Origin of the sequence: Amycolatopsis sp. NPDC088138 (genome assembly GCF_044741685.1) — a bacterium.
Lineage (GTDB): Bacteria > Actinomycetota > Actinomycetes > Mycobacteriales > Pseudonocardiaceae > Amycolatopsis.
Genome location: NZ_JBIUTB010000001.1, coordinates 678155 through 735481 on the forward strand (window position 1 = coordinate 678155; position 57327 = coordinate 735481).

Annotated in this window: 49 protein-coding genes (2 of these 49 only partly in view); 23 read left to right on the forward strand and 26 right to left on the reverse strand. The window is 72.0% G+C overall.

Going from position 1 to position 57327, the window contains the following annotated elements:
* Nucleotides 1-350, reverse strand: the start of a protein-coding gene (locus ACIOD2_RS03215) for a helix-turn-helix domain-containing protein (protein ID WP_400533667.1). The gene continues 598 nt to the left of window position 1, outside the view; 350 of the gene's 948 nt are visible here — the first part of the coding sequence; it begins with the start codon at nucleotides 348-350; its stop codon lies off the left edge, out of view.
* Between the two features lie 82 nt (nucleotides 351-432).
* Nucleotides 433-1284: an ankyrin repeat domain-containing protein gene (locus tag ACIOD2_RS03220; RefSeq protein WP_400533670.1), complete on the reverse strand. Its 852-nt coding sequence runs from the start codon at nucleotides 1282-1284 to the stop codon at nucleotides 433-435.
* Between the two features lie 113 nt (nucleotides 1285-1397).
* Between ACIOD2_RS03220 and ACIOD2_RS03225 the strand changes: the two genes are divergently transcribed.
* The 3 genes from ACIOD2_RS03225 (at nucleotide 1398) to ACIOD2_RS03235 (ending at nucleotide 11230) form a co-directional block, all read left to right on the forward strand.
* Entirely contained in the window at nucleotides 1398-3632 is a 2235-nt protein-coding gene (locus tag ACIOD2_RS03225) for a tetratricopeptide repeat protein (protein ID WP_400533673.1), read from the forward strand.
* A 673-nt stretch (nucleotides 3633-4305) separates the two neighbouring features.
* Nucleotides 4306-8853, forward strand: a complete 4548-nt coding sequence (locus tag ACIOD2_RS03230; protein ID WP_400533676.1) for a HAMP domain-containing protein — start codon at nucleotides 4306-4308, stop codon at nucleotides 8851-8853.
* A 13-nt stretch (nucleotides 8854-8866) separates the two neighbouring features.
* Nucleotides 8867-11230 carry a SpoIIE family protein phosphatase gene (locus tag ACIOD2_RS03235; RefSeq protein WP_400533678.1) on the forward strand — a complete coding sequence of 788 codons (2364 nt, stop codon included), beginning with the start codon at nucleotides 8867-8869 and terminating at the stop codon, nucleotides 11228-11230.
* Here the strand turns inward: ACIOD2_RS03235 and ACIOD2_RS03240 are convergent.
* The 7 genes from ACIOD2_RS03240 to ACIOD2_RS03270 all read right to left on the reverse strand — a co-directional run bounded on the left by ACIOD2_RS03240 (nucleotide 11220) and on the right by ACIOD2_RS03270 (nucleotide 18417).
* A complete protein-coding gene (locus ACIOD2_RS03240) occupies nucleotides 11220-12077 on the reverse strand; it encodes a cobalamin-binding protein (protein WP_400533681.1) in 858 nt (285 codons plus the stop codon). The two genes, ACIOD2_RS03235 and ACIOD2_RS03240, sit on opposite strands and share 11 nt — an antisense overlap.
* A 173-nt stretch (nucleotides 12078-12250) precedes the next feature.
* The gene (locus ACIOD2_RS03245; protein WP_400533684.1) at nucleotides 12251-13345 is read right to left on the reverse strand and encodes a calcium:proton antiporter; all 1095 of its coding nucleotides are present in this window, start codon (nucleotides 13343-13345) and stop codon (nucleotides 12251-12253) included.
* 124 nt (nucleotides 13346-13469) lie between these two features.
* Nucleotides 13470-13751, reverse strand: a complete 282-nt coding sequence (gene mftB / locus ACIOD2_RS03250) for a mycofactocin biosynthesis chaperone MftB (protein WP_400533685.1) — start codon at nucleotides 13749-13751, stop codon at nucleotides 13470-13472.
* A gap of 7 nt (nucleotides 13752-13758) precedes the next feature.
* The gene (locus ACIOD2_RS03255; RefSeq protein ID WP_400533688.1) at nucleotides 13759-14871 is read right to left on the reverse strand and encodes an NDMA-dependent alcohol dehydrogenase; all 1113 of its coding nucleotides are present in this window, start codon (nucleotides 14869-14871) and stop codon (nucleotides 13759-13761) included.
* A 491-nt stretch (nucleotides 14872-15362) separates the two neighbouring features.
* Nucleotides 15363-16976 (reverse strand): sigma-54-dependent Fis family transcriptional regulator, encoded by a 1614-nt coding sequence (locus ACIOD2_RS03260; protein ID WP_400533691.1) that lies wholly within the window; start codon nucleotides 16974-16976, stop codon nucleotides 15363-15365.
* A 103-nt stretch (nucleotides 16977-17079) separates the two neighbouring features.
* The gene (locus tag ACIOD2_RS03265) at nucleotides 17080-17562 is read right to left on the reverse strand and encodes an NUDIX domain-containing protein (RefSeq protein WP_400533694.1); all 483 of its coding nucleotides are present in this window, start codon (nucleotides 17560-17562) and stop codon (nucleotides 17080-17082) included.
* 9 nt (nucleotides 17563-17571) lie between these two features.
* The gene (locus tag ACIOD2_RS03270) at nucleotides 17572-18417 is read right to left on the reverse strand and encodes an urea carboxylase-associated family protein (protein WP_400533697.1); all 846 of its coding nucleotides are present in this window, start codon (nucleotides 18415-18417) and stop codon (nucleotides 17572-17574) included.
* Nucleotides 18418-19591: 1174 nt separating this feature from the next.
* On the opposite strand from ACIOD2_RS03270, the gene ACIOD2_RS03275 reads away from it, so the two are divergent.
* Both ACIOD2_RS03275 and ACIOD2_RS03280 read left to right on the forward strand, forming a co-directional pair.
* Nucleotides 19592-20305, forward strand: a complete 714-nt coding sequence (locus ACIOD2_RS03275) for a hypothetical protein (RefSeq protein ID WP_400533699.1) — start codon at nucleotides 19592-19594, stop codon at nucleotides 20303-20305.
* A 92-nt stretch (nucleotides 20306-20397) separates the two neighbouring features.
* On the forward strand, nucleotides 20398-21066 hold the full coding sequence (locus ACIOD2_RS03280) for an HNH endonuclease family protein (protein ID WP_400533702.1): 669 nt from the start codon (nucleotides 20398-20400) through the stop codon (nucleotides 21064-21066).
* On the opposite strand, the gene ACIOD2_RS03285 is transcribed toward ACIOD2_RS03280, so the two are convergent.
* Entirely contained in the window at nucleotides 21063-21824 is a 762-nt protein-coding gene (locus ACIOD2_RS03285; protein WP_400533705.1) for a fructosamine kinase family protein, read from the reverse strand. The two genes, ACIOD2_RS03280 and ACIOD2_RS03285, sit on opposite strands and share 4 nt — an antisense overlap.
* A 23-nt stretch (nucleotides 21825-21847) precedes the next feature.
* On the opposite strand from ACIOD2_RS03285, the gene ACIOD2_RS03290 reads away from it, so the two are divergent.
* Nucleotides 21848-22192: an MmcQ/YjbR family DNA-binding protein gene (locus ACIOD2_RS03290; protein WP_400533707.1), complete on the forward strand. Its 345-nt coding sequence runs from the start codon at nucleotides 21848-21850 to the stop codon at nucleotides 22190-22192.
* Here ACIOD2_RS03290 and ACIOD2_RS03295 read toward each other — a convergent pair.
* The 5 genes from ACIOD2_RS03295 to ACIOD2_RS03315 all read right to left on the reverse strand — a co-directional run bounded on the left by ACIOD2_RS03295 (nucleotide 22117) and on the right by ACIOD2_RS03315 (nucleotide 27856).
* A complete protein-coding gene (locus ACIOD2_RS03295; RefSeq protein ID WP_400533710.1) occupies nucleotides 22117-22989 on the reverse strand; it encodes a GNAT family N-acetyltransferase in 873 nt (290 codons plus the stop codon). The genes ACIOD2_RS03290 and ACIOD2_RS03295 overlap by 76 nt on opposite strands.
* Before the next feature lie 41 nt (nucleotides 22990-23030).
* Complete coding sequence (locus tag ACIOD2_RS03300) at nucleotides 23031-25106, reverse strand: putative Ig domain-containing protein (protein ID WP_400535390.1); 2076 nt, start codon at nucleotides 25104-25106, stop codon at nucleotides 23031-23033.
* A gap of 107 nt (nucleotides 25107-25213) precedes the next feature.
* Nucleotides 25214-25435 (reverse strand): hypothetical protein, encoded by a 222-nt coding sequence (locus tag ACIOD2_RS03305; RefSeq protein WP_400533713.1) that lies wholly within the window; start codon nucleotides 25433-25435, stop codon nucleotides 25214-25216.
* A gap of 212 nt (nucleotides 25436-25647) precedes the next feature.
* A complete protein-coding gene (locus ACIOD2_RS03310; protein ID WP_400533716.1) occupies nucleotides 25648-27222 on the reverse strand; it encodes an acyl-CoA synthetase in 1575 nt (524 codons plus the stop codon).
* A gap of 43 nt (nucleotides 27223-27265) precedes the next feature.
* On the reverse strand, nucleotides 27266-27856 hold the full coding sequence (locus ACIOD2_RS03315) for a hypothetical protein (RefSeq protein WP_400533719.1): 591 nt from the start codon (nucleotides 27854-27856) through the stop codon (nucleotides 27266-27268).
* Between the two features lie 56 nt (nucleotides 27857-27912).
* Here ACIOD2_RS03315 and ACIOD2_RS03320 point away from each other — a divergent pair, with 56 nt between their 5' ends.
* Nucleotides 27913-28275 carry a DUF488 domain-containing protein gene (locus tag ACIOD2_RS03320; protein WP_400533721.1) on the forward strand — a complete coding sequence of 121 codons (363 nt, stop codon included), beginning with the start codon at nucleotides 27913-27915 and terminating at the stop codon, nucleotides 28273-28275.
* A gap of 83 nt (nucleotides 28276-28358) precedes the next feature.
* On the opposite strand, the gene ACIOD2_RS03325 is transcribed toward ACIOD2_RS03320, so the two are convergent.
* Nucleotides 28359-30749, reverse strand: a complete 2391-nt coding sequence (locus tag ACIOD2_RS03325; protein WP_400533724.1) for a glycoside hydrolase family 2 protein — start codon at nucleotides 30747-30749, stop codon at nucleotides 28359-28361.
* A 108-nt stretch (nucleotides 30750-30857) separates the two neighbouring features.
* On the reverse strand, nucleotides 30858-31895 hold the full coding sequence (locus ACIOD2_RS03330) for a LacI family DNA-binding transcriptional regulator (RefSeq protein ID WP_400533727.1): 1038 nt from the start codon (nucleotides 31893-31895) through the stop codon (nucleotides 30858-30860).
* Between the two features lie 168 nt (nucleotides 31896-32063).
* On the opposite strand from ACIOD2_RS03330, the gene ACIOD2_RS03335 reads away from it, so the two are divergent.
* The 10 genes from ACIOD2_RS03335 to ACIOD2_RS03380 all read left to right on the forward strand — a co-directional run bounded on the left by ACIOD2_RS03335 (nucleotide 32064) and on the right by ACIOD2_RS03380 (nucleotide 44108).
* Nucleotides 32064-33581, forward strand: coding sequence for a sugar ABC transporter ATP-binding protein (locus ACIOD2_RS03335; RefSeq protein WP_400533729.1), 1518 nt, complete (start codon nucleotides 32064-32066; stop codon nucleotides 33579-33581).
* The gene (locus tag ACIOD2_RS03340; RefSeq protein WP_400533732.1) at nucleotides 33578-34618 is read left to right on the forward strand and encodes an ABC transporter permease; all 1041 of its coding nucleotides are present in this window, start codon (nucleotides 33578-33580) and stop codon (nucleotides 34616-34618) included. Before ACIOD2_RS03335 ends, ACIOD2_RS03340 begins: the two co-directional genes overlap by 4 nt.
* Nucleotides 34611-35624: an ABC transporter permease gene (locus ACIOD2_RS03345; protein ID WP_400533734.1), complete on the forward strand. Its 1014-nt coding sequence runs from the start codon at nucleotides 34611-34613 to the stop codon at nucleotides 35622-35624. Before ACIOD2_RS03340 ends, ACIOD2_RS03345 begins: the two co-directional genes overlap by 8 nt.
* 5 nt (nucleotides 35625-35629) lie before the next feature.
* Entirely contained in the window at nucleotides 35630-36691 is a 1062-nt protein-coding gene (gene rhaS, locus ACIOD2_RS03350) for a rhamnose ABC transporter substrate-binding protein (RefSeq protein ID WP_400533737.1), read from the forward strand.
* A 68-nt stretch (nucleotides 36692-36759) separates the two neighbouring features.
* The gene (locus ACIOD2_RS03355; protein WP_400533740.1) at nucleotides 36760-37104 is read left to right on the forward strand and encodes an L-rhamnose mutarotase; all 345 of its coding nucleotides are present in this window, start codon (nucleotides 36760-36762) and stop codon (nucleotides 37102-37104) included.
* A 14-nt stretch (nucleotides 37105-37118) separates the two neighbouring features.
* Nucleotides 37119-38276: an L-rhamnose isomerase gene (gene rhaI, locus ACIOD2_RS03360; protein ID WP_400535392.1), complete on the forward strand. Its 1158-nt coding sequence runs from the start codon at nucleotides 37119-37121 to the stop codon at nucleotides 38274-38276.
* A gap of 2 nt (nucleotides 38277-38278) precedes the next feature.
* Nucleotides 38279-40306, forward strand: coding sequence for a bifunctional aldolase/short-chain dehydrogenase (locus tag ACIOD2_RS03365; protein WP_400533743.1), 2028 nt, complete (start codon nucleotides 38279-38281; stop codon nucleotides 40304-40306).
* Between the two features lie 19 nt (nucleotides 40307-40325).
* Nucleotides 40326-41747, forward strand: coding sequence for an arabinose isomerase (locus tag ACIOD2_RS03370; protein WP_400533745.1), 1422 nt, complete (start codon nucleotides 40326-40328; stop codon nucleotides 41745-41747).
* 44 nt (nucleotides 41748-41791) lie between these two features.
* Nucleotides 41792-43147 (forward strand): rhamnulokinase family protein, encoded by a 1356-nt coding sequence (locus ACIOD2_RS03375; protein ID WP_400535394.1) that lies wholly within the window; start codon nucleotides 41792-41794, stop codon nucleotides 43145-43147.
* A 199-nt stretch (nucleotides 43148-43346) separates the two neighbouring features.
* Nucleotides 43347-44108: an NPP1 family protein gene (locus tag ACIOD2_RS03380; RefSeq protein ID WP_400533747.1), complete on the forward strand. Its 762-nt coding sequence runs from the start codon at nucleotides 43347-43349 to the stop codon at nucleotides 44106-44108.
* A gap of 5 nt (nucleotides 44109-44113) precedes the next feature.
* Here the strand turns inward: ACIOD2_RS03380 and ACIOD2_RS03385 are convergent, their stop codons facing one another.
* From ACIOD2_RS03385 to ACIOD2_RS03400, 4 genes are all read right to left on the reverse strand, one after another.
* On the reverse strand, nucleotides 44114-44734 hold the full coding sequence (locus ACIOD2_RS03385) for a DsbA family protein (protein ID WP_400533750.1): 621 nt from the start codon (nucleotides 44732-44734) through the stop codon (nucleotides 44114-44116).
* A gap of 67 nt (nucleotides 44735-44801) precedes the next feature.
* A complete protein-coding gene (locus ACIOD2_RS03390; protein WP_400533753.1) occupies nucleotides 44802-45410 on the reverse strand; it encodes a response regulator in 609 nt (202 codons plus the stop codon).
* Nucleotides 45407-46513, reverse strand: a complete 1107-nt coding sequence (locus tag ACIOD2_RS03395) for a sensor histidine kinase (protein ID WP_400533756.1) — start codon at nucleotides 46511-46513, stop codon at nucleotides 45407-45409. Before ACIOD2_RS03395 ends, ACIOD2_RS03390 begins: the two co-directional genes overlap by 4 nt.
* Before the next feature lie 25 nt (nucleotides 46514-46538).
* A complete protein-coding gene (locus ACIOD2_RS03400) occupies nucleotides 46539-46937 on the reverse strand; it encodes a hypothetical protein (protein ID WP_400533759.1) in 399 nt (132 codons plus the stop codon).
* Nucleotides 46938-47101: 164 nt separating this feature from the next.
* Here ACIOD2_RS03400 and ACIOD2_RS03405 point away from each other — a divergent pair, with 164 nt between their 5' ends.
* A complete protein-coding gene (locus ACIOD2_RS03405; RefSeq protein WP_400533762.1) occupies nucleotides 47102-48148 on the forward strand; it encodes a LacI family DNA-binding transcriptional regulator in 1047 nt (348 codons plus the stop codon).
* A 457-nt stretch (nucleotides 48149-48605) separates the two neighbouring features.
* Here the strand turns inward: ACIOD2_RS03405 and ACIOD2_RS03410 are convergent, their stop codons facing one another.
* Nucleotides 48606-49160, reverse strand: a complete 555-nt coding sequence (locus ACIOD2_RS03410; RefSeq protein WP_400533765.1) for a DUF305 domain-containing protein — start codon at nucleotides 49158-49160, stop codon at nucleotides 48606-48608.
* Nucleotides 49157-50089 (reverse strand): DUF1996 domain-containing protein, encoded by a 933-nt coding sequence (locus ACIOD2_RS03415; protein WP_400533767.1) that lies wholly within the window; start codon nucleotides 50087-50089, stop codon nucleotides 49157-49159. Before ACIOD2_RS03415 ends, ACIOD2_RS03410 begins: the two co-directional genes overlap by 4 nt.
* Before the next feature lie 219 nt (nucleotides 50090-50308).
* Here ACIOD2_RS03415 and ACIOD2_RS03420 point away from each other — a divergent pair, with 219 nt between their 5' ends.
* A complete protein-coding gene (locus tag ACIOD2_RS03420) occupies nucleotides 50309-52441 on the forward strand; it encodes a discoidin domain-containing protein (RefSeq protein WP_400533770.1) in 2133 nt (710 codons plus the stop codon).
* A 42-nt stretch (nucleotides 52442-52483) separates the two neighbouring features.
* Here the strand turns inward: ACIOD2_RS03420 and ACIOD2_RS03425 are convergent, their stop codons facing one another.
* Nucleotides 52484-52831: a VOC family protein gene (locus ACIOD2_RS03425; protein ID WP_400533772.1), complete on the reverse strand. Its 348-nt coding sequence runs from the start codon at nucleotides 52829-52831 to the stop codon at nucleotides 52484-52486.
* 88 nt (nucleotides 52832-52919) lie between these two features.
* Here ACIOD2_RS03425 and ACIOD2_RS03430 point away from each other — a divergent pair, with 88 nt between their 5' ends.
* From ACIOD2_RS03430 to ACIOD2_RS03445, 4 genes are all read left to right on the forward strand, one after another.
* Nucleotides 52920-53729, forward strand: a complete 810-nt coding sequence (locus ACIOD2_RS03430; protein WP_400535396.1) for a helix-turn-helix domain-containing protein — start codon at nucleotides 52920-52922, stop codon at nucleotides 53727-53729.
* A 585-nt stretch (nucleotides 53730-54314) separates the two neighbouring features.
* On the forward strand, nucleotides 54315-54749 hold the full coding sequence (locus ACIOD2_RS03435; RefSeq protein ID WP_400533775.1) for an XRE family transcriptional regulator: 435 nt from the start codon (nucleotides 54315-54317) through the stop codon (nucleotides 54747-54749).
* A 39-nt stretch (nucleotides 54750-54788) separates the two neighbouring features.
* Nucleotides 54789-55367 carry a hypothetical protein gene (locus tag ACIOD2_RS03440; protein ID WP_400533778.1) on the forward strand — a complete coding sequence of 193 codons (579 nt, stop codon included), beginning with the start codon at nucleotides 54789-54791 and terminating at the stop codon, nucleotides 55365-55367.
* A 9-nt stretch (nucleotides 55368-55376) separates the two neighbouring features.
* Entirely contained in the window at nucleotides 55377-56441 is a 1065-nt protein-coding gene (locus tag ACIOD2_RS03445) for a hypothetical protein (protein WP_400533780.1), read from the forward strand.
* A 1-nt stretch (nucleotide 56442) separates the two neighbouring features.
* On the opposite strand, the gene ACIOD2_RS03450 is transcribed toward ACIOD2_RS03445, so the two are convergent.
* Nucleotides 56443-56955 carry a 2'-5' RNA ligase family protein gene (locus tag ACIOD2_RS03450; protein WP_400533783.1) on the reverse strand — a complete coding sequence of 171 codons (513 nt, stop codon included), beginning with the start codon at nucleotides 56953-56955 and terminating at the stop codon, nucleotides 56443-56445.
* 21 nt (nucleotides 56956-56976) lie between these two features.
* Nucleotides 56977-57327, reverse strand: the 3' portion of a protein-coding gene (locus ACIOD2_RS03455) for a hypothetical protein (RefSeq protein ID WP_400533785.1). It continues 69 nt past the right edge of the window; only the last 351 of its 420 coding nucleotides appear in the window; its start codon lies off the right edge, out of view — the gene reads right to left on this strand; it ends in the stop codon at nucleotides 56977-56979.

The window sequence follows — 57327 nt, forward strand, 5'->3', positions numbered from 1 at the left end:
TCCTCTTCGAACACCAGCGAGTACGGCCGGTGCGTGTCGTAGAGCGCGACGTCACCGGGCCGCAGCACGGCCTGCCGGTCGTCCTGCACCAGCAGCCCGGTGCCGGCCAGGATCAGGCTCAGCTTGTAGTACCGGCGTTCCCCGCGCGCGATCAGCTCCGGTGTGCGCTCGACGACGTGCGGCGACGCGGAGATCTCCGAAACCTGCACCTCGTCGGCGGTCGAGGAGCGGATCCGGCCGCGGAAGGAGTCGCCGGGACCGGCCGTGACGTGCAGCGGCACGAAGGACTGCGTGACAGCGGCGCGGAACTCGGTGAAGTCCCGGGCGATCAGGGTCGTGGGGGCGGGCACGGGTCACCTCGCAGCGTCGGGAGTGTCGTATACGATAAGCGATACGATCTTGCTCGGCAATGGCTGTCCCGTACCAGTCCGGCTACCGCGCGTAGTGCCAGTAGTCCCGCTCGGGCAGCGCCGACCAGACGTCGGGCGGGCCGGTGATCGAGCGCGCGTCGACCGGGCGCAGTCCCGCGTACGCGCAGGCGTAGGCGGCCGCGTTTCCCAGGTGCAGATAGGAAAGCAGCACCTCAAGGCCGGACGAATCGGCGTACGGGGCCCCGCCGGGATGCAGGTCCGACCCTTCGACGACGCCGTCGCGGACGATGATGCCCTGGTTGCCGCTCTTCGGGTTCGAGTAGACGCCGTAACAGACCGTGCCCGCCGACAGGAGCCCGGTGACGACCGGCGTCTGCGGCAGGTAACCCCACGGCTGGGTGAGTACGCAGCCGCCGGGCACGTCGGTGAACCCGGCGATCAGGTCGATGCCCTCGGCCGACCACGGATCCTCGGACAGCCTCCGGCCGACGTCGGGATCGACGGGAGTGGCCTCCAGGCGTCGCGCCGCTTCCGCCGTGGTGATGCCCGCGACACACACGAGACCGGTGCCTTCGTGCAGGTTGGAGCGCAGCGCGTGGCTGAGCCTGGGCGCCTCGGCCACGATGGCGGCCTCGGCGTCGGTGAGCACGGCCCCGGCGGGCGGGGTGCCGAACAGGTCCGGGGTGGTCCCGGCGAGCGCGAGCCGCCCCGGCGACCAGCCGGACGGGTCCGGCCGCCACGGATCGGCGCCCGCGGCGGCCAGCACCCGGGCGTTCTCCGGGCGGTGGGCGTGCACGGCCCACCACAGGGCGGTATGGCCCTCGTCGGTGACATCGACGTCGGCCGCCTGGCGGGCCAGCTCGGCCACTTGTTCCGGCGTGCCGCGTTCGGCGGCGTCCTGCAGCGCGCTCATCGGTTCCCCCTCGTGATCGGTTCGCGGCGACCGTAGCGAACGGGACCGACAGTTCCGGCGGTAGCGCGCGACGCGGCCGGCGTGTGATGCTCGGAGCCGGAGGGGGAGGGGAGATGGACTCGTTCGGGGCGCGGTTGCGCCGTCTTCGGCGCGCCGCGGGGCTGACCCAGGAGGCGCTGGCCGAGAAGTCGGGCCTCAGCGGGCAGGCGGTCGGCGCGCTCGAACGCGGGGACCGGCGGTTCCCGCACCGCGCCACCCTCGACCGGCTCGCCGACGCCCTCGGCCTCGCCGGCGACGACCGGGACGCCTTCACCACCGCCGCCGCGCGGCCCACGAGCCCCAAGCCGGAACCGGGGGCCGTCCCGCGGGAGCTGCCCGGGGAGATCGCCGCCTTCACCGGCCGAGAAGCCGAGATCGAACGCGTGCTGGCCTGCTTCGAAGAGCGGCCGGGTGTCGTGGTCGCCGTCGCCGGGATGGCCGGGATCGGGAAGACGGCACTGGCGCTGCACGCCGGGCACCGGCTCGCCGGGCGCTTCCCCGACGGCTCCCTGCACCTGGACCTGCGCGGGCACGCGGCCGACCCGCCGGATCCGCTGGACCTGCTCGACCGGCTGATCCGCGAGCTCGGCGGGGAACCGCCGACACCGCTTTCGCTCGAAACCGCGTCGGCGCGGTTCCGGTCGCTGCTCGCCGCGAAACGCGTGCTGCTGGTGCTCGACAACGCCCGCGACGCCGCGCACGTCGCGCCGCTGCTGCCCGGGGGTGGCGGCTCGGGGGCGATCGTCACCAGCCGCACCGCGCTGCCCGATCTGCCGCAGGCGCACCAGGTCCTGCTCGACGTCCTGCCGGAGGCGGACGCCCTTCGGTTGCTGGCGGCGGAGATCGGCGCCGAGCGCGTCGCCGCCGAACCCACGGCCGCCCGGTCGGTCGCCCGGCTCTGCGGATACCTGCCGCTCGCCCTGCACCTGGCCGGGGCGCGGCTCGCGACCCGGCCGAACTGGCCGGTCGCCCACCTGGCCCACCGGCTCGACGACGAACGCCGCCGGCTCGACGAGACCGGCGTCCGGACGAGCTTCGAGCTCGCGTTCGGCCGCCTGGCGGCCGGGGATCCCGCCGCGGCCCGCGCGTACCCGCTGCTTTCCCTGCTGGACGTCTCCGAGCTGTCGGTCGCCGTCGCCGGCCGGCTGCTCGACGCGCCGGAACGGGAGACCGAGGAACTGCTGGAACGCCTCACCGACGAGCACCTGCTCACCACACCCGCGCCCGGGTGGTACCGGCTGCACGACCTGCTCCGGCTCTACGCCCGCGAACACGCCGAGCGGCTGACCGCGGCCGAGCGGGCCGCGGCGATCACCCGGGTCGTCGAGCTGTGCGCGGCGATGGCGTGGCGGAGCATGGCCCTGGTTTCGGCGGCTTCGCACCGGCACGAGTGGGCGGCCGGACGCTGGGCCGACGGGGAGGTCCCGGCCACCGTCGACGAGGTCTTCGGCTGGCTCGACGCGCACCAGCCGCACCTGGTCACCCTCGTGCGGCAGGCCGCCGCCACCCCGGGGGTGCCGCCCGAGGCGATCGCCGCCGTCGGGCTCGGGCTGTTCGAGTACCACCGGGCGCGGGCCCGCTGGCGCGACGCCATCCGCGTCGACGAACTGGCCTTGGACCTGGTCGACGGCGTCGACCGGGTGGCCGCTGCGACCCTGCGCAACGACCTCGGGGTCGCCGAGGCCGAGCTGGTCCACGGCGGTGAGGCGCCCGACTTCGGGCGGTCGCACGCGCACCTGCGCCACAGCCTCGCCGACTGGGAGTCGATCGGGGACCCGCGCCAGCTCGCGGGCATCCTCAACAACCTCTGCTTCGTGTTCGGCCTGGGCGAGGACCTCGACGCGGCCATCGACTTCGGCGAGCGCGGCCTCGCGCTCAACCGGTCGCTGGGCCTGCGCCACGTCGAGACGCTCAACCTCGTCAACCTCGGTGTGCTGTACGGCCGCCAGGGTGACCGGGAACGCGAGCTGAAGTACGCGACCGAGGCGGTGGCCGTCGCCGAGGACACCGGTGACGTGCGGGGCATGGCCTACGGCTGGATGCGGATCGGCCTGGTCCACCGCGACACCGGGCAGCACGCCGACGCCGCCGAGGAGCTGCGGCGCAGTGCCGGGCTGTGGCGCGACGCCGGCGTCCGGCTGTACGAGGCGATGACGCTCGCCGAGCTGGGTCGCGCCCACCTCGGGGCCGGCGACCACGAGCGGGCCCGCGAGGTGCTCACCGAAGCCCTGGCGATGATGCGGGAGTACGGGGGTGAGGAGCGCGCTGCAGCGGTCCGAGCCGACTTGGAGCTGGCGGAGCGCCGGTAGCGGCGACCGGCCCGGCGGTCAGGAACGGCCGTGGCCGGTGCACGGCGACGCAGGTGACCAGGTGCGGGGTCCGCGGCGCGCAGCTCAGCTCGACCGTGACGCGGACGCGCTGCACGAGCAGCAGCCGCGGGGCCTCGTCCGCGCCCGCGGTCCCGGGCACGGCGGCGAGCGCGGCCGCCGCGAGCAGCGCGGCCGAAAGAAGCCTCCAGGCGGTCGTCACCGATGCCTTCCTCGTCCGGGACTGCGGCACCGCCGATCTTCGCTGCGGGCCGCCGGACGCGACAGCGACAACCTCTACAACCGACCTCTACAACTCGCCCGGGGGACCGGATCGGCCGCGGCGTCCCGGTGCCGGGGGCCGATCATCCACAGTGGAGCCCACCGGAGTCCACAATGGACTGGCGGCGGCGGGCGCGACGACGTCGGCGGCGCGGTCGCACGCGTGCCGCCCGCGTTCAGCCGAACGGGTCAACGGGGCCGGATGGCCTGCAGGGGAACGGAAAGGTTCGCGAGCACCGCCTCGACTGCGCACACGGGTCCGGGCGCGGCTGGTTGCTCAACCGTTGCCCCTCAGCTTAAGGCACCTGCACTATGCTGGGCCATCCGGTGCGACTCCGGGCACGGCGCGCGGGGCGCCGACAACCGAAGAAACGGGTGGCGGATGGGTGGGGCAATGGTCGACGGCGTGCGCCCGGGTGCGGGGGCGGACGCTTCGGGTGTGGGCGAGGCGGGGGAGCAGGAGCTGCGCCGGCTGCTGGCCGGCCTGACCGCGGTCCGCGACGGCGACTTCGGCATCCGGCTGCCCGGCGAGACCGACGGCCTGCTCGGCGAGATCGCCACGGTCTTCAACGGCATGGCCGACCAGCTGTCCCTGTTCACCTCCGAGGTCACCCGCGTCGCGCGGGAGGTCGGCAGCGAGGGCCAGCTCGGCGGCCAGGCGAAGGTCCCCGGTGTGTCCGGCACCTGGAAGGACCTCACCGACTCGGTCAACGCCATGGCCGGCAACCTCACCACCCAGGTCCGTGACATCGCCCAGGTCGCGACGGCCGTCGCGAAGGGTGACCTGTCGCAGAAGATCGACGTCGACGCGCGCGGCGAGATCCTGGAGCTGAAGGACACCGTCAACACGATGGTGGACCAGCTGTCGTCGTTCGCCGACGAGGTCACCCGCGTGGCCCGCGAGGTGGGCAGCGAGGGCCGCCTCGGCGGCCAGGCGCAGGTCCCCGGCGTCGGCGGCGTCTGGCGCGACCTCACCGACTCGGTGAACTTCATGGCCGGAAACCTGACCGACCAGGTCCGCAACGTCGCCCAGGTGACCACGGCGGTGGCGAAGGGCGACCTCTCCCAGAAGATCACGGTCGACGCCCGGGGCGAGATCCTCGAGCTCAAGAGCACGATCAACACGATGGTCGACCAGCTGTCGTCGTTCGCCGACGAGGTCACCCGCGTCGCGCGCGAGGTCGGCACCGAAGGCCGCCTCGGCGGCCAGGCGGACGTCAAGGGCGTCTCCGGCACCTGGCGCGACCTCACCGACTCGGTGAACTTCATGGCGGGCAACCTGACCGACCAGGTCCGCAACATCGCCCAGGTCGCGACGGCCGTCGCGAAGGGCGATCTGTCGCAGAAGATCAACGTGACCGCCCGCGGCGAGGTCCTGGAGCTCAAGGACACGCTGAACACGATGGTGGACCAGCTGTCCGCGTTCGCGGACGAGGTCACCCGGGTGGCCCGCGAGGTCGGCACCGAGGGACGGCTGGGTGGGCAGGCGGACGTCAAGGGCGTCTCCGGCACCTGGAAGGACCTCACGGAGTCGGTCAACGTCATGGCCGACAACCTCACCGCGCAGGTCCGCTCGATCGCCCAGGTCACCACCGCCGTCGCCCGCGGCGACCTGTCCCAGAAGATCCGGGTCGACGCCCGCGGCGAGATCCTGGAGCTGAAGGACACCATCAACACGATGGTGGACCAGCTGTCCGCGTTCGCGGACGAGGTCACCCGCGTGGCCCGCGAGGTCGGCACCGAGGGCAACCTCGGCGGCCAGGCCACGGTCCGCGGCGTCTCGGGGACCTGGAAGAACCTGACCGACAACGTCAACGTGATGGCCTCCAACCTGACCGGCCAGGTGCGCTCGATCGCCCAGGTCGCGACGGCCGTCGCCCGCGGTGACCTGTCCCGCAAGATCACCGTCGAGGCCAAGGGCGAGGTCGCCGCGCTCGCCGACGTCATCAACACGATGGTCGACACGCTGTCGGCGTTCGCCGACGAGGTCACCCGCGTGGCCCGCGAGGTCGGCACCGAGGGCATGCTCGGCGGGCAGGCGCGGGTGCCGAACGTCGCGGGCACCTGGAAGGACCTCACCGACAACGTCAACTCGATGGCGAACAACCTCACCGGGCAGGTCCGCAACATCGCCCAGGTGACCACCGCCGTCGCGCAGGGCGACCTGACCCGCAAGATCGACGTCGACGCCCGCGGCGAGATCCTGGAGCTCAAGACCACGATCAACACGATGGTCGACCAGCTCTCGGCGTTCGCCGCCGAGGTCACCCGCGTCGCGCGTGAGGTCGGCAGTGAAGGCCGCCTCGGCGGCCAGGCCGAGGTCGAGGGCGTGTCCGGCACCTGGAAGCGGCTGACCGAGAACGTCAACGAGCTGGCCGGGAACCTCACCCGCCAGGTCCGCGCGATCGCCGAGGTGACCAGCGCGGTCGCCGAGGGCGACCTGACCCGCTCGATCACCGTCGACGCCTCCGGCGAGGTCGCCGAGCTGAAGGACAACATCAACTCGATGGTCGAGTCGCTGCGCGAGACGACGCGGGCGAACCAGGAGCAGGACTGGCTCAAGTCCAACCTGGCCACGATCACCGGGCTGATGCAGGGCCGCCGCGACCTCGCCGTCGTCGCCGCCGCGGTGATGGACGAGCTGGTCCCGCTGGTCAACGCCCAGTACGGCGCGTTCTACCTGGCCGACGACACCGCCGAGATCCCGGAGCTGCGGCTGGTCGGCGGGTACGGCCACCCGGACGACGGCGACGGGCCGGTGGTGCGGTTCCGGGTCGGGCAGTCCCTGGTCGGGCAGGCCGCGCGCAGCCGCCGCGCCATCGTGGTCGACGACGTGCCGCCCGGCTACGCCACCATCTCCTCCGGCCTGGGGCGCACCGCGCCGGCCAGCCTGATCGTGCTGCCGATCGTCGTCGAGGACCAGGTGCTCGGCGTGATCGAGCTGGCCTCGATGCAGGGCTTCACCGCGGTGCACCGGGCGTTCCTCAACCTGCTGATGGACCAGATCGGCGTCAACGTCAACAGCATCGTCGCCAACGCCCGCACCGACGAGCTGCTCGGGGAGTCCCAGCGGCTGACCGGCGAACTGCAGGCCCGCTCGCAGGAACTCCAGGCGCGCCAGGAGGAGCTCCAGTCGTCCAACGCCGAGCTGGAGGAGAAGGCGGCGCTGCTGGTCACCCAGAACCGCGACATCGAGACGAAGAACCTGGAGATCGAGCAGGCCCGCCAGGAGCTGGAGGCCCGCGCCCAGCAGCTGACCCTCGCCTCGAAGTACAAGTCGGAGTTCCTGGCCAACATGAGCCACGAGCTGCGCACCCCGCTCAACAGCCTGCTGATCCTCGCGCAGCTGCTCGCGCAGAACCCGACCCGCAACCTCACCGCGAAGCAGGTCGAGTACGCGGGCATCATCCACTCCGCCGGGTCGGACCTGCTGCAGCTGATCAACGACATCCTCGACCTGTCCAAGGTCGAGGCCGGGAAGATGGACGTCACCCCGGAGCGGGTGGCGCTGCGGCAGCTGCTGGACTACGTCGAGGCGACGTTCCGGCCGATGACCTCGCAGCGCAACCTGGACTTCCGCATCACGGTCGCGCCCGGCTCGCCCGCCGAGCTGCTCACCGACGACTCGCGGCTGCGGCAGGTGCTGCGCAACCTGCTGTCCAACGCGGTGAAGTTCACCGAGGTCGGCGTGATCGAGCTGCACATCGAGCCGGTGGAGCCCGAGCGGCTGCCGCGGCCGCTGCGCGCGCACGGCCCCGCGGTGGCCTTCCGGGTCGCCGACAGCGGGATCGGGATCGCGGAGCACCAGCTGGAGTCGATCTTCGGCGCGTTCCAGCAGGCCGACGGCACCACCAGCCGGAAGTACGGCGGTACCGGGCTGGGCCTGTCGATCAGCCGCGAGATCGCCCAGCTGCTCGGCGGGTTCATCACCGCGGAGAGCACGCCCGGCGAGGGCAGTACGTTCACCTTCTCGCTGCCGGTCGCCCGGCCGGACTTCGAGACGCGCCCGGCGGCCGACGAGACCAGGGCCGCCGTGACGGCCGGGGACACCGGAACCGGGCTGGTCGTGCCGGCCACCCGCCCCCACCGGCGGCTGCTGGTCGTGGAGGAGCGCCAGCACGGCCTGCTGACGCTCGTCGCCGAGAGCGCCGCCGCGGACCTGGCCGACAGCCGGGACATCGGCATCTCGCCGGCCGAGGTCGAGGTCGTCACCGCCGTCGGCACCCAGGAGGCCGCGGCCGCGCTGGCCACCGACGCCTACCACTGCGTCGTGCTGGACCTGGACCTGCCGGAGCGGTCGGCGTTCGGCTTCCTCGACGCGATGCAGGGGGACGCCGCGCTGCGGCTGGTGCCGGTGCTCGCGCACAACAGCCGGCGCCTGGACGTCGAGCTGGAGCAGCTGCTGCAGTCCCGGGCGGACGTCCACTCGCTGGAGGTCCTGTCCGGCCTCGACGAGCTGCGGGAGCGGATCGCGCTGCACCTGTCGGCCGAGAAGCCGGGCGCGGTGCTGCCGCTGGTCCGGCCGGACGAGGCCACCCCGGTGCGGGCGGCCGACGTCGACGCGACGCTGGCCGGGCGCACGGTGCTGATCGTCGACGACGACCCGCGCAACGTCTACGCGCTCACCGGGATCCTGGAGCTGCACGGGATGCAGGTGCTGCACGCCGAGGACGGCCGCAAGGGCGTCGAGACGGTGGCGACCCACCCCGGCATCGACCTGATCCTGATGGACGTGATGATGCCGGAGATGGACGGCTACACCGCGACCGCGAAGATCCGCGCGATGCCGGACCACGCCACGATCCCGATCGTCGCGGTGACGGCGAAGGCGATGCCGGGCGACCGCGAGAAGAGCCTCGCCTCGGGCGCCACCGACTATGTGACCAAGCCCGTGGACGCGGACGACCTGATCGCCCGCATCAAACGGCACGTGACGGCCTGATCGGGGAACCCGCTTGTCTTCCGAAGAACCGGGCGTGCCGGTGCTGGCCCCGCCCGCCGAGGTCTCGGCGAACCTCGCCCGGCTCGCCGACACCGTCGCCCGCCTGCGCGCCGAGGTCGACCACGCGCACGCCGTCGCCGACGGCCGCGCGCTGATCGAGCTGGCCAAGGGCGTGCTGATGGAACGCCTGCACTGCGCGCCTTCCGACGCCGCGATACAGCTGGATTCGCTGGCCGGACGGTCCGGTCTGACCCCGCTGGAGTTCGCCGCGGAGGTCGTCGGCGAGGCGGCCGAGGACCGCATCACCGACGTCGCACAGGAGTTCCTGGCCCGCGCGGAAGAGGACTCCGTCGCGGTCCGCCTGCGCACCGCGGAGAGCGGGGTGCTGGCGGCGGGGGACACCCAGCGCGTCGCGGAGTCGATCCTCGAACACGCGCTGCGCCCGCTCGGCGCGACGGCCGTCGCGGTGTGGCTCGCCGGGCCCGACGGCTCGCTGACGCTGGCCGGCTCGGCCGGGTTCTCGGCCGAGGAAGCCGCTCGCTGGCGCTACGTGCCGCCCGGCGTCGCGACGCCGGCGCGCACCGCGCTGATCGACCGCGACACGCTGTGGTCCACCACGCTCGCGTCGTCCGGCCTGCCCTCGATCGGGCAGCACACCCTGGCCGGCGGCGGCCGGGTGGCGGTGCCCACCGGCACCGGCGGGCGGATCATCGGCGTCGTCGAGATGTGCTGGCCCGAGCCGCTGCCCGCCGAGCCCGGGCGCGAACGCCGTCAGCTCGAGGCGCTCGCCGAGCTGTGCGCGCACACCCTCGACACCTGGGACGGCGTCGTCGCGCCGCTGGCCGCGGGTTCGGGGGACTTCCTGGGCGAGCTGGTGGACTTCGTCGACGGGCTGCACGACCCCGCCGTGCTGCTGTCCCCGTGCATCGAAGGCGGCGACCGGCTCAGCGACTTCCGCATCCACCACGCGAACGTCCGGTTCGCCGACCCGGGCGGGCGGCCGCGCAGCCTGCTCGTCGGGACCCGGCTGCTGGAGGCCTACCCGCTCGCCGCGGAGGAGAGCGGCCTGCTGGACAAGGTCCAGCGCGTGTACGCCACCGGCGAGCCGTTCCGCGCCGACAGCATGGCCGTCACCACGCTGGTCGACCAGGTGCCGCTGACCGTGCTCACCGACGTCAGCATCACGCGCTTCGCCGGGAACGTGCTGCTCATCCTGCGGCTGCAGGACGACGCCGCGAAGCTCGCCGTGCTGCTGCAGCACGCCCAGCGGCTCGGCCGCATCGGTGGCTTCGAGGAGAACGTCGTCACCGGCGCGATCACCTGGAACACCGAGCTGTTCGCGCTCTACGGCCTGCCGCCGAACGCCGCGCCGCTGTCGCTGAACCAGCTCACCGGGCACGCGCACGCCGACGACGCCCCGGCGATCGGCCGGTTCCTGCGCACGGTGCTGCACCACAAGCGGCCCGGGTCGACGGCGTTCCGGCTGGAGCGCTCCGACGGCGTCGCCCGGCACATCCGGGTGGTCGCCGAGCCGGTGGTCGACGGCCGTGGCGAGCTGGTCGCGGTGCGCGGGGCCTACCAGGACGTCTCGTCGCAGCACTGGACCGAGGTGGCGCTCGCGGCGACGCGGGACAGACTGGCCGAGACCGAGCAGGAGGCGATCGAGCGCAACCGGCTGACGCTGCAGCTGCAGCGGGCGATCATGCCGCCGGCCAAGGGCCCGATCGACATGCCGGGCCTGCGTGCCGCCGTCCGGTACCGGCCCGCGGAGAAGGAGCACCTCGTCGGCGGTGACTGGTACGACGCCGTCGCGCTGCCGACCGGCGAGGTCCTGCTGTGCGTGGGCGACGTCGCCGGGCACGGCATCGACGCCGCCACCGGCATGGTGAGCCTGCGCAACGCGCTGCGCGGCCTCGCGGCCACCGGCGCCGGGCCCGCGCAGCTGCTGACCTGGCTCAACCTGGTGGCCTACCACCTGACCGACCACGTCACGGCGACCGCCGTCGCGGCCGTGTTCGACCCGGCGAGCCGCAAGCTGCGCTGGGCCCGCGCCGGGCACCTGCCGCCGATCGTCCGCCACCGGGACGGCTCGGCGACGACCCTGCCGCTGATCCGCGGGTCGCTGCTCGGCGCGGTCCGGGACGTCGTCTACCAGGAGGAAGAGGTCCAGCTCGACGACGGGGACATCCTGCTGATCTACACCGACGGCCTGATCGAGCGCCGCGACGCGCCGGTGCAGGACTCGGTGGCGCGGCTGGTCACGCTGGTGGAGGGCCACCAGGGCGGGCTGGAGCACCAGCTGGACCGGCTGCTGACCTACAGCACGGCCGACACCGACGACGACACGTGCGTCGTCGGCATCCAGGTCACCGCCTGAAGACCTCGGCGAGGATCTCGGCGCCGTCGACCACCCGCGGCCCGGGACGGTTGAAGTACGCGGGCCCGTCGAGGACGTGGACCCGGCCGTTCCGCACGGCGGGGAGGTCGTGCCAGCCGGGGCGCTCCGCCAGCGCCGGGAGTTCTTTTCGGGTGCGTTCGGGCGTGAAGCCGCAGGGGAGCAGGAGCAGGACGTCGGGCCGGGCGTCGACGACGGCGTCCCACTCGATCGGCCGGGTGTGCTCGCCGGCCTTCGCCAGCAGCGGCTCGCCCCCGGCCAGCGCGATCTGCTCGGGCACCCAGTGCCCGGCGGGCCAGACCGGGTCGAGCCATTCCAGGGCGACCACGCGCGGCTTGTCGGAGGCTTTTCGGATGGAGTCCAGGCGTTTTCGCAGCTCGGCGATCTCGGTTTCGGCCCGGTTCGGGACGCCGAGGACGTCGCCGACGCGGCGGAGGCAGTCGAGGACACCGTCGATCGTCGCCGGTTCGAGGCTGACGACCAGCGGCCCGGTGTCCAGCGTCCGCACCGCCTCGGACACCCGCTGGTAGGAGACCGCGCAGACGTCGCAGAGGTCCTGGGTGAGGATGACGTCGGGGTTTGCCGCGGCGAGCGTGTCGCTGTCGAGGGTGTAGAGCGCGGACCCGCTGTGCCGCGCGCCGCCGACGGCCTCGGAGATCTCCCGGCTGGACAGCGCGTCCGGGTCGAACTCCGCCCGCGTCACGACGGGAACGTGCTCGACCTCGCCCGGCGGCCAGTCGCACTCGTGCGTCCGCCCGACCAGGCCGGGCAGCAGGCCGAGCGTCGCGACCAGGTCGGTCGCGGCGGGCAGCAGGGAGACGATCCGCACCGCCCCACGGTAACCGTGTCGACTCCGCAATCACGGGTGATGCCCCTTCAATCACGCGTGATGCCCGCTGGATCACGCGTGATGCCGGTTGGCGTCGGCGGCCGCCGGGTCGAACGGGGCATCTCGCGTGATTGAGGAGGCATCACGCGTGATTGAAGGGACGACACGCGGGGTCAGGGGTTCACGGCCAGGACCAGGAAGCCGGCCAGCAGGACCAGGTGGACGCCGCCCTGCAGGCGGGTCGCGCGGCCGGGGACGACCGTCAGGACGCTGACCACCACCGTGAGGGCCAGCAGCACGATCTGCGTCGAACCCAGGCCGAGCAGGAGCTGGCCCGGCAGCCAGATCGACGCCAGCGCGATGGCCGGGATCGTCAGGCCGATGCTCGCGATCGCCGAGCCGTAGGCCAGGTTGAGGCTGATCTGCATCCGGTCGCGCTGGGCCGCACGGGTGGCCGCCAGGGTCTCCGGGAGCAGCACCAGCAACGCGATCACGACGCCGACGAACGACTGCGGGAACCCGGCCGCGCGCACGCCCGCCTCGATCGCCGGGGACTCGACCTTGGCCAGGCCGACCACCGCGACCAGCGCCACCAGCAGCAACGCCAGGCTGCCGAGCGCGGCCTTGTTCGTCGGCGGGTCGGCGTGGTCGTCCTCCTTGACCTCGCCATCGGCGGCCACCGGGAGGAAGAAGTCGCGGTGCCGGACGGTCTGGTTCAGCACGAACATCCCGTAGAGGACCAGTGAGGCGAGCGCGGCGAACGTCAGCTGCGCCGACGAGAACGCCGGGCCGGGCGTGCTCGAGGTGAACGACGGCAGCACCAGGCTCAGCGTGGCCAGCGTCGCGACCGTGGCCATCGCGGCGCCGCTGCCTTCGGGGTTGAACAGCGTCGAGCCGTAGCGCCGGGCGCCGACGAGCAGCGAGATGCCGACGATGCCGTTGGTCGTGATCATCACCGCGGCGAACACGGTGTCACGCGCCAGCGACGTCGCCTCCGGGCCACCCGAGACCATCATCGTGACGATCAGCGCGACCTCGATGACGGTCACCGCGACCGCCAGCACCAGTGACCCGAACGGTTCACCCACCCGGTGGGCGACGACCTCCGCGTGGTGCACCGCGGCGAGCACGGTCGCCCCGAGCGCGATCGCGACGATCGCCACGAAGACCGGGCCGAGATCACGGCCCCAGGCCACGGCCAGCACGAGCACGCCGAGCACCGGGGTGACGGAGGTCCAGGACGTCAGGAAGGATCTCAGGGCGGCCATGCCTCCACCCTGTCACACCATCGGTCACAATGCGTGGTCGTAAGGTGATTCTCACATTTCCGGCACGGCCGTCGAAACGGTCCCTTGTGGACGGTCAGGGACGGCCGGTGTCGCGTGTGGACGCTCAGGGATCCACCACGATCAGGTCGGTGGCGACGAGGGACTCCAGGGCCGTGAGGAACCTCGCCCGGCGAGTTTCCCCGAGTTCCGCGGCGTCGAGCGCGTCGCGCAGGCTGGCGTGGGTCGCCAGCTCGCGGACGAACGCCACGAGGTCCGGCGACTTGAGGAACGACAGCTTGCGGTTCCCGAAGTGGTAGGCGAGCGCCCCGAACGGTTCGGGGCGCAACGCCACCTGCGGGTTCAGCCGGTACGCGACGTCGAGGTCCATTGTGGATTCTTCGGCCACCGCGGCTTCACTGCGCGTGCACGATCACGCCGCGGATGTTCTTGCCGTCACGCAGGTCCTGGTAGCCCTCGTTGACCTGGTCGAGGGTGTACTTGCGGGTCACCAGCTCGTCGAGCTTGAGCTTGCCGGCGTCGTAGAGCCGCAGCAGCCGGACGATGTCGTACTGCGGGTTGGCCGAGCCGAACAGCGTGCCCTTGATCGTCTTCTCGAACAGCGTCATCACGCCACCGGAGACGTGCACGGTGAGCTTCTCTGGGTTGGCGAGCCCGGTGATGACGACGGTGCCGCCCTTGCCGACGACGTCGAACGCCTGGCTGACGACGTCCTCCTCGACGGTGCCGACGGTGATCAGCGCCTGGTCGGCCAGCTGGCCCCAGGTGAGCTCGTTGACCTTCTCCGCGGCTTCCGCGGCGGTGGCGAACGCGTGGGTGGCACCGAACTTGAGCGCGGCCTCCCGCTTGAACTCCACCGGGTCGACGGCGACGACGTACTTCGCGCCGGCGTGCGCGGCACCCTGCACGGCGTTGATGCCGATGCCGCCGATGCCGTAGACGACGGTGGTGTCCCCGGCCCGCACGCCGCCGGCGTAGTTGGCGGTGGCCCACCCGGTCGGGACGCCGCAGCCGACCAGCACGGCGGTCTCCAGCGGCAGCCAGTCGTCGACCTTGACGACCGAGTGCTGCGAGATGGTGGCGCGCTCGGAGAACGTGCCGAGCATGCACATCGCGCCGAAGTCCTGGCCGCCGGCGTGGAAGCGGAAGGTGCCGTCCGGCATGTGGCCGTCGAGGATGGTGGCGCCCATGTCGCACAGGTTCTGGCGGCCGGTGGAGCAGTAGCGGCAGGTGCCGCAGTTCGGGATGAAGCTGCACACGACGTGGTCGCCGGGCGCGACCTTGGTGACGCCGGGGCCGACGTCCTCGACGATCCCGGCGCCCTCGTGCCCGCCGATGATCGGGAACCGCGGCACGAGGTCGTTGTCGATCAGGTGCAGATCGGAGTGGCACAGCCCGGCGGCGGTGTACTTGATCAGCACCTCACCCGGCCCGGGCCCGTCGAGGTCGAGTTCCATGATCTCGAACGGTTTCCCGGCATCGAACAGTACGGCTGCCTTGGTCTTCACGGCCATCTCCTCCACGTGCGGCGTTGCACCCCTGCGCAGCCGATTGTGGGCAGCGGGGAGGGCCGTGAAGTGTCCGGATCCCGGACAGTGGCGGCTCAGCGGACGTGCAGCGCGCGCATCGTTGGGCCGCTCATCGTCGGCCTGCAATGTATCGGTCGGGAATTCTTGAGCGGACGTAATCCGGTCGCTCGGTCGACAGGTGGCGAATTGCCGTAGCTACGCCAACGGTTTTGTGGTTGAAATCTGGACGGTCACGGCTTTTTTTAAACTTGATGCGCCGAGTAGTCGGCCGATTGGCTGCGAGGTCTGCGCTGTTGCGGCCGCCAGATGGGCACCGAACCAGGCAGTGATACCGTCACCAGCAACAACGCGGCCTGGTGGCGAGAACTTGGCGAGCCGAGCGGTTCACCACATCAGGTGCCACATTTGTCTTGAAGAACGGCAGACTCTCGAAACGTCATTGTGCGGGTTTGAACAGGAGCGTTCCGGGCTCAGCGGACGTGCAGCGCGCGCATCCGGTTGTAGAGGGTCGAGCGGCTGATGCCGAGTTGCTTCGCCGCGTGGACCTTGTTGCCGCCGCACGCCCGCAGCGTCCGGACGATCACGTCGTACTCCGCCTGTTCCCAGCCGCTCAGCGCCGCTCCGGGGGACGGCTCCGCGCAGCCCGGGGCGACGTCCTCCGCGGTCAGGTCGCCCGCCGAACGGCGGTCGGCCGCGGCCGACAGGACTCCCGCCAGCTCGCGCAGGTTGCCCGGCCACTGCTGCGAACCCAGCAGCTCCAGCGCTCCCGGCGTCAGCCGCAGGGACGCGCCGAAACCACGCAGCAAGGCGCGGGCGATCGACGGGATCTCGTCCCGTCGCTCCCGCAGTGGCGGCAGCTCGATCCGCCGGTGCACGCGCGCCGCGAGCGTCGCCTGCTCGCCGTGCAGCTCCGAGGCCGGGCCGCTGACCAGCGCGAACCACGCGGACGTCGTGTCCAGGAGCCGCGCCAGGCGCACCGCGGCCAGGGGCGGCAGCAGCTGGATGCCGTCGATCACCACCAGGCCCGGCGCGTCCGCGGCGGCTTCGACGGACGCGCACCAGGCGGCCGCGCCCGAGACGACGTCCGAGGCGTCGAACTCGACGACCGGCGCGTCCCCCGCGACGACCCGCGCCGCCGTGCTGCGGCCGGCGCCGGGCTCGCCGCAGATCAGCACGCGTCTGCTGGCCCGGCCGGCGTTGCGGAGGCGATCCTCCACCGCCGTGGGGAACAGCTCGCGCGCGCCGGGCGGCCGGGAGACCACCGGGCTCGTCGAACGCACCGGCGCCAGCTCGAACAGCAGGCCGGCGTTCGCCGACACCGCCTCGACCCGGACCTCGACCGGCGTGCCCGACGTCAGCCGGATCCGCCGCATCCCGCGGCGGGTGCGGCCCAGCTCCCGCAGCAGCCGGTGGTCGGAGGTGTCGACCAGCTCGGTCGCCGCGGTGTTGGCCAGCACGACGTCCTGGCCGAGCGCCAGCACCGCGCACGCCCGGTGCTGCACCGACTGGAACGCCGTCAGCAGCTGCTGTTCGGCGAGCTTCGCGCCGTCGAGCAGCCGCCGTTCGATGTCGGACACCGCGCGCCGCAGGAACGGCCCGAGCAGCGGGTTCGCGTCACCCGCGGGCCCGGTGATGTCGAGGACGCCCACCAGCCGCCGGGTCGCCGGGTGCGTCAGCGGGTGGCCGTAACAGGTGAACTGCTTCATCGCTTCGAGGAAGTGCTCACCACCGTCGACCGCGACACCACGGCGGGTCTCGAACGGCGTGGCCAGGGCGTTCGTCCCGGTCCGTTCCTCCAGGAACTGGCAGCCGGGCACCGCGCTGATGTCCTCGAGCGCCAGCTCCACCGACCGCTCGGTGAACCGCCGCGCCACGATCCGGCACTCGTGGTCGGCCAGCACGACGCAGAACCGCGTCCCGGCCAGCTGCCGGGCCAGCTCGTCGAGCACCGGGGAGGCCGCGCGCAGCAGCCGGCTGCGGCTGTCGACGTCGGCGACGTCCAGCCGGTCCAAGGTCGAGCCGGGGGAGAGCCCGGACAGCTCGGCCCGCCGCCACGACTGCGCGATCTCGGTCCGCAGGTCCACTTTCGCACTCCTCGTCGAGCCGATCGGGGTACCCGCCGCCCATCATCACACGGACCGCGCGCGGGGTGAACCGCTCGAACCGTCCCGCTCAAGGGTTCGGTGATCATCGGACCGGGTGGCCGTCTTCGCAGAGCAGCAACTCGCCGGACCGGACGGCGGCCAGCGCCGCCGCCACCCGGCGGGCGAGAACCGGCTGGAGCCCGGGTACCGCGTCGGCGAGCGGGAGCAGGCGGGCCGAGACGATCTCGTCGTCGGTGAACGTCAAGCGGGCGACGTCGTCCTCGGTCACCAGGCCGCCGTCGAAGACGAAGTTGAGGCCTTCGGGCAGCCGTCCCGCCGGCTGGTGGTCGAGCACGAGGAGGCGTCCCGGCGGCCGGTCGAGCCCGAGTTCTTCGCGCAGCTCCCGGACAGCGGTGTGCCACGGGGCTTCACCCGCCTCACCGGCGCCGCCCGGGATCTCCCAGAACGGCTGGTACGACGGCCGGACGAACAGCACCCGATCCGCCGTGTCGCGCAGGAGCACCCCGGCCGCCGTCCGCTTGCGGTCGAGGGAACGGACGTACTCGTCGAAGGGCAGCTGTTCCACCCGGGCAACCTAAACCGGTTCGCCCCATTCCGGCTGCCGGACGCCGTGCAGGCCGCGGTAGGCGGCTTTCGCCGGGGACGACCAGCCGTCGAGGAGGTGCGACGGCGGCTTGAAGACCTCGACGCCGATCGGCCGGCAGACGTCGATCGGGTCGCGCGCGTCCGGGCCCCACAGCGGCACCGACAGGTCGCCGCCCGGGCACGTCGAGAGCGCGCACAGCAGGTCGATCTCCGCGAAGAACTCGAAGTGGTCGCCTGGGCGCGCCGGGCAGGCCTTCATGAAGTAGCGATCCTCGTCGTTGAGGCCGGTGCACTGGAAGACGTTCAGGACGTCGTGCACGTCGAACTCGGTCAGCCCGAACGGCGCCACCGCGCGGACCAGGTTCGAGTGGCAGTGGAAGTCGAAGTCCTCGCCGGTGAGCATCCGGTTGACGTACGGGTCGCAGCGGGTGCCGAGCAGGTCGTGCACCCGGCCTCCTTCGCCGTCGACGCCGTGGTTCTCGAGCGTGTCGGACGTGATGGTGGCGAGCGGGCGGAGGAACGGCAGCGTCGACCACAGCCGGTCGAACGTGCTGACGTGCGCGCGCTGCAGCTGCCGGGTACGCGCGGCCCAGAAGCGCTCGCGCGGGTCGTCGGCGTTCCAGAGGTTCAGGTCGCCGACCTGCGGGCCGTCGATCGTCCGCAGGCGGCACAGGTGTCCGCGCGGCACCCGCCACGCGCGCCCCGAGCGGATCGGGACCTCGAAGCTCTCGACGAGCTCGCGCCTGGTTTCCCCGGTTAACCGCTGGTAGAACGGCCGGTCGACGTCGAGCGCGCCACCCGCGGTGGCCTGGTAGGCGGCTGGAGGTGAACCCATCGGCGGTCTCCCTGGTCGGTGTCCGGTGCCCCGCCCAGCATGCCTCGCTACGGACGGTGCCCGGTTCGTCGCAATCGACCACTCGTTCGGCGCCTGGGGCTGTGGTGGGTTCGCCTCTTACCGTCGAGGGACCGTTCGCCGTTCTCGTCATGGAGGTGTGACCGGCGTGCTCGTGGCGCAGCAGCGCGACCTGGTTCTGCCGGTCGCCGCGGAGCATCTCGTGGGGTTGCTGTATTCGTGGGGGCCGGATCAGCTGAAGGGCCTGGCCTTGGCGGGGATCAGCGTGCCGACCCCGGCCGGACCGTGTTTCGTGGACGCGCTGGTGTTCACGCGGTCCGGGGTGGTGGTGATCGCGGCGCACGAGCCGGGCGTGGTGACCGGCGCCGAACCGGGGCCGCGGGCGGGAGCCGCGGTGCGGGCGACGAAGCGTGCGCTTGCCGCGCTCGGCGGCGGAGCCCACGTGACCGGGCTGGTCGTGGTCGTACCGCCGAAGCCGGTGGATTCGGCTTGGGCCGCAAGCGATCCAGGACCGCGGCGCCCGTTCGCCGGTTCGCCTCCGGGCGTGGCGGTTGTGGCGGCGGATGGGGTTTCGGGTCCCGTGCCGGGGCCGGATGTTGAGACGGGACCGGCTGCCGGTTCGCAGCCGGGGATGGGGGTTCTTGCGTTGCCGGGCCCTGCTTCGGAGATGGGTTTGGTTCCCCGTTCGCATCCGGGCGCGGGGGTTGTCGCGGTGGATGCAGTTTCGGCTGCGTTGCCGAGCCTTGGTTCGCCAGCGGGCTTGGTTGCCGGTTCGCCCCCGACCGCAGGGGTTCTCGTGACGGATGCGGTTTCCGCTACGGGGCCGGGACCCGCACTGCCGAGCGCCGAGGCGAGGCTGGTTGCTGGTCCGCACCTGGTGGCAGGTGCTGCGTTGCCGGGTCTTGCTCCGGGGGTGGGTTTGGTTGCTGCTCCGCATCCGGAGGCTGGGGTCCTTGCCTCGGATGCGGCTGCGTGGTCGCGCCCTGCCTCGGAGGCGGGTCTGGTTGCCGGTTCGCCCCCGACTGCAGGGGTGCTCGCGGCAGATGCCGGTTCGGCTACGGGGCCGCGACCCGCGCCTCAGCCGGGTGCCGAGGCGAGGCTGGTCGCCGGTCCGCACCCAGTGGCGGGAGTTCTCGCGGCGGACCCGGTTCCGGCCGTGCTGACCCGACCCGCGCCGCAGCCGGGTGCCGAGGCGAGGCTGGTCGCCGGTCCGCACCCAGCGGCGGGAGTTCTCGCGGCGGACCCGGTTCCGGCCGTCCTGAACCGGCCCGCGCCGCAGCCGGGTGCCGAGGCGGGGGTGGTTGCCACATCCCACCCGGCCGTCGGGGTTCTCGCGGCGAATGGAGCGCCGCGACCCGCGCCGGACCCGGGCGCCGAATTGCTGGTGCGGCTGGCCGAAGCCGGGGCGCCGCCCGCGTGGCCGATGCTGCCTTCGCGTGAACCCGAGCCGGGGGTGGCCACCGTGCTCGCGGATCCGCGCGGGTTGCGGCGGATCATCGCGCAGCACAACCGGTGGCGGACCGTCTGGACCGCCGACGACGTCCTCGAAGCCTGCTACGCCCTGTCGCTCGCCCACCTCGCCCCGCCGCGGTCCGCGTTGCTCGCCGAGGGGTTTCCGCTGCGCCTTCCCGTCGCGGCCCGGGTACTGCCGCCGGCGCCCGACGCCCCCGAGGCGACGCCGCCGCCGGAGCCCGAGACGGAGATCGCCGAACCCGCGCCGCCCCGGGTGCGGGGGCCCGTGTCGGCCGTTTTTCCCCGGCAGCGGCCGATCCGGCAGGTTCCCTGGGGCCTGGTCGTGGTCCTGACGCTGCTCGTCACGATCGGTGTCATCGCCGCCGTGTTCGTCGCTCAGGTCTTCCACGGCGGCTGACGCGATCAGTTCGCGCCAACTAGGCCATCTGCACCGTTTCCCCGGCGCGTCTCCTGGGCATCAACCCGAGGTAGACGTGAAAGGGGCTCACGATGTCGCGCACCAGAGCGCTCTCCTTGGCCGTGCTGGCCGCCGTGGCGGGTACCGCGCTGGCCGGGTGCAAGCCGGAGGACTTCGCCGCCGGGGGACAAGGCAGCCAGCCGGGCGGGACGGCCGCCGCGGCGCCGGTCGCGCCCGGCGAGGCCAAGACGGAGCTGGCCGCGCTCAAGATCGCCGTCCGCGGCACGATGGACGGCTACTCCCGCGAGAAGTTCCCGCACTGGGACAAGGCCGACGGCACCTGCGACACCCGCGAGCAGGTGCTCAAGCGCGACGGCAAGAACGTCTCCGTGGACGCCCAGTGCGCGGCCAAGTCCGGGACCTGGGTCAGCGCCTACGACGGCGAGACCTGGACGAAGGCGTCCGATGTGGACATCGACCACATGGTGCCGCTCGGGCAGGCCTGGATCAGCGGCGCGAAGTCCTGGACGACCGAACGCCGTGAGCAGTTCGCGAACGACCTGGTCCGGCCGCAGCTGCACGCGGTGACCGACAACCTCAACGAGCAGAAGAGCGACAAGGCCCCGGACCAGTGGAAGCCGCCGCTCGTGTCCTACTGGTGCACCTACGCCACCGACTGGATCGTCGTGAAGACCAACTACGGCCTCACGATCACCGTGCCGGAGAAGACCGCACTGGAGACCATGCTCGCCAAGTGCTAACCCAGTGACCTCGCCGCGGCCAGTGCCTGCCCGGCGTAGGACTGTCCGAACAGGACGGTGTGCACCAGCAGCGGGAACAGCTGGTGCATGCCGATCCGGTCGCGCCAACCCTCGGCCAATGGCGCGGTCTCGTCGTAGGCGGCCACAATCCGGTCCAGGTGCGGGCAGCCGAACAGGCGCAGCATCGCCAGGTCCGTCTCGCGGTGGCCGCCGTGCGCGGCCGGGTCGATCAGCCACGCCTCCCGGCCGTCCCACAGGACGTTGCCGTTCCACAGGTCGCCGTGCAGCCGCGCGGGCGGCTCGTCCGGAACAGAGAAACGGCTGCACGCGCGCTCGAACGGCGCGGCCTCGAGCAGCCCGGCGTCCACGGCCGTCCGCACGTAGGGCAGGACGCGCTGCGCCGCGTACCAGGACGGCCAGTCGTCACCCGGGACGTTCGCCATCGGCGCCAGCCCGATCCACGCGTCGGCCGGCCCGTCCGGGGGAGCGGCGCCGAACGCCGGCGCGCCCGCGGCGTGCAGGCGCGCCAGCCCGCGGCCGAACCGCTCGGCGGCCGCCGCACTCGGACGTCCGGCCGGGACGCGGTCCATGACGAGCCGGTCGTCGTCGCAGCTGTGCACCTCCGGCACCGGGACCGCGGCCGCCGCGGCCAGCCAGCGCAGGCCCGCCGCCTCGGCCGCCGCCGCACGCGGCCCGGCGCCGCGTTTGACCACGACGGGACGGCCGTCGTCCAGCACGGCTTCGGTCAGGTCGGTCATGACAGGCACGGTACGGTGGAGGCGTGCAGGACTTCGAACGGGTACTGGGCGCGCTGGCGGACGTCGAACGGTCCGAGGCCCGCGACTACTCCTCGTTCAGCGTGCGCGGCAAGCGGTTCGGCTACTACTGGCCGCGGACACGGACCGTCGGCCTCAAGCAGACGATCTCCGAGCAGCTCGCCCTCGTCGCCGAGCGCCCGGACGTCTTCGAGGTCCAGTTCACCATGGGCGGCTTCGGCTGGGTCGTGGTCTACCTGGACGGCATCGACGCCGACGAGCTGGCCGAACTGATCTACGAGGCCTGGCGGCTCACGGCGCCCGACGAGCTGGTCGCCGAGGTGCCCTTCACCAAGATCGCCCGGGTGTAGAGCAGGTCGAACCCCTGCCGCTGCGCGTTCTGGTGCGACTTCGACCCCGGCTGCGTGGTGACGACGGCGACGTCGCACCCGGCTTCGGCCGCCGCGGCGAGCCGGGCCCGCAGCAGCGCCGTCTGCACCCCACGCCGCCGGTGGGCGGGCAGCGTGGCCGCGCCGGTGAACTGCGCGATCCCGTCCGTGGCGCGGAAACTGGCACCCCCGGCGAACTCGCCGTCGCGCACCGCGACGTACCGCCGGACCCCGGCCATGTCCCGCAGCGCCCGGACCAGCGCCTCCCGCGGGAAGTCGTCGTGCGAGGGCAGCCCCTCGGTGTCGGCGACGGCGCTCGCGTCGGCGACCATCGCCAGCCACCGCTCCAGCTCGTCGTCGCGGCACAACCGGACGTCCTCGGGGAAGTCCGTGTCACCGAGCCGCCGCCCGAGGACGTTCTCGAACGACTCCAGCCGGTAGCCGCGCTCGGTGAAGAACAGCCCGACCGCGGAATCGGCCAGCTGGCACAGCTCGACCTGGACCGGCGCGCCCAGCTCCGCGAAGGACTGCTCGATCTCGTCCAGCTCGGTGGCGGACGGCACGCCGCCGAACCCGAGCGCGGCGATCTTGGTGAACGGCGAATCGGCCTCGGCGAGGCTCGCGATCCCGCCGGCGAGCGGGCGCGCGAACCCGGCGGTGCGCCGCGCTCGTCCGGCCTCGTGGCACGACGCGATCAGCCGCGCTTCGGCGCGTTCGATCCGCGCGGCCAGCGCCGTGTCACAGAAAAGCCTGTCGCAGAAAAGCCGGTCCCCGCCCATGCGCCCAGCCTGCCGGACGCACGAGCGGGGACCAACCCGATTTAGCCTTCCACCCGGTGCGACGCCCAGAAGGACGTCAGGTCCGTCGACCCGGCCGCCGCCTGCGCCGCGGCCTTGAACTCGGCCGTGGTCGACACGCCGTACCAGTGCGACTGCGCGTACGACTTCAGCAGGTTCGCCATCGGCGTGTCGCCGATGAGCCGCCGCAGGTCGTGCAGGGTGCACTTGCCGTAGTTGTAGACCACGGTGGAGTACCGCGACGAATGCGCGTCCCAGTACGCCATCGAGTTGGTCAGCTTCTCCGCGCTCGACTGCCACGTGATGCCGCAGCCGCTGCCGGTGACACCCCGGTAGAGGTCCGTGGCGTAGTCGGTGAAGCTCTCGTCGAGCCACGGCGAGTTGTACTCGTCGTCACCGACGATCCCGTAGAACCACTGGTGCGCCAGCTCGTGCGGGAGCGCCGTGGTCGACACGAGGTCCATCACGAAGCCCGGGTACTCCATGCCGCCGAACCAGAAGTTGTTGTCCAGCACCACGTCCACCTCGCCGTACGGGTAGTCGCCGAAGCGGCCCGAGTGGACGTCGATGGAGTCGGCGGCGAGCGTCAGCATCTGGTTCGCGCTACTCGTGGAGATCCCGGTGACCGAGTAGACGTTGACCCGCACGCCCTTGCCGGAGGTCGTGCTGATCTTCGCGAACGGCCCGGCGCCCCACGCGAAGTCGCGCACCTTGTTCGCGACGGCGTGCGTGGTCGTCGTGCTCCCGCTGGTCGTCTCGGTCGAGGTGCCGGTGGCCGGGGTCAGCACCGACGTCGGGTGCACGAGGGTGACGTCGAAGTCGCTGATCAGGCTGTAGAACGCTTCACCGTTGTTGGTGTACGGGTCGAGGTGCCAGCCCGCGCCGTCGCGGACCGCCAGGATCGGCAGGGCGTTGCCGATCATGTTGAACGCGCCGTCGTGGCCGAACCGGTCGGCGCCGCTGGGCACGACGATCTTCAGGTCGAACCCGATCGACGCCGACTGCCCCTGCGCGAGCGGCGCCGGCAGCGTGATCTTCAGGGCGGTGCAGGTGACGCTCAGCGCCGACGGCGTGCCGCCGGTGACGTTGGTGACCGTGATCGGCGTGGTCGGGCAGGTGCCGTGGTAATTGTCCCAGAGCCGCAGGTAGACCTCGGGCAGCGCGGTCGGCGAGCCGTTGGTGAAGCTGACGGACTGGTGCCCGTTCCAGGTGTCGCCGGCGGTGTTCGAGGTCAGGTTCACGGTGTAGGCGGGGTTGATCGGCGTGCGGGTCGAGTCGCCCGGGGCCGAGCCGATCGTCCAGGAGAACGTCGCGCTGCCGCTGTTGCCGCCCGGGTCCTTCGCCGTGACGGTCACCGAAGAGGTGCCGGCGGTGGTCGGCGTGCCGGTGATCTTCCCGGTGCCCGCGCCGATGGCCAGCCCGGCGGGCAGGCCGGTCGCGGTCCAGGTCAGCGCGTCGTTCTGCGGGTCGGTGGCCTGGACCTGCAGCGACACGGCCTGGCCGGCGGCGGTGGTCTGGCTGCCGGGCGAGGTGACGACCGGGGACTGCGGGTTGGACGTCCCGGTCGTGGTCAGCGAGAAGTCGTCGAGGAGGAAGTTCGTGGCCAGGCTCGAGTCCTCGGTGCCGGTGACCTTGAGGGTCACGGTCTGCCCGAGGTAGCGCGACACGTCCACGGTGCGCTGGACGTACCCGGTGTTCTTGTCGAGGTTCGAGTAGCTCGCGAGGGTGTCCGTCCCGGCCTGCACCACGAGCTTGTCGTAGGCGGTGGTCGTCGACGTCTCCTTGGTGTCGACGTGCGACCACCAGGTCAGGCTGGCCGTCGCGCAGCCGGCCGGGAGCGTCAGGGCCTGGGACAGGGTGTCGGTGTGCGTGCTGCCGTAACCGTCCAGCCAGGCGACAGTCGAGCCGCCGTGGGCCGGTTCCGCGGCGGTCGCCGCGGAGATGACACCACTGGTCTGGGGCCACGGCGTGGTGCCGCTCTCGAACCCGCCGTTGCCGACGATCTGGTCACCGCAGACCGCGGCGGCGGCGTGGGCCGGCGCGGCGACGACGACCGTGCCCAGCAGGCCTGCGGCCACACCGAGCACAGCGGAAAGCACCCTCGATCTCATGAGGTCGTCCTTTCGCGGCCCCGCCTCTCGGAGCCTTGGAAAGCGTCCTCTGCGGGTCCGGTGGCAACAACCCGCCATGAGTCGGGTTCGTGCGGTTACGCCTGCTGGAGCACGTTGAGCAGAATGACCAGGAGCGCGACGGCACCGACGACCGCGATGGCGGCGCCGACCATGGTCCGGATCATCTCCCCGAAGCCCTTGGCCGTGCGGGCGCGGTAGGCGGAGTAGCTGGAGCGGGCCTCCTTCGCGGCGTGGACCCGGCCGCCCACGAGCAGCCCGGCCCCCAGCGCGAGCAGGACGGCGATGAAAACGGACACGATCTGTACCTCATTCCTCGGATTCGGCCGTCGAAGAACGACGACGGCCTCATTACTAGACCCGACGGACGGGCCGCGCCATGGCTTTAGGACTTTCCGTTCCCGGGCCGGTCGGCCCTGGCGTGCTCGCGGGCTGTCGTTCCCGCCAACCCGGGTGCTCTTGTACAGCGTTATCCGTGGTTTTCCGTGCCGGGTAAGGTGAATTCGGTCGTTCAGTCCCGTGTGGCCAGTCCGGCGTGTCGCTCCCGAAGTTCCCGCTTGACGATCTTTCCGCTGGGGTTCTTGGGAAGCCGGTCCGCGAACACGACGTACTTGGGACATTTGTAACCGGCCAACTGCGCTCTGGCATGGTCGATGACCTGTGCCGCGGTCAGTTCGACATCTTCGCGGGGCACGACCACCGCGGTGACCGCTTCGATCCAGTGTGGATGGCTGATCCCGAAGACGGCGACCTCGGCGACGCCGTCGAGCAGGTACAGGGCTTCTTCGACCTCGCGGCTGGCCACGTTCTCGCCGCCGGTCTTGATCATGTCCTTCTTGCGGTCCACGACGGACAGGTACCCGTCCTCGTCGACCACGCCCAGGTCGCCGGAGTGGAACCAGCCCGCGCGGAACGCGTCGGCCGTCTTCTCCTCGTCGCGGTAGTAGCCGAGGGTGGCGTGCGGGCTGCGGTGCACGATCTCGCCGACGACCCCCGGCGCCACCGGGTTGTCCTCGTCGTCGACGATGCGCGTCTCGACGTTGAGCGACGCCCGCCCGGCCGAGCCGGCGCGGGGCAGCTGCTCGTCCGGGCGCAGGATCGTGGCCAGTGGCGCCATTTCCGTCTGCCCGTAGAAGTTCCACAACGCGACGTCCGGCAGCCGGCGGCGCAGCTCGCGCAGGACCTCGACCGGCATCGCCGACGCGCCGTAGTAACCCTTGCGCAGGCTGGAGAGGTCGGTCCGGTCGAAGTTTTCGTGGCGCAGCAAGGAGATCCAGACCGTCGGCGGCGCGAACAGCTTCGTCGCCTTCTCCCGCTCGACGGCCGCGAGCAGCGCCGCGGGGTCCGGACCGGGCAGGATGACGCTGGTGGCGCCGAGGTAGACGTCGACGGAGAAGAAGCAGTCCAGCTGGGCGCAGTGGTAGAGCGGCAGCGAGTGCACCTCGACGTCATCGGCGCTCATCCCGCCGTCGATCACGCACGAGACGTACTGCGCGATCAGCGACCGGCTCGACAGCAGCACGCCCTTCGGCCGCGACTCGGTGCCGGAGGTGTACATCAGCCGCAGCGGGTCGTCGTCGGCGACGAAGACGTCGGGTGCCTGGTCGTCTCCTTCGGACAACCAGGCGCCGATGTCCTCCCACGCGCCGCCGGGGCCGATGCGGCCGCGGACGACGTCGTCCAGTCCGGACAGTTCGAGCGCCTTGGCGGCGGTCTCCTCGAGGGCGTCCTCGGTGACGAACGCGGCGGCCTCGGCGTGACGGAGGATGTAGGCGACCTCGTCGGCGCCGAGCATGAAGTTGACCGGGACCAGCAGCACGCCGAGTTTCGCGGTGGCGAAGGCCAGGACGCCGTACTGCCAGCAGTTGTGGCTCAGCAGCGCGAGCCGGTCGCCCTTGCGGAGGCCGCGCGCGGCGAGGGCGTGGGCGCAGCGGTTGGCGGCGGCTTCGAATTCGGCGAACGTGAGCCGCGTGTCCCCGGAGACGACGGCGAGCTTGTCCGGCAGCCGCAGCGCGGTGCGGCGGAGGAGATCGCCCAGCGCGTGCTGCCGGGCGCGGTCGACGAGGGCGGCGGTGACCTGGTCCATCCCGGCAGTCTCGATCGACGCGGCCCGGCCCGCAAGCCCCGGTTCAGCGTGCGCTGTCGTCGATCTGCACGGGGTAACCGGCGCGCAGCACGGCGATCGTGGCCGGGGGAGTGAGCACCGGGACGGTTCCGCCGGACGGGCGCGGCCGCCGGGTGCCGTACCCCGTGGCCGTCCACTCCGTGAGGTGGTCGCCGAGGACGAGCTCCGGACGGTCGCCGCGCCGGACGAACACGCCGTCCGGGAGGCCGGTCCAGCTCAGCTCGTGCACCCGGCGGGTGTGGGTGCCGCGGTGGAGGCGTTCGCGGTGGAGCTGCCGGTTCATCTCGGTCGCGGACGGCTTGCCGCCCCAGGCGTCGCGATAGGCCGTGTAGTCGGCGTGGCGGCACTCGCCGCACGGCCGGTGCCCGGCGGCGAACGAGACGGCCTCGTCGTGGAAGTACAGGTGCGTGTAGCGGCCCGGCAGCCATTGCTCGCGCCAGCGGCCGCGGAACTCGAGCACGCAGGTGATCCACAGGTCGCCGCCGTGGAAGCGGACGATCTCGCAGCCCTCGTGCAGCACGCCCCGGTTGCCGGTCCACGCGCCGCGCAGGGGGACGTCGACGATGTCGCCGGTCGGCGTCACGCGGTTGCGCACGGCGTTCTCCCTGGTCCGGAGTGGCGGCGGACGCGGGCGCGACGCAGAATGCGCGCATGCACCCCACGCCGGTCCGCGTGGCGCGCCTGACCGACCCGGCCGGGCCCGCCGACGGTACCCGTGTGCTCGTGGAACGGGTCTGGCCGCGCGGCGCGTCCCGGACGGTCGTGCTGGACGGCTGGTACCGCCAGCTCGCCCCCTCGGACGAGCTGCGCACCTGGTACGGCCACGACCCGGACCGCTTCGCCGAGTTCGCGGACCGCTACCGCGCGGAGCTGAGCGAGCCGGACCGGCTGGCGGCCCTGGCCAGACTCCGCGACCTGGCCGCAGGCGGCCCCCTGACCTTGCTGACCGCAAGCACCACACTCCCGCTCAGCCAGGCGGCAGTCCTGGCCGAGCTGCTCACCACTGCCCCCTGACCTGCGAACTCGTCGGTCCGTGAAGGCCACATTGAGGGACTCAGAGTCCCTCAATGTGGCCTTCACGGACATCGGGCGAGCGGTCATGGGCGGGTTGCGGACGTCGGGGCGGCGCCCGGGGCGCGGGCTGTCACCGTCGACGTGGCGACGCCCAGGGAGTCGTGGCGGGCCGTGAGGGTCAGGGTGCCTGATGGGCCCGCGAACGGGCGCAGCCACACCGCCGCCGCGCCGCCGGTCGCGGCCAGGTCCAGCGTCGTGTCGCCGACCAGCTCACCCGGGCCGGTCAGGGTGAGTGACACCTTCCCGGACGCCGACGCGCGCAGCGTGCCGTAGCGGTCGCTCACCGAAACGACCACGCGGGTTGCGTCGGCGCCGTCGGAGCGCAGTTCGGTGTCGTCCGGGACGCAGCTCAGCACGTCACGCGCCCGGTCGCCGCTGTAGCGCCGGGTCACGACCAGCCGGTCGCCCACGTAACCGTCGACGCGCAGCTCGGCCCGCGTCTGTGGGAGGTCGACGGCGAACGGCGGGTACCGCAGGTGCGGGAAGTCGGCCCGGCGACTGCGGGCCGTGCCGACGTGCCGGTCGGCCAGGAACACCTCGAGCCGGTCGCAGTTCGACCAGATCGTCGCGCCCGGACCCGGGAACCCGGCGCCGAAGTCCCACGCGAACCCGGCCTCCACCACCGCGCGCACCCGCGGGTCGCCCTGCGAGGCGTAGAACGCCGCGGCGGGCTTCGGGATCCGGAAGATGTCGGACACCCCGGCGAACTTCGACCCGCCCATCGAGCGCTGCCAGCCCGACGGGTAGTCGAACGCGCACCAGGCGAGCAGCCCGCTGTAGCGGTCGTCGGCCGCGGCGAGGTCGTGGGCCTTCGCGTGCAGCTCGGCCTGCTGCTGCCGGGTGGCGTTCGGGTCGGTCCGCCGGTACGCGCGGGCGCCGGCGAGCGTGCCGATCGACTCCGTCACCAGGTACGGCACCCCCGGCCGCGGCGCCTTCAGCTGGAACGGCGCCCCGCGGCGCGCGGTGTAGTCGTTGTAGGCGAGCACCTGCTCGTCGGTGCCGGGCGGCAGGGCCAGCCGGGCACCGGTGGTGCTGGCCAGCGCCCCGCTGGTCGGGCGCGACGGGTCGAGCTGTTTCGCGAGCTTGCCGGTCTTCAGGTACATCTCGGTGGTGCCGGTGGCCTCGTTGACCCGCGTACCCCACACGACGATGCTCGGGTGGTTGCGGTCCCGGACGACCATCGCCGACACGTCACGCAGGTTCTGCTGCTGCCAGGCGGCGTCCCCGACCCGGCCCCAGCCCGGGATCTCCTCCCACACCAGCAGGCCCAGCTCGTCGCAGGCGTCGAGGAACGCGCTCGACTGCGGGTAGTGCGAGCAGCGGACCATGGTGCAGTTCAGCTCGCGCCGCAGGATCTCGGCGTCACGGCGCTGGACGCGGTCGGGCATCGCGCCACCGGCGAACGGGTACCACTGGTGGCGGTTGAGCCCGAACAGCTTGAGCCGCCGGCCGTTGAGGAAGAAGCCGTCCGGCGTGAACCGGGCTTCGCGGAACCCGACGCGCACCACCCGCTGGTCGAGCCGCCGCGGCCCGGACCGCACGCTCACGGTGACGTCGCAGAGCGCCGGGTCCTCGACGTCCCAGAGCCGGACCGCGCCGAGCCCGCCCACCTCGAACGTGACGGTCTTCGTCCCGACCGGCATCGGCCCGACGGTCGCGGCGCCCTGGGCCAGCTCCCGGCCGGCCTGGCTCACCGACGCCGTGACCTGCAACGGCTCGGTGATCGCGGTGGTCGTGTCCAGTTCGCAGGTCAGGCGCAGCGAGCGCGTGGGGAAGAGAACGTCGGCAGGGCACGCGAAGACGTCGGTGAGGCGGGTGTGCGGCACCGTCCCGATCGTGGCCGGGCGGTAGATCCCGGCCGGCTGGTAGAAGTCGATCACCGACGGGCCGTCCATCCGCGGCAGGTTGGGCGGGACGTCGAGCTGCCAGCGCCCGTCCACCACCACGGCGAGGATGTTGTCGCCCGCCGTCACCTGCGGCAACTCCACCTCGAACGGCAGGTAACCGCCGTTGTGGGAGGCGACGAGCGTGCCGTTGAGGTACACGGCCGCGTTGGTCATGACGCCGTCGAACCGCGCCCGGACGCGCTCCGAGACCATCGCCGGGGACACCGTGAAGTGCTTGCGGTAGATCCACCGGTCCTGCCACGACGACGGCTGCCAGCCCGTCCACGACAACGGCGTCACGCAGTGGGGGAGCTGCACCGGCGAGAGGTCTTCCTCGTCGAAGTCGGCGTCCGCGCAGCCGTCCTCGTACCGCCCGAAAAGCCAGAAATCGCCCAGCCGCACGGCGTCCGGGTCCGGTTCGCCCATCCCGGCCGACCCGGCGACGGTGGTCCCGACGACGGCGGCGGCCAGCCCGGCACCGCTCGCGGCGAGGAACCCGCGGCGCGAGAGCCGCCGTCCGTCCGCCATGCCGACCTCCGTGCTCGGGCGAGCGCGCGTGGCTCGACGGCTCCAGTGTGTCCCAAACGGACCCACTGAGGCATCGCACCTGATCAACACGGCATTACGGGGGCCTGGTCAGCGCAAGGTAGAGGTGCGAACCACCAACTCCGGGGTGAACACGACCTGACGGTGTTCGTGGGCGGTTTCGGTCGTTTCGGCCAGCAGCAGCTCCGCCGCGGTGCGGCCGAGGCGGCGCCGGGGCTGGCGGACCGACGTCAGCGGGACCGCGGCCGCCGCAGCGAACTCGATGTCGTCGTACCCGACGATCGCCAGGTCCTCCGGGACGCGCATGCGCAGGGTGGCGCACGTCTGCAGCAGGCCCAGCGCCACCAGGTCGTTGGCGCAGAACGCCGCGGTCGGGCGGATCGCTGCGGGCAGGCCCGCCAGCCGTTCGCCCGCGCCACGGCCGTCGGCGACGGTCAGCGCGGTCGTCGTGAGGTCGACCAGGTGGTCCGGGCCCAGCCCGGCGGCCTGGAGGGCGCGCAGCGCGCCCTGGCGCCGGTCGCGCACCTGGCCGACCGTCGTGTGGTTGCCGATGAAGGCGATCCGGTCGTGGCCCTGCTCGATCAGGTGCCGCACGGCGATCTCGCCGCCGTAGACGTCGTCCACCGCGACGGAACAGTGCTCGGTGCCGTCCGGCGTGCGGTCCACGACGACCACCGGCGTGCCGCGGCGGGCGATCTCGCGCAGCAGCGGCGCGTCCGGGTCGACGGGCGTGATGAGAATGCCCTGCACCCGCTGCTGTTCGAGGCGCCCGAGGTAGGCCTCCTCCCGCGACGGCTGGTGTGCGCTGTTGCAGAGGAACAGCGAGAGGTCACCTTCGTCCGCGGCGTCTTCCATGCCGGCCGCGACGTCGGTGAAGAACGGGTTGCTGCCGTCGAGCATCACGTAAGCGAGCACGCGGCTGCGTCCCGCCCGGAGCTGCCGCGCGGACTCGTTGCGCACGAACCGGAGCTCGGCCATCGCGGCCTCGACCTTGGCCCGCGTGGCGGGGCTGACGCGGTCGGGCCGGTTGAGCACGTTGGACACCGTGCCGAGGGAGACGCCGGCGGCCGCGGCGACGTCCTTCATGCCCGCCGCTCTCGGCTCGGCGCCGGACTGCTGGACCGTCATCGGACCCCCTCTTACCACGCAGGTTGAAACGTAACATCGCCACGAACTACACGCTCTTGAAGCCGTTTGGCCACGGTTCAGCCGATGCATTGACTTGTTCTTCGGCTGCATAGTAGCGTCACCGCGCCAGGTTTGTGAAACCTTTCAATCCTTGAACCGGAGGTCGCGATGACGCGGCAGGACCCGGGCCGAGCCCCTCTGCTGGAGGTGCGCGGCGTGACGAAGTCGTTCGGCGCCGTCGCGGCGGTCGCCGGGGTGTCCTTCCCCCTGTACGCCGGGGAGGCCCACGCCCTGGTCGGGGAGAACGGCGCCGGCAAGTCGACGATCGTCAAGATGCTCGCCGGGGTGCACAAGCCCGACGACGGCACGCTGCTGATGGACGGTGAGCCCGTCTCGTTCGGCTCGCCCGCCGACGCGAAGGCCGCCGGCATCGCCGTGATCTACCAGGAACCCACGCTGTTCCCCGACCTTTCGGTCGCGGAGAACATCGTGATGGGCCGGCACCCGCGCAAGAGCCTCGGCCGCATCGACCGGGCCGCGATCCGCGCCGAAGCCGACCGGCTGTTCACCCGGCTCGGCGTGCGGATCGACCCGGCCCGCCCGGCGCGCGGGCTGTCGATCGCCGACCAGCAGATCGTCGAGATCGCCAAGGCCCTCAGCGCCGACGCCCGCGTGCTGATCATGGACGAGCCGACCGCCGCGCTGAGCCGCGTCGAGGTCGAGCGGCTGTTCACGGTCGCGCGGACGCTGCGTGAGGAAGGTGCGGCGATCATGTTCATCTCGCACCGCTTCGAGGAGATCACCGAGCTCTGCCAGCGCGTCACGATCATGCGCGACGGCAAGCACGTCTCCACCGACCTGGTCGCCGACGTCACGGTCGACGAAATGGTCCACCGCATGGTGGGCCGCGACCTTGACGCGCTGTTCCCCAAGCAGGACGTCGAACCCGGCGCCGTGGTCCTCGAAGTCGAAGGCCTGGCGCGGGAAGGCGTCTTCCGCGACATCTCGTTCTCGGTGCGCGCGGGGGAGATCGTCGCGTTCGCCGGGCTCGTCGGGTCCGGCCGCTCCGAGGTCGTCCAGGCCGTGTTCGGAGTGGACGAACGCGACGCCGGAGTCGTGCGGGTCAACGGGAAGAAGCTCAAGGCGCACTCGTCGCGGGCCGCGATGAACGCCGGGATGGCGCTGGTCCCCGAGGACCGGCGGCAGCAGGGCCTGATCATGGACCTGTCCATCGAGCGCAACGTGACGCTGCCGCGCTCCGGCGCCCTGGCGAACTTCGGGTTCCTCAGCGGCGGGAGCGAACGGCAGGAGGCGCGGCGCTGGACCGAGCGGCTGCGCACCAAGTACCGCCGCCTCGGCGACCCCGTCGGCACGCTTTCCGGCGGCAACCAGCAGAAGGTCGTGCTGGCCAAGTGGCTCGCGATGGCGCCGAAGGTGCTGATCGTGGACGAACCGACCCGCGGCATCGACGTCGGCACGAAGGCCGAGGTGCACCGGCTGATGTCGTCGCTCGCGGCCGAAGGCGTCGCCGTCGTCATGGTGTCGTCCGAACTGCCGGAGGTACTGGGCATGGCCGACCGCGTGCTGGTGATGCGGGAGGGCCGGATCGTGGCCGAGCTCCCGCGCGCCGAAGCGACCGAAGACTCGGTCATGTTCGCCGCGATGGGACAGGGAGCCGCCGCGTGAACGCGACCAAGGTGGCCGCACCACCCCGCGAACCCGTGACCGGGGAACGGCAGTCGTGGGCGGCGAACGTCTTCAAGGCCCGCGAGTCCGGGATCGTGCTGGCGCTGATCGTGCTGGTCGCGTTCACCGCGACGCAGAACTCCCGGTTCCTGTCCGGGCAGAGCATCCGCGACATCCTGCTCGGCACGGCGATCCTCGCGGTGCTGGCCGTCGGGCAGGCGGTCGTGATCATCACCCGCAACATCGACCTGTCGGTCGGTTCCGTGCTGGGCCTCTCGGCGTTCGCCGTCGGCTCGCTGATGCGCGACAACCCCGGCCTGCCGGTGATCGTGGCGGTGCTCGCCGGGATCGTCGTCGGCGCGGTCTGCGGCCTGCTCAACGGTGTGCTCGTCCGGTTCGGCCAGGTGCCGGCGCTGGTCGTCACCCTCGGCACGCTGTACGCCTTCCGCGGGGTGAGCTTCTTCTGGGCCGGCGGCCAGCAGATCAACGCCGACAAGCTGCCGGCGTCCTTCCTGGACTTCGGCACGGCGTCGATCCTCGGGATTCCGTGGCTGGTGCTGATCGCGGTGGTCGTGCTGGTGATCGCCGGGATCGTGCTGCGCAGCTACCGCGCCGGCCGCGAGCTCTACGCGATGGGCTCCAGCCCGCAGGCCGCGAAGCTGGCCGGCATCAAGGTCGGCCGCAACACCAGCGCCGCGTTCCTGGTCAGCGGCGCGCTCGCCGGCCTGGCCGGGGTCCTGTTCGCCGCGCGCTTCGGCACGGTGGACGCCGCCGCGGGCACCGGTTACGAGCTGAACGTCGTCGCCGCAGCCGTGGTCGGTGGCGTCGCGGTGTTCGGCGGCAGCGGCTCGGTCTGGGGCGCCGGCCTCGGCGCCCTGCTGCTCACGGTCATCGGCAGCGCCCTGGCCGTGCTCGACATCAACCAGTTCTGGCAGCAGGCGATCGTCGGCGCGCTGATCCTGCTCGCCATCGGCGCCGACCGGCTGGTCGCCGTTCGGGTGGCCAAGGCACTGAAGAAGAGGGATTCCCATGTCTGACAACGGGAACCGGCTCGGCAGGCTGTTCAGCTGGGACGCCGCCGTCGTGCTCGTGACGGTGGTCGTGGTGCTGGTCGCCTCCGGCGCCGTCGAGAACTTCGGCACCAGCCGCAACTTCACCTTCCTGCTGCTCGACCTGCTGCCGATCGCGCTGATCGCGCTGCCGATGACGTTCATCATCGTCACCGGCGAGATCGACCTCTCGGTGGCGAGCACGCTCGGGCTGACGTCCGCGGTGATGGGCTCGCTCTGGGACGCGGGCCTGTCGATCGAGACGATCATCCCGCTGTGCATCGTGCTCGGCGCGATCCTCGGCGCGGTGAACGGCTTCTTCGTCACCGTCCTGAAACTGCCCGCCCTCGCCGTCACGATCGGCACGCTCGCGCTGTACCGCGGCCTGGCCTTCGTCGTCCTCGGCGACGGCGCGGTCGCCGACTTCCCGCGTGACTACACGAGCTGGGTCACCGGGACCATCGGCGACGGCCCGATCCCGAACGTCCTGATCCCGCTGATCGTGGTGGCGGCCCTGTTCGGGCTCGTGCTGCACGCGACGCCGGTCGGCCGCAGCGTCTTCGCGGCCGGCGCCGGCGAGCAGGCCGCGCGGTTCGCCGGGATCCGCACCGGGCGCCTGAAGTTCTGGCTCTACGTCGTGAGCGGCGCGGTCGCCGGGGTCGCGGGCGTGCTGTGGACGCTGCGCTACTCCAGCGCCCGCGCCGACAACGGCTTCGGCCTCGAACTGGCCGTCGTGGCCGCCGTGCTCCTCGGCGGCGTGTCCATCTTCGGCGGCAAGGGCACGCTGCCCGGCGTGCTCGCCGGGGTGGTCCTGCTGGCGTCCCTGCAGAACGCGCTGCGCCTGCAGGACGTGTCGAACGAAGCGCTCAACATCGTGACCGGCGTGCTCCTGATCGTGTCGGTCCTGCTCCCCAACATCGTGTCCTCGGCCCGAACGGCGCTCCGGCGGCGGAACCGGGCCACAGCTTCCGGCGCGGTTTCCCCAGAAAGGTGACGAAGATGTCCCGACGGTTCATCACCGGCGCAGTGTCGGCCGGGCTGGTGCTCGTCCTGGCCGCCTGCAGCGGCACGACGAAGAACGACAGCACCGACTCCGGTGCGCAGCAGTCCACGGCGGCGGCGAACCCGAACGCCGCGGCCAAGGAGGGCGTCAAGATGGCGTTCCTCCCGAAGCAGCTCAACAACCCCTACAGCGACATCGAGGTCAGCGGCGGCAAGGCCGCGCTCGACGAGCTCAAGGGCGAGTACAAGCTGGTCGGGCCGAACGACGCGAGCGCGTCCTCGCAGGTCAGCTACATCAACACGCTGATCCAGCAGCAGCAGAACGTGATCGGCATCGCCGCGAACGACCCGAACGCGGTGTGCCCGTCGCTCAACCAGGCCCGCAGCGCCGGCATCAAGGTCGTCGCGTTCGACTCCGACGCCGCCAAGGACTGCCGCGACGTCTTCATCAACCAGGCCACCACCCAGGGCATCGGCGAGGCGCTGGCCAAGCAGGCCAAGGACCTCTCCGGCGGCTCCGGCGAGATCGCGGTCCTGTCCGCGACGCCGAACGCGACCAACCAGAACGCCTGGATCGACGTGCTCAAGAAGGAGCTCGCCAAGCCGGAGTACGCGAACATCAAGCTGGACAAGGTCGCCTACGGCAACGACGACGACCAGAAGTCGTTCCAGGAGGCCCAGGGCCTGCTGCAGTCGTTCCCGAACCTCAAGGTGATCGTCTCGCCGACCACCGTGGGCATCGCGGCCGCCGCGCGCTACGTCAGCTCGTCGAGCTACAAGGGCAAGGTCGCGGTGACCGGCCTGGGCACGCCGAACCAGATGCGCGCGTTCGTCAAGGACGGCACCGTGAAGCAGTTCGCGCTGTGGAACCCGGCCGACATCGGCTACCTCGCCGCCTACGCCGGCGTCGCGCTTTCCTCGGGCCAGATCACCGGCAAGGAAGGCGAGAAGTTCAAGGCCGGCAAGCTCGGTGAGTACACCATCGGCGCGAGCGGTGAGATCGTCCTCGGCCCGCCGACGACCTTCGACGCGAACAACATCGACAAGTTCAACTTCTGACGAGCTCCCGCGGCCGGACCGGATCGCCGCCCCGGTCCGGCCGCGGGGTCCACAAAGGATTCTCGACGATGCCCCGTTACTGCTTCTGCCTGCAGGTGAAGCCGGACCGTGCGGCCGAGTACGCCGAGCGGCACCGCGCGGTGTGGCCGGAGATGCAGCAGGCCCTGCGCGACAGCGGCTGGCACAACTACTCGCTCTTCCTGCGCGGGGACGGCCTGCTGATCGGTTACGTCGAAGCCGGCGACCTCGCCGCCGCACAGGCCGCGATGGCCCGCACCGAGGTCAACACCCGCTGGCAGGCGGAGATGGCGGAGTTCTTCACCGGCCTCGACGGCGGCCCGCCCGACGAGGGCTTCCAGCTGCTGCAAGAGGTCTTCCACCTCGAAACCACCTCCGTCCGGGAAGGACAGTGATCGTCTTGCGCGACATGACGGCCGTGAAACAGGCCCTGCGGGCGCAGCGCATCGAGACGCCGTCGTGGGCGTACGCCAACTCGGGCACCCGCTTCAAGGTGTTCCCGCAGCCCGGCGTCCCGCGCACGGCCGAGGAGAAGATCGCCGACGCCGCGACCGTGCACCGGTTCACCGGCATCGCGCCGAGCGTGGCGCTGCACATCCCGTGGGACCGCGTCGACGACTACGGCGCCCTCACCGCGTACGCGCGCGACCTCGGTGTCGAGGTCGGCGCCATCAACACCAACGTCTTCCAGGACGAGGACTACAAGCTCGGTTCGGTGACGAACCCGGAGGCCGGGATCCGCCGCAAGGCGACCGACCACCTGCTCGAGGCGATCTCCATCATGGACGCCACCGGGTCCCGCGACCTGAAGCTGTGGTTCTCCGACGGCATCAACTACCCGGGCCAGGACGACATCCGCGACCGCCAGGACCGGCTCGCCGCGGCGCTGAAGGAGACGTACGACCGGCTCGGTGACGACCAGCGGATCCTGCTGGAGTACAAGCTCTTCGAGCCCGCCTTCTACGCCACCGATGTCCCCGACTGGGGCACGTCGTACGCGCACTGCATGGAGCTGGGCGAGAAGGCCACGGTCTGCATCGACACCGGCCACCACGCGCCGGGCACGAACATCGAGTTCATCGTGGCGTTCCTGCTGCGGGCCGGGAAGCTCGGCGCGTTCGACTTCAACTCGCGCTTCTACGCCGACGACGACCTGATGGCCGGTGCGGCCGACCCGTTCCAGCTGTTCCGGATCATGTACGAGATCGTCCGCGGCGACGCGCTCGACCCGTCCTACGGCATCGCGTTCATGCTCGACCAGTGCCACAACATCGAGGCGAAGATCCCGGCGATCATCCGCTCGGTGCTCAACGTCCAGGAGGCGACGGCCAAGGCGCTGCTCGTCGACCGCGACGACCTGCGCGCGGCCCAGCAGGCCGGGAACGTCCTCGAAGCCAACGCCGTGCTGATGGACGCCTACAACACCGACGTCCGCCCGCTGCTGGCCGAGCTGCGCGAGGAAGCCGGGCTCGACCCGGACCCCGTCGCGGCCTACCACCGCAGCGGATACCAGGAGAAGATCGTGGCCGAGCGCGCCGGCGGCACGCAGGCCGGATGGGGAGCATGAGCATGACGGGCCCGTCCACGCCGGAGCAGCTCATCGCGCGCAGCAACGTGCTCGGAGCCGACCCGCGCAACACCAACTACGCCGGCGGCAACACCTCCGCCAAGGGCGACGTCACCGACCCGGTGACCGGCGCGCCGACGGAGGTGCTGTGGGTCAAGGGCTCCGGCGGCGACCTCGGCACGCTCAAGGAGTCCGGACTCGCCGTGCTGCGGCTCGACCGGCTGCGTTCGCTCGTCGACGTCTACCCGGGTGTCGAGCGCGAGGACGAGATGGTCGCCGCGTTCGACTACTGCCTGCACGGCCGCGGCGGCGCGGCACCGTCGATCGACACCGCGATGCACGGGCTCGTCGAGGCCCCGCACGTCGACCACCTGCACCCGGACTCCGGCATCGCCCTGGCCACGGCGGCCGACGGTGCCGCGCTCACCAAGGAGTGCTTCGGCGACCGCGTCGCGTGGGTCGACTGGCGGCGCCCTGGCTTCCAGCTCGGCCTGGACATCGCCGCCGTCAAGGAAGCCAACCCGCAGGCTATCGGCGTCATCCTCGGCGGCCATGGCATCACGGCGTGGGGTGCTACGTCGGAGGAGTGCCAGCGCAACTCGCTGGAGATCATCCGCACGGCCGAGGAGTTCCTGGCTTCACGGGGTTCCGCCGAGCCGTTCGGTCCCGTCGTCCCCGGCTTCGAGGCGCTGCCCGACACCGAACGCCGGGCCCGGGCCGCCGCGCTCGCGCCGGTGGTGCGTGGGCTCGCGTCGACCGACCAGCGCGTTGTCGGGCACTACACCGACAGCGACGTCGTCCTCGAGTTCCTGGCGCGGGAGAAGCTCGCACCCCTCTCCGCGCTCGGGACGTCCTGCCCGGACCACTTCCTGCGCACCAAGGTCCGGCCGCTGGTCGTCGACCTGCCTAGCTCGGCGTCCCTCGAGGACGTCGTCGCGCGGCTGAAGGAACTGCACGCCGAGTACCGCGACGAATACCGCGCCTACTACGACCGGCACGCGACGCCGGACTCGCCCGCGATGCGCGGCGCCGACCCGGCGATCGTGCTCGTGCCGGGAGTCGGGATGTTCTCCTTCGGCAAGGACAAGCAGACCGCGCGCGTCGCGGGGGAGTTCTACGTCAACGCGATCAACGTCATGCGCGGCGCCGAATCGGTGTCGACCTACGCGCCGATCGCCGAGAGCGAGAAGTTCCGGATCGAGTACTGGGCGCTCGAAGAGGCCAAGCTGCAGCGGATGCCGAAGCCCAAGCCGCTGGCCGGGCGGATCGCGCTGGTGACCGGGGCGGGTTCGGGTATCGGCAAGGCCATCGCGCTGCGGCTCGCCGCCGAGGGTGCCTGCGTCACGATCGCCGACCTGAACACGGCCGCGGCTTCCGAAGTCGCCGCTGAGATCGGTGGTCTCGCGGTGACCGCCGACGTCACCGACGCCGACGCCGTGCAGGCCGCGATCGACGCGACCGTGCTGGCCTTCGGCGGGATCGACCTGGTCGTCAACAACGCCGGGCTGTCCATCTCGAAGCCGCTGCTGGAGACCACCGAACGCGACTGGGACCTGCAGCACGACGTCATGGCCAAGGGCTCGTTCCTCGTCGCGCGCGCCGCGGCCAAGGCCATGATCGACCAGGACAACGGCGGCGACATCGTCTACATTTCGTCGAAGAACGCCGTGTTCGCGGGCCCGAACAACGTCGCCTACGGCGCGGCCAAGGCCGACCAGGCCCACCAGGTCCGGCTCCTGGCCGCGGAACTCGGCGCCTACGGCATCCGCGTCAACGGCGTCAACCCGGACGGCGTCGTCCAGGGCTCCGGCATCTTCGCCGGCGGCTGGGGTGCCCAGCGCGCCGCCGTCTACGGCGTCGAGGAGTCGAAGCTCGGCGAGTTCTACGCCCAGCGCACCATCCTCAAGCGCGAGGTGCTGCCCGAGCACGTCGCGGCGGCGGTCTTCGCGCTGACGGGTGGCGACCTGACCCACACCACCGGCCTGCACGTGCCGGTGGACGCCGGGGTCGCCGCGGCGTTCCTGCGTTGATTCCGGCTAAGGAGGATCGATGACCCTCGACCGCATCACGCCGCGCAAGACCCGCGTCGGGCTCGTCGCGGGCGGGCTCGGCGCGTACTGGCCGCAGTTCCCGAAGCTGCTGCCGCAGCTGCAGGCGTCGGCCCGGCGGGTCGCCGAGCGACTGTCCGGAATGGACTGCGAGGTCGTCGACGTCGGGTTCGTGTCGGACGCGTCCGAGGGTGCGGCGGCCGCCGAGAAGCTGCGGGTCGCCGGGTGCGACCTGATCATCGGCTTCCTCACGACGTACCTGACGTCCAGCATGCTGGCGCCGGTCGCCCAGCGGTCGGGGGCACCGGTGCTGCTGCTGAACCTGCAGCCCACCGAGGCGATGGACCACGAGTCCTTCGACACCGGCGCGTGGCTGGCCTACTGCGGCGCCTGCCCGCTGCCGGAGATGGCCAACACGTTCCGCCGCCTCGGTGTCGAGTTCCGCTCGGTGTCCGGGTACCTGGAGGACAACCGCGCCTGGACGCGGATCGAGCGCTGGATCAAGGCGGCGGGGGTGCGGGCGGCGTTCCGGACCGGCCGCCACGGCCTGCTCGGGCACCTCTACCCGGGCATGATGGACGTCTCGACCGACCCGACTCTCGTGTCCGCCCAGCTCGGCGGGCACGTCGAGATCCTGGAGATCGACGACCTGCGCGTGCGCGTCGAGAAGGTGACCGACAGCGAGACGGCCGACCGGGTCGCCCTGGCCTGCGACGTGTTCACGGTGGACGAGTCCGTTGTGGACGAAGACTTCGCCTGGGGCGCTCGCGTTTCGGTGGCCTTGGACCGGCTCGTCGAGGACTTCTCGCTCGACTCGCTGGCGTACTACCACCGCGGGCTCGACGGCGAGACCCACGAGCGGGTCGGCGCCGGGTTCATCCTCGGCGCGTCCCTGCTCACCGCCCGCGGCATCCCGGCGGTCGGCGAGTACGAGCTGCGGACGTCGCTGGCCATGCTGCTGATGGATCGCCTCGGCGCGGGCGGCTCGTTCACCGAGCTGCAGGCGCTGAACTTCCACGACAACGTCGTCGAGATGGGTCACGACGGCCCGGCGCACCTCGGCATCAGCGCCCGCAAGCCGCTGCTGCGCGGCCTCGGCGTCTACCACGGCAAGCGCGGCTGGGGTGTGTCGGTGGAGTTCGACGTCAAGCACGGGCCGGTGACGCTGTGCGGGCTGGCACAGGGGCTCGACGGCACGTTCTCGATCGTCGCGTCCGAAGGCACGGTCGTGCCGGGGCCGCTGCTGCGGATCGGCAACACGACCTCGCGCGTCGACTTCGGGTGCGACCCGGGGGAGTGGACCGACGCCTGGTCGGCCAGCGGCATCGCGCACCACTGGGCGCTGGGCACCGGCCACCGCGTCGCCGAGCTGACGGCCGTCGCGGACCTGCTCGGCCTGGAGCTGACCGTGGTGCGGGCGTGACGCGGGTCGCGGCCGTCGACCTCGGCGCGTCCAGCGGGCGCGTGATGGCCGGGACCGCGGGCCCCGGCCGCCTCGACGTCGAGGAGATCCGACGGTTCCCCAACGGCGGCGTCCAGGCGGGGCCGGTGCTGTACTGGGACGTCCTGGGCCTGTACCGGGAGACCCTCGCCGGGATCCGGGACGCCGGTGCGCTGGACGGCATCGGCATCGACTCCTGGGCCGTCGACTACGGGCTGCTCGACGAGTCGGGCGCGTTGCTCGGCAACCCGGTGCACCACCGCGACTCCCGCACCGACGGTGTGCCGGAGAAGGTGGCGGCGTCGGTGTCCGACCGGGAGCTGTACGACGTCACCGGGCTGCAGCAGCTGCCGTTCAACACGCTCTACCAGCTGGTGTCCGAACAGGACCGGCTGACCGCGGCGCGCACGATGCTGCTCGTGCCGGACCTGCTGAACTACTGGCTGACCGGCGAGATCGGTGCCGAGCGCACCAACGCGTCCACGACCCAGCTCTACGACGTCCGCGCGCGGACCTGGGCGTTTTCGCTGGCCACGCGGGTGGGCATCCCGCCGCGGCTGCTGCCACCACTGCGCGACCCCGGCACGGTGGTCGGCCCGGCGCGCGAGCTGTCCGGGGTGCCGGTGATCGCGGTCGGCTCGCACGACACGGCCTCGGCCGTCGTCGCGGTCCCGGCGTCACCCGGGAGCACCTTCGCGTACATCTCCTGCGGCACCTGGTCGCTGGCGGGTCTGGAGCTGCCGGAGCCGGAGCTGGGTGACGCGGCGCTGGCCGCGAACTTCACCAACGAAGGCGGCGTCGACGGCACGATCCGGTTCCTGCGCAACGTGATGGGCCTGTGGGTGCTGTCGGAGACCCTGCGGACGTGGTCCCGCACGGACCTCCCGGAGCTGCTGGCCGCGGCCGCCGCGGCCCCGGCGCTGGCCGCCGTGGTCGACATCGACGCCCCGGAGTTCCTGCCCCCGGGCGACATGCCCGCCCGCATCGCGGCGGCCTGCCGGGCCACGGGCCAGCGCCCGCCGTCCACACCGGCCGAGGTGGTCCGGTGCATTGTGGACAGTCTGGCCCTGGCCCACCGCCGCACCCTCCGCACGGCGGCCGAAGTCTCCGGCCGCTCGTTCGACGTGGTCCACATCGTCGGCGGCGGCGCACGCAACGAACTCCTCTGCCAGCTGACCGCCGATGCCTGCGGCGTCCCAGTCCTGGCCGGCCCAGTAGAGGCCGCCGCCCTGGGCAACGTCTTGGTCCAAGCCCGAGCCCTAGGCGAGGACCTCCCAGACCTGGCATCAATGCGAGCGCTAGTCCGCGAAACCCAGGTCCTCAAGCGCTACGACCCCACGACTCGCGCCGACTGGGCCGCCGCCGAAGCCCGACTCCCGTAGTCCGTGAATGGCCCATTGAGGGACTCTAAGTCCCTCAATGGGCCATTCACGGATGTGCCGGTGGGCGGGGCAGGAGTGCGCGTTCGTCCCCTTGCGACGGTTCTGGGCGGGCATACTCCCCGCAGGTACCGTTGCGGGACCCGGGTGACCTAGTGACGCTGACCGCGGAACAGTGACTGCCGTGACCGAGGGAGTACGTATGGCGCACCGATCCCGCACCCTGGCCGCCGTGGCCGCCGCCGTTTTGGGGCTGGCCGTGGCGTTTCCGGCGACCGCGTTCGCCGACCCGCCCGGCGCCCTGCCCGCCAACGCGAGCGACTTCGAGAAGACGTTCCAGCCCGCCTTCGACTACGACAAGGACGGCTGTTACCCGACCCCGGCGATCGGCCCGGACGGGACGATCGCCCCCGGTCTGTCCCTCGGCGGCGACACCAACGGCCACTGCCGCGACTCCTGGGACCTCGACAACACCAACTCCTACTCGCGCGAGAAGTGCAACAACGGCTGGTGCGCCGTGATGTACACGCTCTACTTCGAGAAGGACCAGGCCTCCCTCGGCCCCGGCAGCGCCGGGCACCGCAACGACTGGGAACACGTCGTCGTGTGGGTCAAGGACAACCAGGTCGAGTACGTGGCGACGTCGCAGCACGGCGGCTTCGCGGTGCACGACCGCGCCAGTTTGCTGTTCGAAAGCACGCACGCGAAGGTCGTCTACCACAAGGACGGCGGCTCGACGCACTGCTTCCGCTCCGCCAACGGCAACGACGACCCGCCGGAGAACCACAAGGGCGTCTGGCAGTACCCGACCCTGGTCGGCTGGGACGGCTACCCGGCCGGGCTGCGCGACAAGCTCGTCGCCGCCGACTTCGGCAGCGCGACCTTCGGCATCAAGGACGGCCAGCTCACCGGCAACCTCGGCAAGGCCAAGCCGGCCGGCATCCCGTTCGACGAGAACGCCTGACGCCCTCAGCTCGTGACCGGCCGGCCGCGGCCGCGCTTCAGCTCGGAGAAGCCCTCCGTGCCGGTCACGAGCACGACGCCGTCCCAGAGCCGCCCGGCGGCCTCACCGCGCGGAACCGGGGTGACGACCGGGCCGAAGAACGCGTTCACCGAGCCGTCCGGGCCGGGCAGGTGGAGGGCCGGGACGCCGAGGTCCTCGCCGATCGGGTCGAGCGCCGCGCGGTTGCTCTTCAGCAGGTCCGCGTCGAGTTCGGTGCTGTCGGCCGCGTCCGCGAGGTCCGCGGGCAGGCCGGCCTCGGCGAGGGCGGCTTCGAGAGTTTCCCGGTCGACGGGCGCCTTGTCGCGGTGCACGCGGGTGCCGAACGCGGTGTAGAAGTCCCGCAGCACCTCGTTCCCGTGCGCCCGCTCGGCAGCCAGCGCGACGCGGGCCGGTCCCCAGCGCTCGTCCAGCCAGCCGCGGTACCAGGCGTCCACTTCCCGGCCTTCGTTGTGCACCGACAGGCTGAACACGTGGAACCGCGTCCGGACGTCGCGCACCTGCTCCACTTCCAGCAGCCAGCGCGAGCCGATCCAGGCCCACGGGCACACCGGGTCGAACCACAGGTCGACGGTCTTCACTTCGTTCACGCCCGCACGCTAAGCCCGGCGACCGGCCCGGCAGAAGATCCAATTCCGGCCGCCCGGACCGGGCCAATCAGAGCCAGCCGCGGTCGTCGGCGATCCGGACGGCGTCTGCGCGGTTGCGGCCGCCGGTCTTGGTGATCGCGGCCGACACGTAGTTCCGCACGGTGCCCTCGGACAGGTAGAGCCGGGACGCGATCTCGGCGACGGTCGCGCCGGTCCGCGCGGTGATGAGGACGTCGCGTTCGCGCGCGGTGAGCGGCGATTCGCCCGCGGCGAGGGTCGCGACGGCGAGCGCCGGGTCGACCACGCGCTCGCCCTTCACCACCCGGCGGATCGCGTCGGCGAGGGCGTCGGCCGGGGCGTCCTTGACGACGAACCCGACCGCGCCGGCCTCCATCGCGCGGCGCAGGTACCCCGCGCGGCCGAACGTCGTGAGCATGACGACGCGGCAGTCCGGCACCTGGGCGGCCAGCACGGCCGCGGCGGCGAGCCCGTCGAGGCCCGGCATCTCGATGTCGAGCAACGCGACGTCGGGGCGATGCTCGCGCGCGGCACCGACGATCTCGTCACCGCGCCCGACGGACGCGACGACCTCGAAGTCGTCCTCCAGGTCCAGGAGGGTGCCGAGCGCCTGGCGGACCATCTCCTGGTCGTCGGCGAGCAGCAGGCGGACGGTCACGGCACCTCCACCGGGGTCAGGGACACGCACAGCCGCCAGCCGCGCGGGGAAACCGGCCCGGCCTCGACGCGGCCGCCCGCGGCGGCGACCCGTTCGCGGAGACCGGAGAGCCCGGTTCCCTCGGTGGCGGAGGCGCCGAGGCCGTCGTCGACCACCTCGACCGACGACGCGGAAAGCGTGACGGCGCAGCGGGTCGCGCGAGCGTGGCGCGCCACGTTGGTCAGGCCCTCCCGCACGACCCAGCCGAACAGCTCTTGGTGGTCCGGGCCGACGACGTCGACGGCGGTGGGCAGCTCGGCCGCGACCCCGCAGGCGCGCAGCAGCTCGCGGCCGCGGGCCAGCTCGCCGGCCAGGGTCACCTCGGCGTAGCCCGAAACCGCGGCCCGCACGTCGGTCAGCGCCTGGCGGGCCAGGGTTTCGACGGCGGTCATCTCCTCGCCCGCGCGTGCGGCTTCGGTGTCGAGGAGCCGGCGGGCGAGAGTGCTCTTGACCGTGATGGCGGTGAGCGAGTGGCCGAGCAGGTCGTGCAGGTCCCGGGCGATCCGGGCGCGCTCGGCCTCCGACGCCAGTCGCGCGACCTCCGCGCGGGCCTCGACGAGGGCGACGTTGGCGTGGACGGCTTCGGCGAAGGCGTAGACCACGAGCACGGTGAAGAAGAGGGCGATCGCCTGCGGCCAGCCCGGTTCGGCGCGCCACGACGGCACGGCCCACGGGACCAGGACCGCCGCCAGCGCGACGACGGCACCCAGCGCCGGGGCGTAGCGGCCGATGCGCGGCGCGACCAGCGAAACGACGACCGCGGCGAGGAAGAAGGCTTCCGCGTGCGCGAAGGGGAGCGCCGCGGCGAAGAGCACCGTGCAGACGCCGAAGGACACCCAGAACCGCCGCCACGCGCGGCGGGCGGCCGCGACCGCCCCCACGACGTAAGCGACGGCGAAGGCGGCCACGATCACGCAGCCGGCCACCGCGGCCGCGCCGCTCGAGTGCTCCAGCACGCCGGGCACGGTGACGATCGGGAAGGCGAGCAGGCCCGCGTCGAGGACCAGCCGCCGCCAGCCGTGCACCCACCGCTGCGCGTCGGCGGGTGCCGTCGAATCGTTCATCACCGGCACGCTACCGCGCCCGGCCTCAGCGAGCCGCGAAGCTCGACCGGAGCTCGCGGCCGTTCACCAGGACGGCGACACCGAGCAGCAGCAGCCCGCAGATCGCCTGCTCGACGCGCAGCCACACCGGGAACGCGCCCGGCAGCGCGACGATGACGGCGATCGCCACCAGCATCACGCCCGAGACGATCCGCAGCCGAAGGAACGCCTTCTTCGACCCGCGTGCCGCCCGGCGGGCGAAGGCGAGCGTCAGGAGCGCACTGCCGACGACGATCGTGGCGCGCACCCAGACGGCGTCGGTCACCATCGTGGGGTTGTCGCGGAACAGGACGATCACGCCGAGCGTGAGGACGCTGACGCCGAGGTAGGTGCCGACGAGGGCGAGCACGCGGCGGAAGGCCGGCGCGGCGGTCTGGACGGTCATGGGTTCTCCCCGGGGATGCGGATCGGAGTTGCTTGCCCCGGAAATGCTCGTCGCGCGGGCTCGGAGAGGGCAGTGCCGTCCCGCACCGGGCGCTCATGACATTTGTCATCGACGTTGGGGCCCGGCACTGGGAGAGCGCTCTCACAGCGTGCTACAAAGAACGGGTGACCACGTTTCCTTCGGTGCCGCCGACCCTCGAGGACGTCGCGCGGGTCGCCGGTGTCTCACGCGCGACCGTGTCGCGCGTGGTCAACAGCGTGCGCAACGTCGACCCGAAGCTGCGGGAGACCGTCGAACGCGCCATCGCCGACACCGGGTACGTGCCGAACCGGGCGGCCCGGTCGCTGGTCAGCCGGCACACCGGCGGGATCGCGCTGGTCGTGTCGGAGCCGGAGCGGCACGTCGACGCGGAGGCGTTCACGGGCGGGGTGTTCGGCGACCCGTTCTTCGGCCGGGTCGTCGAGGGGGTCGTCGCGCACCTGCGCCCGCACGGCCGGCACCCGCTGCTGATGCTCGTCGACAGCGACGAGGAACGCGCGAAACTGGTGGCGAAACTGCGGCAGGAGCAGGTCAGCGGGGTGCTGCTGATCTCGCTGGCCCCGGACCAGGACCCGCTGCCGCTGGTGCTGACCGAGGCGGGCGTCCCGACGGCGCTGTTCGCGCGGCCCGCCCGCCCGGCGCCGGTGTGCTACGTCGACGTCGCCCACCAGGACGGCGCGCGGCTCGCGGCGGACCGGCTCGTCTCCCGTGGCTGCCGGCGGGTCGCGACGATCGCGGGCCCGGGCGGCACCCCGGCGGGCCACGACCGGCTGGCGGGCTTCCGCGACGCGATGGCCCGCCACGGGCACGCCTACGTCGCGGTCGCCGAGGGCGACTTCACCCAGCACGGCGGCGAGCTGGCGATGGAACGCCTGCTGGCGACCGAGCCGGACCTGGACGGCGTGTTCGTCGCCAATGATCTGATGGCCTACGGCGCGCTGTCGGTGCTTTCGGAAGCAGGGCGCCGGGTCCCGGACGACATCGCGGTGATCGGCTTCGACGACAGCCGCGTGGCCCTGAGCTGCCGCCCCCGCCTGACGACGATCCGCCAGCCGGTCGAGGCGATGGGGGCGGCGATGGCGCGGATGGTCCTGGACCGCATGGCGAACCCGGCACTCCGCGCGGAGTCGGTGATCTTCGACCCGGACCTGGTGGTCCGAGACTCCGCCTGACCCCCGCCGCCCACGTACCCAGCCGGACGACACGCGTACTCCGCTGGACGACACGCGTACCCAGCCGGACGACACACCGCCCGACCCCGGCCGCCGCCGTGTCGACCCCTCAATCACACGTGTCGACCCTCCAGACACGCGAGTCGACCCTCCAATCACAGGTGTCGACCTTCCAGACACGCGAGTCGACTGTCCGGGTACGCGAGTCGTCCATGCAGGTACGCGAGTCGTCCGTCCAGGTACGCGAGTCGTCCATCCAGGGACGTGTGTCGTCCGTTCAGGTGCGCGCGTCGTCCGGCCGGAATCGGCGGGAAGGCTTGCTGCGACGGCAACTCGGCGACGAGTGGCGGGTTGCCGCCACTCGTCGCCGAGTACCTGCACCGGAGGACGCGCTCCCGGCCGGGCCGCTCCCAGGCCCCGCCGGGGCCCGGCAGTGGGGGCCGGGCGGTGTCTCCGGTCAGCTCGTCCGGTCCAGCACTTCCCCTTCCCGCGTGGCCGCCGCGCCGAGGTCACGGGCCAGTGACCGGGTCGCCGGGTCCGCACCCGAGGCCTGTTCGCCGTTCGCCAGCACCACGATCTGCTTCGCGTGGGCCCGCAGCAACGCGACGAGCCGCTGGTCGAAGTCGGCGCCGTCGCTGGTCCGGAGGGCGACCAGGTCGGCGTCGGTGATCATGCCCGGCATCTGATGTCCACTGTGGACGTTCCCGGCCGGGAGCCCCGCCCGATCGCGAAGAGCCCGCAACCGGGTGAGGAACCCGTCCTGGGACGGCTCGAGCGCCGACGCGGCGGACCGCACGGCGGGACTCGCCGCGTGGTCCGCCGCCAGGTGGGCCGCGGTGACCGCGTTCTCCGTCATCGGCACGGTCAGCTGCAACCACGCGACGTCGGTGGGATTGAACGCGGTGGACCCGGGGCCGGGCGGCGGCGCCGGGGCCGCCGGCGTGGTGGTGGCACACCCGCCCATGGACATCGCCACCACCACCGCGGCGAGCACCGGCGCCGTCCGCCTCACGGCCGGCCGGGCAGCCGGTAGTTCGGGCCGAGGACGGTGCCGCGGTCCGGTTTGTAGAGGTCGAACCCGCGCGGGTCGCACTGGAGCCCGCCGTTGATGCAGTGCGTGACCAGCGCGGCGAGGGTGGGCGGGTCCCACGCGTTGAAGAAGTCGTAGTGCCACGAGTACCCGCGCCCGCTGGCCAGGTGGACGCCGGACATGTCACCGCTGACCGGGAACGCGATCTTGAACTCCAGCATCGGCACCGCGACCGGGTGGTCGGCGGGACACGTCAGCGTCGTCTTGTCCGGGTACGCCATGTGGCTCTTGTGATCGGCGGAGTCCAGGTGGACGCCGTCCCAGCAGCTCGGGGCCTGGTACCGGATGTTCAGCTGGCTGCCCGGCGTGCACTGCACCGGGATGTCCCAGTTGTGGAAGCTGTCCCCGCACTCCCAGCCCTCGATCGCGCCGGGCGCGTTCTGGAACTGGTCCTGCGTCGCCGTGACCGTCCCGGCGACGTAGCGCAGGCCGGGCGGGAACGGCACGACCTTGGTGTAGTCGAGGATGCCGGACTTGTAGTACACGACCTGCGCGAAGTTCGGCAGGATCACCTGGTTCCCGTTGTAGACCGTCGGGAACCAGTACGCGGACAGGTCGTCCGGCGCCAGGCAGGTCGTGTTGCCGACGCCCGATTGCTGCAGCGAGGCCAGCGTCGTGTTCGCGTTGGTGGTCTTGTTGCCGATGAACGTGTGGTCGTGCGACGCGCCGGGCAGCCCGGGGAAGACGATCGGGTCGTCCGGCTGGTGGTGGCTGGGGGAGCAGTTGACCTGGAACTCGTGGTGCGTCACCAGGTTGTCGGCTACGGCCGGCGACGACGTCGCCGCGGTCAATAAGGCGCCTGCCAGCACGGTGGCGGCGGTGCAGGCGAGGAGCGCGGCTTTGGATACCAAGGGTCCTCCACGGTGAGGGTGCCTGAGGAATGGGAGAGCGCTCTCCAAGAGCATGCGCACCGCCCGGCCACCCTGTCAAGGAGCACCCGCATTCGGCGGCGGGCAGGCATTGTCCGTTTCCAGACGGGAACCTTGACAACGCGGGGCGCCGTGACGAACGATCGGCCGTGCCGGAGAGCGCTCTCCAATCTCCGTTCCCCATTTCGCGCGGGAGTCATCGTGGACCGTCCGTTGCCCCTTCGTGCCGTCCCGGCACTCGTGGTCCTGCTGGTGCTGGGCCTCCTAGCCGGCCCGACCCCGGCGCACGCCGCCACCCTGCTCTCGCAGGGCAGACCGGTGACCGCCTCGAGCAGTGAGGGCGCGGGAACACCGGCGTCCGCGGCCGTCGACGGCAACGCGGGCACCCGCTGGGCCAGTGCCTGGAGCGACCCGCAGTGGCTGCAGGTCGACCTCGGCGCGTCCGCCGACATCAGCCAGGTGACCCTGAACTGGGAATCCGCCTACGCGACCGCGTACGAGATCCAAGTGTCCGACAACGCGTCGTCGTGGACCTCGATCTACAGCACGACGACCGCGACCGGCGGTGTGCAGAACCTGGCCGTCAGCGGCCACGGCCGGTACGTGCGCTTCTACGGCACCCACCGCGTCGGCGGCTACGGCTACTCGCTCTGGGAGTTCCAGGTCAGCGGCACCCCGGGCACGTCGGCGCCGGGCGGCCCCGGTGTCACGAAGGTGACCGGCAGCCAGGGGAACTGGCAGCTGAGCGTCGACGGCCAGCCGTGGATCGTGAAGGGCCTCACCTGGGGTCCGCCGGTGAGTGAAGCGTCGGCCCGGATGCCGGAGCTGCACTCGATCGGCGTCAACACCGTCCGCACGTGGGGCACCGACGGCAGCAGCCAGCCGTTGCTGGACGCCGCCGCGGCCAACGGCATCAAGGTCGTCGCCGGCTTCTGGCTGCAGCCCGGCGGCGGGCCCGGCAGCGGCGGGTGCGTCGACTACACCACCGACACGAACTACAAGAACACGATGCTCGGCGAGATCCAGAAGTGGGTCAACGCCTACAAGGGCAACGCCGGCGTGCTGATGTGGAACGTCGGCAACGAGTCGATCCTCGGCATGCAGAACTGCTACTCCGGCACGCTGCTGGAGCAGAACCGGATCGCCTACGCCCGGTTCGTCGACCAGGCGGCCCAGGCGATCCACGCCATCGACGCCAACCACCCGGTCACCTCGACCGACGCCTGGACCGGCGCGTGGCCGTACTACAAGGCCTACACGCCGAACCTCGACCTGTACTCCGTGAACTCCTACGCCCAGGTCTGCCAGGTCAAGCAGGACTGGATCAACGGCGGTTACACGAAGCCCTACATCATCACCGAGACCGGCCCGGCCGGCGAGTGGGAGGTCCCGAACGACGTCAACGGCGTCCCGGCGGAGCCGACCGACCAGCAGAAGCGTGACGGCTACACCAACGCCTGGAACTGCATCCTCGCCCACCCCGGTGTGGCGCTCGGCGCGACGCTGTTCCACTACGGCACCGAAGGCGACTTCGGCGGCGTCTGGTTCAACATCACCACGGGCAACGAGAAGCGGCTCGCCTGGTACGCCGTCCGCAAGCTCTACAGTGGACAGACCGGCGGCAACACGCCCCCGGTGATCTCGTCGATGAACCTGAGCCGCACCACCGACGTCCCGGCCGGCGGCACGTTCACGGTGACGGCGAACGTGTCCGATCCGGACGGTGACCCGATCGCCTACACCATGGGCTACAACAGCAAGTACATCAACAACGCCGCGGGCCTGATCCCGGCGCAGTTCACCGGCAACGGCACGTTCACCGTCACCGCGCCGCAGGACCTGGGCGTCTGGAAGATCTACCTCTACGCCCGCGACGGCCACGGCAACGTCGGGATCGAGACGCGCTCCCTGCGCGTGGTCGCCCCGCCGGTGCAGGGGACCAACCTGGCCCGCGGCGCCGCGACCACGGCGTCGACCTACCAGGCCGACGGCCCCGGCGCGCCCTACCCGCCGCAGGCCGCGACCGACGGCAACCTGGCCACGCGCTGGGCGAGCGCGTGGGCCGACCCGCAGTGGGTGCAGGTGGACCTGGGCAGCCGTCAGGCGTTCAACCACGTCCAGCTGGTGTGGGAGTCGGCGTTCGGCAAGGCGTACGAGATCCAGGTCAGCGACGACGGGACGAACTGGCGCTCGGTCTACGCGACGACCACCGGTGACGGCGGCGCCGACGACCTCGCGATCTCGGCGACCGCCCGGTACGTCCGGATGAACGCGACCCAGCGCGGCACGGCGTACGGCTACTCGCTGTACGAGTTCGGCGTCTACCGGTCCTGACTCCGGCGGTGGCCCCTCCCGGTCGTGGGAGGGGCCACCGGCTCAGCTCGTGACCAGGCAGAAGAGATGGCCTTCGGGGTCGGCGAGCACGACCCACCCGCCATCACCGGGCTGGAAGTCCGGCTTGGCCGCGCCGAGCGCCGTGAACTCCTTGACGGCGCGCTCGAGGTCGTCGACCCGCAGGTCGAGGTGCGCGTGCTTGGCCGCGTCCGGCCAGCCGGGACCGCGGTAGCCCGCGACGCGCTGGAAGCCGAGCCCGACCGGGCCGCCGAGCTGGACGGTGTCGTCGTCGGAGTAGGTCACCTCCCAGCCGAGGGCTTCGCCGTAGAACGCGGCGAGCGCGGCCGGGTCGGCGCAGTCGAGGACGACCGTGGTGAGTTCCGCGAGCATGGTTTGCCTCCTGTGTCTGTGTTTCGTGTCGTTCGGCAGCCTGCTCGCCGGCCGCCCCGCGGTCTTGAAGATCCTTGCGCGGGCGGAATTGTCGTACCCCCGGCGTAGCGTGCGGCGGGTGCGTGAGGCAGTCGAAGTCGCGGCCCGGCCGGGCTACACGGTGAGCGTGGTGACGTGCGCCGACGACCACACCGGGTGGTCGCCGCCCGAGGTGTCGACCGGCTACCGCATGGTGCTCGTCCGCCGCGGCCGGTTCCGGCGCCGTGCCCGCGGCGGCGTCGCGGACGTCGATCCGACGTCGGCGTACCTGGCCGAACTCGGTGACGAGGAACAGTTCGCGCACCCGGCGGGCGGTGACGTCTGCACGTCGGTGACCTTCGGCCCGGACCTGTGGCAGCGCTTGGCGGGCGACCGGCGGGCCCGGTCCACGGTGTACGTCGACGGCGCGCTGGACCTCGCGCACCGCCGTGCCGTCGCGGCGGCCGCGGACCCGGACTACGCGCTGGCGGAGGAGTTGCTGACGCTGGTGGGCCGCGCCATCACCCAGGTCGGCACCGGCACGGGACGAGCCGGCGACCGGCTGCTGGTCGCGCGAGCCCGGGAAGCGATCGCGGCAGACGACCCGGCGGCGGCGGGGCTGTTCCCGCTGGCGGAGCTGCTGGCGGTTTCGCCGTACCGGCTGAGTCGCGCGTTCACGAGGGAGTTGGGGGTCTCGCTGACCCGCTACCGCAACCGGGTCCGGGTCGGCCGGGCGCTGGACCGCTTGGAGATGGGGGAGCGCCGCTTGGCGGTGCTGGCCGCGGACCTGGGTTTCGCGGACCAGGCCCACCTGACGCGAGTGGTGCGCGAGCACGCGGGCCGAACCCCGGCGGTGCTGCGGCGGTTGCTGACGGGGTAGCGGACCGACCGGCGGCGTGTGATGCCCGCCCAGTCACACGTGATGCCCGTGTAATCACGTGAGATGCCCGCCCAGTCACACGTGATGCCCGTGTAATCACGTGAGATGCCCGCCCAGTCACACGTGATGCCCGCCCAGTCACAGGTGATTCCCCTGCAATCACGTGAGATGCCCGCACAGTCACATGTGATGCCGTGCAACCACATGTGATGCCGTGCAATCAGGCACAGTGCCGACCCAGGTGCTGCCTGGGCCATCGTTCGTGTTGATCGGGTGCGTTGCCGACCCGGAGTCCCGGGTGGTGCCTGGCCCATCGTTCATCTAGAAAGCGTGAGCGAGTCTCGGGTGGGTCAGCAATCGTGAGCCGACGTCTCCACCAGTCGGCGCGAGGCCGCGGGGCTAGGCGCGTGGCCACCCCCAGCGGCCACGTGAGTCACCCCGCGGCCGTCGCACCGGCCGCGGGCTGGCGTTTCGTTTCCGAAACACCTACCGTCGGTATCGTAGTCTTTCCGGTACAGGCGCTGTCAAGTTTTCGGGACAGCTAGGCTGGGTGGTGTCACGTTTCATGGTTGAGGGTGGTGTGCGGTGAGCGAGGAGCGCAGTTTCGCCGAACGGCTGGCGCACTTGATCGCGACCGTGCACCCGCCGGACCGCAAGCCGTACTCGTACCGGGAGATCGCCCACGGCGTCGCGGAGCAGACCGGCGTCACGATGTCGGCGACCCACGTGCAGCAGCTCGCCGTCGGCGCCCGCAAGGACCCGAAACGCTCCCACATCCAGGCGCTGGCCCAGTTCTTCGGCGTGCCGGTGACGTACTTCTTCGACGACGAGGTCGCCGGCCAGGTCGACCGGCAGGTCGAGGACGTCGTGGCGTGGCGCGACACCGAGGCCCGGAAGATGGCGCAGCGGGCGATGCAGCTCTCGGCGCGCGACCGCGAGACCGTGACCGCGCTGATGGACCAGCTCGGCAGCTACGACGAGACCCGCCGCGGCGAGGGCCGGCGCCGGAAGCCGGAGTGACGTGCCCGCGGTGAGCGGTCGGCTACGATGATCTCGTCCGTGATCGCGCCCCGGTGCACCCGGCTGGCGCTCGCCCAGCGGGGAGGACCCATCGACGCGCACGGCCTCACGCAGCTGCGGGCCGGTGCCCGCTCGCGGGTGCGGACCGTCCTCGACGCCGTCCCGCTGCCCCGGCCGTGGTCGATGAATCGCTGGGTCGACGCCCTCGAGACCTGGCGCGGGCGCGAGATCGACCTGGTGCCGGTGGCCTACCGGCCCGGCCAGCCGTCCGGGGCCTGGCAGGCCCGCCCGGACTACGACCTGATCGCCTACACCGAGCACACGTCGGCGCTGCACCAGGACCACATCATCGCCCACGAGCTCGCCCACATGCTGTGCGCGCACACCGGAAACTGCCTGATGTCGGAGTCCGAGGCCGCCGAGCTCGCCCCGGATCTCGCGCCGCGCGCGCTGTCGCACCTGCTCACCCGCGTGACGAGCGGGCGTGACGAGTACGAGGCCGAGCTGATCGCCGTGCTGCTGATGAGCGCCGCGACGAGCGAACCGCTCGCCGTACAACCTGGAGCGTCCGGCCGGGCGGCGGACCAGGCGCGGCGCCTGGCGGCCCTGCTGGGATAGTCCGGTCCCGTGATCGACATTCTGTTCCTCGGGGTCGGGCTCTTCGCACTGGCCGTCGGCATCTGGCGCGCGGTGCGGGCGCGGCGGACCGGCGCCGGCGCGGGGCTGGCCGTTTCGCTCATCGCGCTCGGCGCGGCGTTCTGCTTCCTGTCCAACCGCGCGCAGGTGGCGGAGAGCGAGCTGTACCCGAGCCTCGGGCGCCTGCTCTCGAACCTCGCGACCATGGTCGCGGCCTACGGGATCGGGCTGACGGTCGCCGAGATCAGCGGCACCCGCGACCGCGGCCGGCGCACCCGGCTCGTCGCACTGGCCGCGGCGCTGGCCCTGCTGGTGGTGACGTTCTTCGGCACGTCGGACCTGCCGCGCGGCATCGGCGTGTTCGACGAGCTGTACGGCACCCACCCGACGCTCGTCGTGTACGTCTTCGCCTACACCGTCTACCTCGGGTTCGCGGTGGTCGACATCGGGATCGTGTCGGCGGTGACGATCCGGGCGAGCGGCGGCGCGCTGCGCGCCGGGCTCAGTTTGCTGCTGCTGGCATCCGCGTTCGCCGTCGCCTACCTCGGCGGGAAGGTCGTCGCGACGATCAAGGCGCTGCAGTCGGACCACCCGGCGAAGGCGTTGTGCGCCGGGCCGTTCTCGACGCTGCCGTGCGCGCTGGACGTCGGCTTCCCGGCGGTGTCGGTGCTCCTGATCGTGGTGGGGCTGACGATCCCGTCGATCCCGGGCCTGGTGGCCGGCCGTCGTGACGCGCGGACGCTGCGCCAGTTGCGACCGCTGCGCGAGCACCTCACCCGCCGGTTCCCGGAGATCGTCCGCATCGACCCCGGCGGCCCGTCGCGCCGCGAACGGCTGCTGACGGCGATGAGCGAGACCAACGACGGCCTGATCCTCGCCGGGGTGACGCCGGAGCTGGCGGCCCCGGCGGCGGCGAGGCTGGTGCGCGCCCTGCCGGACGAACCGGGGGAGACCGAACCGCCGGTCGCCGGCACGGAACCGTTCGCCGCGGACGTCGCGCGGCTGCGGGCGATCGCCCAGGCCTACCGGAAGTCGGCCGTCGGCTCGTCCCGCTGAGTCAGGCGCCGAACGGTGCGACGAGCCGGGTTTCCCAGCCTTCGTCGTCGAGCGCGACCAAGTGCAGTTCTTCCGCTCGGGCGTCCAGCGGGAGGAGCGGCCGGACCTGCTCGGCCACCCGCTCGTGATCGGCTTCGGCGCCGCCCATCGCGACCGTGAGGTGCGCGGCGGGAGTGGGGCCGAACCGGCCGCCGTAGGGCTGAACCTCGGGCCAGCGGGCGCAGACGGCGTCCGCGATCGGCTGCAGCGAAGGGGTGGCGACCGCCGAGAAACCCGGTGCGACGGCCAGCTCGGTGAGCCGGAGGTCGACCGGCCGGACCCCGGCGGCGAGCTCGCGCACGGCGTCGAGGACCTCGTCGGTCAGCTCGGGCGCCGGCAGGAACGGGTACAACGCCGTGACGTGCGCGGGCAGGCCGGGGCGGACCAGGGCGGGGGCGGTGCGCCGGGCCGCGGCGAGCACGGGCTCGGCGGCGGGCAGCAGGATCACCAGAGCGGAGGTTCCGGGTTCGGGCACGTCCGCATCATGGCAGGGACGTCAGGCCGCGGCGCTCTGCGGGAACCGGTTCGCGCGCGCCAGGGCCAGGCTGCGCCGGCACAGTTCGACCAGCTCGTCGTTCGCGCGGTTGCGCGGGCTGTGGCCGCAGAGCTCGCAGCGGATGGCGATGTCGCCGGTCAGCTCGTCCACCGCCACCAGGGCCTGGTGGTCGCACCGGCGGCACCAGCGGTAGCCGATCGCCGGGTTGGCGTGCACCGGCGAGGAGACGCAGTCGTGCAGCCAGCGGCGGTGGGTCCGGCACGTGACCCGGTCGGTCGGGTCGATCCCGCCGGCGTCCTCTACCCGGTCTTCACGCGCCAGCGTCGCGGCCAGCAGCGGCTGGCGCGGTGC

Excerpts from the sequence above, each read along its gene's own strand:
- ACIOD2_RS03220 (WP_400533670.1), bottom strand. The coding sequence starts at position 1,284 with ATGAGCGCGCTGCAGGACGCCGCCGAACGCGGCACGCCGGAACAAGTG.
- ACIOD2_RS03225 (WP_400533673.1), top strand. The coding sequence starts at position 1,398 with ATGGACTCGTTCGGGGCGCGGTTGCGCCGTCTTCGGCGCGCCGCGGGG.
- ACIOD2_RS03230 (WP_400533676.1), top strand. The coding sequence starts at position 4,306 with ATGGTCGACGGCGTGCGCCCGGGTGCGGGGGCGGACGCTTCGGGTGTG.
- ACIOD2_RS03245 (WP_400533684.1), bottom strand. The coding sequence starts at position 13,345 with ATGGCCGCCCTGAGATCCTTCCTGACGTCCTGGACCTCCGTCACCCCG.
- ACIOD2_RS03270 (WP_400533697.1), bottom strand. The coding sequence starts at position 18,417 with ATGGGTTCACCTCCAGCCGCCTACCAGGCCACCGCGGGTGGCGCGCTC.
- ACIOD2_RS03280 (WP_400533702.1), top strand. The coding sequence starts at position 20,398 with ATGTCGCGCACCAGAGCGCTCTCCTTGGCCGTGCTGGCCGCCGTGGCG.
- ACIOD2_RS03285 (WP_400533705.1), bottom strand. The coding sequence starts at position 21,824 with ATGACCGACCTGACCGAAGCCGTGCTGGACGACGGCCGTCCCGTCGTG.
- ACIOD2_RS03295 (WP_400533710.1), bottom strand. The coding sequence starts at position 22,989 with ATGGGCGGGGACCGGCTTTTCTGCGACAGGCTTTTCTGTGACACGGCG.
- ACIOD2_RS03310 (WP_400533716.1), bottom strand. The coding sequence starts at position 27,222 with ATGGACCAGGTCACCGCCGCCCTCGTCGACCGCGCCCGGCAGCACGCG.
- ACIOD2_RS03320 (WP_400533721.1), top strand. The coding sequence starts at position 27,913 with ATGCACCCCACGCCGGTCCGCGTGGCGCGCCTGACCGACCCGGCCGGG.
- ACIOD2_RS03325 (WP_400533724.1), bottom strand. The coding sequence starts at position 30,749 with ATGGCGGACGGACGGCGGCTCTCGCGCCGCGGGTTCCTCGCCGCGAGC.
- ACIOD2_RS03330 (WP_400533727.1), bottom strand. The coding sequence starts at position 31,895 with ATGACGGTCCAGCAGTCCGGCGCCGAGCCGAGAGCGGCGGGCATGAAG.
- ACIOD2_RS03335 (WP_400533729.1), top strand. The coding sequence starts at position 32,064 with ATGACGCGGCAGGACCCGGGCCGAGCCCCTCTGCTGGAGGTGCGCGGC.
- ACIOD2_RS03345 (WP_400533734.1), top strand. The coding sequence starts at position 34,611 with ATGTCTGACAACGGGAACCGGCTCGGCAGGCTGTTCAGCTGGGACGCC.
- rhaS (WP_400533737.1), top strand. The coding sequence starts at position 35,630 with ATGTCCCGACGGTTCATCACCGGCGCAGTGTCGGCCGGGCTGGTGCTC.
- ACIOD2_RS03355 (WP_400533740.1), top strand. The coding sequence starts at position 36,760 with ATGCCCCGTTACTGCTTCTGCCTGCAGGTGAAGCCGGACCGTGCGGCC.
- rhaI (WP_400535392.1), top strand. The coding sequence starts at position 37,119 with ATGACGGCCGTGAAACAGGCCCTGCGGGCGCAGCGCATCGAGACGCCG.
- ACIOD2_RS03365 (WP_400533743.1), top strand. The coding sequence starts at position 38,279 with ATGACGGGCCCGTCCACGCCGGAGCAGCTCATCGCGCGCAGCAACGTG.
- ACIOD2_RS03370 (WP_400533745.1), top strand. The coding sequence starts at position 40,326 with ATGACCCTCGACCGCATCACGCCGCGCAAGACCCGCGTCGGGCTCGTC.
- ACIOD2_RS03375 (WP_400535394.1), top strand. The coding sequence starts at position 41,792 with ATGGCCGGGACCGCGGGCCCCGGCCGCCTCGACGTCGAGGAGATCCGA.
- ACIOD2_RS03380 (WP_400533747.1), top strand. The coding sequence starts at position 43,347 with ATGGCGCACCGATCCCGCACCCTGGCCGCCGTGGCCGCCGCCGTTTTG.
- ACIOD2_RS03395 (WP_400533756.1), bottom strand. The coding sequence starts at position 46,513 with ATGAACGATTCGACGGCACCCGCCGACGCGCAGCGGTGGGTGCACGGC.
- ACIOD2_RS03400 (WP_400533759.1), bottom strand. The coding sequence starts at position 46,937 with ATGACCGTCCAGACCGCCGCGCCGGCCTTCCGCCGCGTGCTCGCCCTC.
- ACIOD2_RS03425 (WP_400533772.1), bottom strand. The coding sequence starts at position 52,831 with ATGCTCGCGGAACTCACCACGGTCGTCCTCGACTGCGCCGACCCGGCC.